We start from the raw sequence: 53,412 nt of genomic DNA, 5'->3' as shown, positions 1-53,412 counted from the left end.
TGACTTCGGAGAGAACCAAGACCCCGGCGGACAACAAATCCAACGCCCTTGACAATACCGCGATCAGAGAACCGCTTTCGGCGTTCAATAAAACTACCAAGGTATGTTCGCTTGTGTTGGCGGTAAAACACACTTTACGTACGTGGGCCTGTCTCCAACCATGGCTCGAAAGGGTATATCTTAAAACCGCCATCCCGCATCCGTTAAGGCTGAAATCACCTCTTCTGATAAATCTGGACTGGAATAAAACACAGCTAGTACAAGATCTGGCCTGAACTCTGGCCAGGACTGTTTAAGTTGTTTTAGTGTTGCCTTTGCTTCTTCGAATTCACCCAAACTCTGATGGGCAGCCGCCAAATAAACCAAAGAGAGCGCGCTGACCGGGTCCCCATTGTCACTCGCAAATTTCAAAGACGCGATTGCTTCCCTAAACTCACCGATGTGAAAACTGGCAACCGCGTGAATGTTCCTGTGGGCAAACCGATGACTTCCTATCTCTCTGGGGTGGCTTGGGTCGCTGACGTCATACGCTTCTTCAAAGCGACCCATAACCAGTAGTATCACGCCGCGAAAGTCCAGAACGTTTCCGTCATTGGGTCGAAGCGACTGGGCGAGTGCTGAATACTCCAATGCTCTGTCATAGTCGCGAGAAACGTAAGATACCCATGCCATTGCCGATTGGCTCCAGCCGTTTGAGGGCGCAATGTCCACAGCTTTCTGTGCCATTTGTCCTGAATTCAGTATCAGCGCGTCACGCTCTTCCTCGCTTCGCGTTAGTAGAGCCTGGGTTCCCAGACTATGGGCCAATCCGGCATATCCACAGTAAAAATCGGGAGCCTCATTTATTGCCATTCTAAATATGTCGCTGGCCAGGATCTGGTTATCGATAGTTGCGATTGGAAAGAGCAGGCCCCGAGCTTGATCGCAGTAGTTTGACGCCTGTACTGCAGCGGGTGATTTAGCGGATAGAGCCTGTCGCTCAAGTGAGCGCGCGGATGTCTTTGGGTTTAGATCAACAATCTGTTCCATGCGCCCGCCCAAGATGTAAGCAAGAGCAATGATACCTATGGTGACAGCAGGGATGCCAATCAGCCAGGGTAATCCTGACCCGAATGGCGTGTGATCGACATTGCTCTGAATTGTACCAGAGCGGTCCTCGAACCAAGGCGCGTAGCCGCCGCTATCAATGTGAATGCGCAGATCGTCTCCAGCACCTGCCGTTTCATAGTACTGCTGAAGTTTCCGCCGTAACCGCCCCGCATCCACACGAACAACGTTGATGTGGCCGTCATCACTGGCAAAACTCTTGAAGTAAACATCCTGAGCGATTGTTTTGCCAAGAATAGCCTCGGATCTACCCGCAATGGCCTCTTCGACAACGTAGCTCAGAAAATTCCGAAGGCGTTCCGCCTTGCCAAATATGTCACTCGCCAATACCTGGTCCAGCGCGTACTTCACACGGGTCGCGTGACGTTCCGGATCAATGGTCAATTCTCTGTCGGGCATCTGAAACTTCAAGTTTCTCTGTATTTTCAGCTCCATACTGTCAAATGAATATTTGAATGTCACCCTAATTTCACGGTGTAACCCTTCCGCGTTGCGCGATGTGCCCTCAGCCTGGTGCCTAGAGATGGACTAGGCGCCAGGGCAATGACGGACATCAACTTACTAGAGCTCGCTTTTCCGGACCAAATCAGCCGCATCCGCGTCATGCGAAAGAACCATCGTGGATTCGAGGCACTTTGCGATGACTTCGAGTTGCTCTCAACCGAGTTGGAGAGGGTCCGGAAGGTCAATGAGCAGACGTCACCATGTCTGATCGATCCTGTCACCGAAAGCCTAGACGGGCTGGCCGAGGAAATCGCCGAGCATCTCTCTCGATTCACCAATTCAGAGATTGTCCCGAAAGCCATTTCAGAAGTGGTTCCCATATTCACCCAGGCTCGAACAAAGGACTGAAAATATGCTGCAAGACAGACAGAGGAAGTCAATTAAGTCACTCAGCGCACTCGCCGTCGCAGCGACATTGTTCGCCACAAATGCGTTCGGTCAGGCTCCTCCGGTACAGGAGCCCTCATCCCAAGAAGATATTGAGGCCGCACTGACTGGCGGCGTCCCAATGGGACGTTGGAAAGAGGGTCTGACCTTTGAGGGCATCTCTCCTCAACCGTGGTTGAAAAGTGCGGCGAACTGGTTCCCACGCACAGAAGATGTACAGCCCAACGAGATGAGAATTATCTTCATGGGATCTGCCCCGTTCATTCGCCCTGGGCAAATGAACACAGCAATTCTTGTTGAGCTGGGTAACGGTAAGATTTTCATGTTTGACATTGGTGAAGGCTCACCAGCGAACATCATTGCCAGTGGATATGCACTGAATGAAATTACCGATGTTTTCATCACGCACCTGCACGTGGACCACTTTGGTGGGCTGCCGTACCTGTGGATGTTCGGAACCTGGGCAGGTGGATGGCACGAGCAGTTGACGGTCCACGGCCCATCCGGCCGCACCAAGGAGTACGGCACCGCAACGATGGTAGAAGGCATGAAAATGATGACCGGCTGGCACCGGGATGCGTTCAGCGTCTTTCCCGTTGGCAAAGGTTGGGACATCGAAGTCAACGAATTTGATTTCCGTGACAATGGTGGCGTGATCTATGATGAAGACGGGGTCAAAGTCACACACTGGCAAAGAAGCCATGCCAAGGACGGTGCGTCCGGATACCGGATGGATTGGAATGGCATGTGCTTCATCTGGACGGGTGACGGTCGACCCAACATGATCGATGTTCCTTTTGCCAAAGGCTGTGATGTCTTCGTCACGGAACAGCAGCAGGAAATCATCGAAATCTCATCCGGAGTTCAAGGCGTGCCGCCATTCCTCGGGCGGTATACCGTCGATACCCATCACACGCCCAGCTATGCGGCCGGCTACATTGCCAACCTGGTGCAACCCAGGCTTTTGATGAACACTCACATGAGCTATGACCCCTATCAGATCGAGGAAACCGTAGCGGAAATCCGAGAGCATTGGAAAGGCCCCTATCACTTTGGAGCGCCTGACGGGATCGTTGTGAACGTCACCAAAGATCAGATATGGGTTCGCGAAGGCATATTGCCCGAGTTTCCAAACTCACGTGCGCCGCAGTTTGACTTTAGCAATGGTCAATTGATCGTGCCGAAGCCACCCCATCGGCGCGAAGACATTCAAGAACCCTACGTGCGCGATATGGAGATCGATCCTAAGCTGTACTATCCCGAGGGATATCATCCTGAGCTGCTGACAGAGTGGCCAGTTGATGACGACCTTGTTGTTCCTCTGGAAGCGCTTCCCGAAAATCTGAAAGAGAGTATGGGCGCGGCGTGGCGCCATCGTGAAGCCAACCGCAAAGTGTTGGAAGAGCAAGGTGACAACTAAGTCATCATGACAAACAGGGCGATCACTCGTAAGTTTGGGTGGTCGTTCGAATTTTCCGGAAACATCACGAAGGAATGAAGTCTTGTTAATCGTACTCGGCCTCTACTTTGGAATAGTCTGGCTGGTCTTTTCCAAGTTTCACCTTCTCCCCTGGAATGGATTCTGGAAAACTCTGGTTTACGGTGTAGCCGCTGTTATCGCTCTGGTGGTCATCGGTGCGCTGAACCACTCAACTCCGACTGGCCCGGTATCCATTCAGGGTGTTTCAACGAATATTGCTCCGAACGTGGCGGGCACGGTTACAGAAGTCGTTGTGGAGCCAAACCAGGAAGTCGCAAAGGGCGAGACCCTATTCCGGATAGATAATGAGGTTTTCAAAGCCGAGGTTTCCCGGCTCGAAGCTGTCCTGGAAACTGCAAAGTCATCTGCCGACCAACTGGTATCAGATTTATCAGCTGCCGAGGCCGAGATTGAATCCTTGACTGCTCAGCTGACTTTCGGAATTCAGCGTCGTGATGACATCATCCGTTTGGAAGAACGCGGGGCTTCAACCACGTTCCAACTGCAAGAGGCTGTCTCAACCATCGACCAGTTGACCGCGAATATCCGCGCAGCAGAAGCCCGGAAGACAAGCCTTGAACGGCGTATCGCCGCGAAGATCGACGGGCGTGACGCAGGTGTTGTGGAGGCCGAGCAGACACTTGCGCAAGCTCTTTGGGATTTAGAGCAAACAGTTGTAAAAGCGCCGGGAAACGGCGTTGTCACGGCTGTATCACTCCGACCAGGCAACCGCGCCACTCCGCTACAAGGGGCAATAACTTTTGTCAAACCTGGGGACTATGCAGTAATTGCAACTCTGCCCCAATCCAGTCGCGCTAATGTTTCGGTCGGTGATGAAATCCGGCTGGCATTTAGAACGGAACCCGGTGGAGAAATTACCGGCCGTATTTCCGATTTTCCGGTCGGAACTGTCGAAGGTACTGTTGATCTTAGATCAGGCCTTCCCTCATTGCGCGAACTAGCCGGGATATCCAGCTACATCGTATTGGTTGAACTACCTGCAGACGCAGACAATAATTACTTGCAATTTGGAACGTCAGGAACAGCTTTGGTCAAGACAGACAAAGCCGGAGCCATTGGTGTTTTGGCAGAGATCCTTTTCTGGATCACTAAAAAGCTCAATTATCTTTGAAAAACCAAGCCAAAGCATCTGTGTCATCAATGAAAACTGTTGAACTCAAATCCTTGGTGTTTCGGTGGCCCGGTCAACCTGACCCGGTTCTCTCAGTCGATAGCTTCGATCTTAAGGCCGGGGAAAGTGTGTTTATGAAAGGCCCCAGTGGCAGCGGAAAGACCACATTGCTTTCGGCAATTGCTGGCGTGATCGATGTACCGCAAAGCGCGGTTCGCGTTGCAGGCACGGATGTCGGGGCTTTGGCCGGAGGTGATCGTGACCGTTTTCGCGTGGATCATTTGGGGATTGTTTTCCAGGTCTTTAATCTCTTGCCTTGGCTCAGTGCGCTTGAAAACACGTTGCTGCCCTGCCGGTTTTCAGCGCAACGGCGCAATCGGTCGGGGCCAGACCCCAAAGCTACCGCAACACGGTTGCTAAGTGAGCTGGGTCTCGAGGATGCTGAGCTGATCAATCGACCTGCCAGCGCACTGAGTGTTGGGCAGCAACAACGCGTTGCGGCGGCGCGTGCTCTGATAGGGGCGCCTGAAGTGGTTTTGGCGGATGAACCCACCTCGGCTTTGGATGAGGAAGCGAAAGACACGTTTGTCCAGTTGTTGTTGAAGGAATGCAAAGCATCAGGGGCGAGTTTGTTATTTGTCAGCCATGATCGCAGCCTGGAAAAACACTTCGATCGGAGCGTTGACTTGCCGATGCTGAACGCGGGCAAAACGTGATGTTCAATCTTTGTTATAAAAGCCTTCTCAATCGCCGCTTCATCGCTGCGTTAACTGTTCTTAGCATTGCCTTGAGCGTGGCTTTGATTGTTGGGGTTGAACGACTGCGAACAGAGGCACGAGCGGGTTTTGCCAATTCTGCATCAGGGATCGACCTGATCATTGCGGCACGCGGAAACGATGTGCAGATCCTGATGGCAACGGTTTTTGGTGTCGGCACAACTGGCGTTGGTATCAGCTGGGACAGCTACGAGATGATCGAAGATCTGCCCCAGATAAGCTGGACAGTGCCAATCATGATGGGTGACAACCACCGAGGATATCCCGTGATCGGAACGTCCGAGCAATATTTTGACCACTTTCGTCATAGTGGCGGCCGGCAACTGATATTTGCTGAAGGTGTTCCGTTTAAATCTCCAGATGGCGCAGTGATTGGAGCAAAAGTTGCTCAGGCTTTCGGGTACACGTCAGGTACTGAAATCGTGAATGCCCATGGCTCAGGGGAAGTTGCCTTTGATGTGCACGACGAAGCGCCATTCACAGTGACCGGCGTGCTGGGGCATACCGGGACGGCCGTCGACAGAATGGTTTTTGTCTCACTCGAGGGTTTTGACGCCTTGCACGAAGAACCTGCAACAGAGGTTGCGGACCCATTCGTTTTGATCGAAGCACCAGAAGTCGCCGGAGAACACGAAGACCATGACCATGTGGAGTTAGACGAGCCTGACGAGCACGAAGAAGGGCATCAGGAACATGACGACCGTCATGCTCACGGAAGCGGCCATGAAGACGAGGGGCAAACTGTCACGACCTCTGACGGGCACGATCACGATAGCCATGATCATGAACCGGGGACCATCAACGCGATTTTTGCCGGGCTGAAGGAGAAAACGGCGGTGCTTTCAGTTCAACGGCAACTGGCAGACCATCGCGACGAGGCACTGACCGCTGTTCTTCCTAATGTTGCGCTGTTGCAGCTTTGGTCGATTACCAGTACGGTCGAGACTGCGCTGCGTCTGATGGCAGGCGCTGTGGCAGTGGCTGTAATGATCGGCATGGTGGTCATGTTGTCTGCTTCGCTCGACAACCGGCGGCGTGAATTTGCGATCCTTCGATCCGTGGGCGCAACACCAGTCGGCGTGTTTTCCCTGATCTTGCTTGAAGCCGTTTTACTGTTGTTGGCCGGCATCGTGCTTGGAGTAATCGCACTCAGCGCTCTCACGCTCGTGATAGATCCGATTCTTGCCGCAAATTTTGGGCTTCGCATCGGTGTTGGCCTGCCGAGTTTTCGCGAGGTTCTTCTCATAGCCCTCGTTTTCTGCTCTGGTCTTCTTGCCAGTATCATACCTGCGTTAAGGGTGTACTGTATGACGCTATCAGACGGACTGTCGGTGCGGCTTTAAATAAGAGGATCCGCTGAAATGAAGACCATTGCGCATTTTCTGAATATCTTATTCGCCCTTGCGATTGCGGGGCCTCTTCTAGCAGCGGATCCACGCAACATAAGTTGGCAGGATCTCCTTCCTGAAGAGCGGCCCTACCACGATCCTTTTACCACCCTAGAATATTCTCAGGTCAATGCGTTGGCCATGCTTTATCGGATTGAGGTTCTGCATGCGGACACTGCGGATGACGAGAAGCGCGCCGAAGCGTTTCAGATACGCGAAGACCTCGTATCTCAAGGCCTTGACCCAGATTGGTTGTTTGAACAACGCGAAATTGTGATGAACCAACGGTTGATTGCCGCGCGCGAACCGAACCTTGACCTTTTGGGAGAGAACGTGCGCCTTCCCGGCTATCTCCTTCCCCTGGATATTGTCGACCAGAAGGCGGTCGAATTCCTTCTGGTTCCGACAGTTGGAGCCTGCATTCACACACCACCACCTCCAGCCAATCAGATGGTTTATGTGCGATACGAACAAGGCTTCGAAATCGATGAGTTATATAAGCCAGTCTGGATAAGCGGAGAAATGCGGGCACTCCGTCGATCCCAATCGCTCAACTATGTAGATGGCCAAGCCAATATCGAAACTTCATATGCGATGGATGCGCTGGCAGTAGAAATCTATGACTGATCAGCCAGACTAGGGGCCCGTTCTTCGGCTTCGCCGGAATACATATTTGCCCCCTTGTAGCAGAATCGTTGGTTCGTGCAGATATGACGCTGCAAATCTCATCTGAAGCTCCTTAATGATCAAAACGGCGACTTTTTGACATGATCGGCCAATTTGTGATCACACCATTCTGCGCGTACGGGTTTCACAAGCACACCCGGCAACGCACGCTGGTTAATCAGCTTATCATAAGTAGCGAGAACTCCTTTTCATTGCTCTTGATCGATCATGTTGTCTTTTTGACTTATTGATCAGAGTTCTTAATTGACTCGCATACCGCGCTTGTAAGCCGCCATTCGTGCGTGTCGCAGCATCCGTTAGTTTGGGCTCAGCGCAGACATTCGCTGCAGTTAGCCCTAACGGCAGCTTCGCGCTTCATCGCAGACGTTCGAGGTCGAAGATTTGATATACAACCCCAGGTCGCTGGAAAGCGCCCTCGCGTGGTGTCAGAACCGCATGCGATCTTCCCTTCTTGGTCGTTCGGGTCGATAGTTGCCTTGGCGCCGGCCAGTGTAAGGATCTGTATCGAGATATGTCCCTTGGCTACGACGCATGTATTCGGCGAACTGGGTCAGCGCATCCACCTGATCATCTTTAAGTGCATCCGGAAACCCCAGCAGTTCCCTACGGAACTCATCAAACCAGGGCTTGTCCGTAGGGATGACTAACTTGCCAGATTTAATCCAGTCGGTCTGTGGGATGAAGCGGTCCAGTTTGCTCATGACCACGTTGACGGGCATGTAAACACCTGCTGCGGTGCGTTTCGATTCATCCAGAAGGTGGATGCCCATGGCCGAGGACTCGATTAGGACCCGATCCGCGCGCCACTGTTTGCGCAATCGAAGAACAGCGTTCCGCACCTCAGTATAATTCGTTCGAGCACGAAAGACGTCGAGCAAATACCATCTCTCTTCATACGCATGCCAACCAAACGTCAGCCCCACCGTAAAGTCAGAACGCGGACCTTCCTTCGCCGCCGTATCCCAACTCTGAACGCGTCGTACAAACACGCTTTCATCCGGCAAGGTATCCACCAGATGCAAGTCGGACATTGAGAGAAATTCGTTTTCACCGTCTGTGGGGTTCTGTTGATACTGTGCTTGGAAGGCAAAATTGCCTATGTCGGCCTTGATCCGATCAAGAACCTCCTACGGTTCCCGCTCTGGGTTCAACAAGTCTCCTGGCCGACGCTTCAACACGCGATTGTTATAGAGCGAGATCTCTTCCGGGATCTCCGCGATCGACGGCAAACACAGATCGTCAAACGTGTCCTTTTCCAAAAGGTAGGCGGAGAAGTCATCCGGGTGCAATCGCTGCTGGATCGAGACAATACGGTCCGTGCGCTTGTCGTTCAGCCGTGAGAATAGGGTCTGGTCGAAGAAGTCACGCAACTCCTGCCGGTACGTATCGTGGCGCATTTCGGAGGGTTTACCCAGATCATCGATGATAATGAGGTTTGCACCGAAGCCAGTTATGCCGCCGCCAAGAGAGACCGATTTGCGCCCGCCTCCTTTAGTGGTTTTCATATGTTCGAACCGGTTGTGTTTGGGATCGACCTTCATCTTTGGAAAGCGGCGCTGATAAAACGGGCTGGTCACCAGCCGTCGAAACTGTTCGGCATGTTCGCGCGCCAGATCTTTGCCGTAACTGACAACAACCACTTTCTTTGTCGGATCGCGTCCAAGCTCAAAGGCTGGCAACAAAACAGATCCACAGATCGATTTCAGATGGCGAGGGGCTATCGAGATCATCAACCGTTGGCACTCACTGGAGGCCACACGCTGAAGGGCGTAACACATAGCCTCCAGGTAAGGCGCCCGGGCAAGCTTTTCGCCCGGACACAAGATACCAAAACTACCCGCAAGGAACGCGTAGAGGTTTTCGCGCATCGCAGCCTCTGCCAACCTTTTGCGATCATCAGAATTCAGGGCATTCATCGTCGATGCCTCCCTGGATGCTGGCAAAAAGCTGATCCGGATCGCTTCCAAACATATCCGCCAGCACTTCCAGGGCGGCCAGGTCTGAACCGGGGTCGGCCGCTGATGCACCTTCGCCACCCGCCAACTCTGCGGCGCGCGCCTCCTGAACCGCGGGCAACAGCTTCAGAACCCGGTCAATTGAACGCATCTCGCCTTTAACCGCCCCATTCACCAGCTGGCGCAGGATTGCCTCCAGCATCGTGACCTCGCGGCGTGATCCATTCTCGGTGATTGAGATTTTCCGAAAGAAGACCTCCTCAAGCATCGACCCGACATTTTTCGACGCTTTCGGCCGCCCTTTCGGATTGCCGGATTGGCCTTTCTTGAACTGGTTTGCTTTGGGCGGTTTGCCGTAGCCGACCTCATACTCTTTCGTATCGTCAGACATGACCCACCTCCTGTTCTGAAGTGGTGTCGTTGGCGGCAGAACGCGCATCGAACGTCTCGCCTGGCACCGCGTGCACGGCGCTCTCACCGGTCATCTTCTGCCAACGGCAGATAGCGACATCGACGTAAACAGAGTCGAGCTCAATGAGCCGCGCCCGGCGTCCGGTTTCTCAGCTGCCAGCAAGGTCGCGCCAGAACCGCCAAAAGTATCCAGCACAACTTCGCCGCGATGGCTCACATCCATGATGGCATCTGCCTCCAGTGCAGTTGGCTTTACTGTGGGATGATCCGCGAGATCATCCTCGCGCCCTGCCCCAAAGCTGTTCACACCGGCGTAATCCCAGACGTTGGTCCGGTTACGCCCGTGTTTTCCCAGCTCCACATTGTTGATATGCGCCGCACCTGGTTTCTTGAAGATGCAAACCAGCTCGTGCTTGGAGCGATAAAGGCTGCCCATGCCTCCGTTCGTCTTATTCCAGACGCAAAGATTGATGAGATCGAAACCGCCTGCCTTGCCCGTTGCAATCAGTTCTTCAATGTGACGCCAATCCATAAAGATCATCGCAATGCCCCCGTCTCGCAGACGGCCAAACAACTGGGTGATCATGCCTGAAAGAAAGCCGCGGAACTCGCTATCCGACATTTCTCTCGACGCCATGGCAAACTCGCGGTGATCGCCACCGGTGCCACAGCGGACATGCCCATTGACCGGTACGTTGTAAGGCGGATCAGTGAAGATCATCTGTGGTGTCTCGCCATCCAGCAAGGTGTCGTAGCTCTGGGCTTGCAAGGCATCCCCGCAGAAGATGCGGTGATCTCCGAGAAGCCAGAGGTCGCCCGGCTGCGTGATGACAGGTGCCGCAGCGTCCGGGTTGTCTACAGTTTCAGCTTCGGTCTCCGCAGCCTCGCTCGCAGCGTCGATGATGAAGTCGATCTCCGGCGTTTCGAACCCGGTGATATCCAGATCAAAATCGAGCTCGCCATCAAGGCTGAGATCCATCAGCTTGGCAAACTCGATCTGCAGCGCCGCCTCGTTCCAGTCCGACAATTCCGCCAGCTTGTTATCCGCAATGCGCAGAGCACGCACTTCTGCGTCTGACAAGTGATCCGCGACAACAGTCGGCACGGACGTCAACCCCAGGGCCTTGGCGGCCTCATAGCGGCCATGCCCCGCGATGATTGTGCCCGAACCATCCAACAAGATCGGTGTGACAAAGCCAAACTGGGCCACCGACGCTTTCAGCTTGTCGATATTCTTGGCCGCGTGCACGCGGTTGTTGTTGGCGTAGGGCTTGATCTGGCTGATCTGAGATTGGATGACTTTGTCCGCCATCCAGATCGGCGAGTTGGACGCCTGAACGTCACTTTGTGTTTTCTTGGCAGGCATAACCGCCTCCTTTCGTTTGACGCTCTTTAGCGTCGACAAGAAGGGATCGTGTTGGGAATTTGGAGAGAGCACGAGTAGCAACTCTCCGGACCAATCGATCCGGTTCGTTGCCCCTTCGAATGCTCTCTGCGGAAACCTGTGTTTCCAATGAGTGCTGCCTGCGGGAGCAGTTTCCCGCCCTGATAGTCCGGGCGATTGAGCCAAATGTAGGTGTCATCAATACGAGACGCAACCCCGAAACCAAAAGTAACCAAATCGTAACCAATTAAGATTGTTGACGAATAATCGGGGGTACAGCAGCAGCGCCCTGCAAAACACACCCCTTCTGAGGCTGCTCAAGAAAGGGCTGGACTGTTGCTATAAACCACGCATCACTGGTTCTACGCCCGAGCCATTCGGGCGCTCCTCGGTACCGGGGTTCGGCATCTCGCTGACCCAAGATCAGAGGAGACAATACATGTCCAAATCCAAACAAACCAAAATTGACAAGGTACAAGCCTTGTTGCGCCGCCCGAGTAGCGCCAGCCTTGAGGCGTTCTGCAAAACAACAGGGTGGCAATCTCATTCGGTCCGAGCGGCTCTAAGCAGTCTGCGGAAGAAAGGCGTCACAATTGAACGGCGGACATCCGACAAACCACATGGGCCTTCCACATATCACCTGACGGTGGGAACAGGAGAAGAGTCATGACCACGACTAGCGATGTCGCCGATCTCGCCGCCATGGGTCGATCGGATCTGGTCACGATTTGGCAACAACTGTTTGATCAACCCACCCCGGCCATGCTCAGCCAACCCTTCCTGCGCCGTTTTATCGCCTTTGAGATGCAGTTCCGCCGTCATGGCGGGCTACCCCGGCAGGTCAAAGCCACGCTGGACAAGGGCGCTGAGAAGAAGCCCCGGCCTGCCTGTCCTACCCTAAAACCCGGTGGGCGCTTGCTGCGCGAGTGGAATGGCGTGACCCATATGGTCGATGTGACAGGGAACGGCTTCACTTGGAACGGTCGGTCCTATCGCTCGCTCTCCGCCATCGCCCGAGAGATTACCGGCGCGCATTGGTCAGGGCCGCGTTTCTTTAGGCTCAGCAGCAAGGGGGCCAAATGAGCCCGCGCCGCAAAATCCGATGCGCCATATACACGCGCAAGTCCTCAGAAGATGGTCTGGATCAGGACTTTAATTCCCTGGACGCGCAATATGAGGCCTGCGCAGCCTATATCGCCAGCCAGCGACATGAAGGCTGGACCTTATTGCCAGTCCGCTACGATGACGGTGGCCTGTCGGGCGGCACCCTAGAGCGCCCTGCCCTTCAGCGTCTTCTTGAAGAGATCGATGCCGGGCGTATCGACATGGTTGTGGTTTACACGATCGACCGGCTGACCCGATCGCTCGCCGATTTCTCCAAGCTGGTCGAACGGTTGGAGAAGGCGAACTGTTCTTTTGTCTCGGTTACACAGGCCTTCAACACCTCATCGTCCATGGGCCGGCTGACCCTCAATGTGTTGTTGTCCTTTGCCCAGTTCGAACGGGAAGTCACTGCGGAACGTATTCGTGACAAGATTGCCGCCTCCAAGAAAAAAGGGCTCTGGATGGGTGGTAACCTGCCCCTTGGTTATGACCGCCACCCCGATCCGAAGGCAAGAACGCTGGTGGTAGATGAAGAGGAGGCCAGAACGGTCCGGCTTCTCTTTGGTCTTTATGAGGAACTGGGTTGTCTGCGCAAAGTAGAAGAACGGGCAACAGCAGAAGGCCTCCGGTCAAAACGGGTCATTCGGACAGATGGCAGTGTGAAGGGGGATTTTCCGTTGTCACGCGGCCAGATTTATTACCTGCTGCGCAACCCGGTTTATCTCGGAAAAGTCCGCCACAAGGATAAGATCTGGAACGGACAACACCCGGCGATCATCGACCAGGGCGTTTGGGACCAGGTGCAGGAGAAAATGCGGCAGGCCTCCAATCGTTCCCGAGCACGCGACGGCTCCCATGCGTGTCAACACTCCACTGACCCCGGGGCCTGGCTCACCGGTCTGCTGCAGGACGAAACTGGTGATCGGTTGACGCCAACCCACACCACGCGCACAGGCCGACGGTTGCGCTACTACATCTCCAATCGACTGATCTCGGGCGGCAAGGATACCTCCGGCTGGCGACTGCCCGGCCCGGCGCTGGAGCACGCAGTCATTGATGTCATCGTTAGACATCTGCAAGACGCCGCCGCCGCGCATCAGGTACTGGCGCAGCCGGAGGCCGGGTCAGCGGAGGCGGTACAGACTTCAGTTGCGGATTTAGTAACCCGGCTTCAACGCCAAGCCGGTCAGGTCGGCGCTGCTCTTCTGGCCAAAGGCAAAATTGCACCAGGTCAGATCGACCTCGAATTGAACCCCAAAACTCTGGCAAGTGCAGTTGGCATTGCTGCGGACCATCTGCACCCGGATCTCACCCACGTCACCGCATCTTTCGGTCTGCGCCGCCGCGGCGTCGAGGCCAAGGTCATCGCCGGAGATATGGCACCCCAACCTGATGCCCACCTCCGGTCCATGCTGGTCCGCGCCCATGGCTGGGCGCGCGATCTAAAAGCCGGAGTTCAACTGATGGAGATCGCACGCCGCGAAAGCGTCCCCGGCGCCTTTATCCGTACCCGCGCTCAGCTCGCCTTTCTCTCACCGAAGATTCAGGCCGCGATTCTCGACGGCACCCAGCCGCCCGAACTCACACTCAAGCGTCTGGTCAGCAAGACCCACCCACTTGATTGGACCGAACAGGAGCGACAGCTCGGTTTCTGACACCTCCAGATCCGGCGTCCCTGATACAAGGTTCGCCCTCCCTGATCCGTCAGCACAATTCTCTGTTCCCACGAGAAAATTCCCTGTTCCACCTTTTAGGGAATTTGCAACATAAACCTCTGAAAAACATGCAGTTCCGATATGAGAAATGACGGAACTCAGACCTGTTCAACGAATATTCCGTGTAAATCGCCGCTTATCAGGGAAATCCCGCCCAAAGCGACCCCGCCGAAATGCGCCACTGAGACTGCCGCCGGAAGTGCGCTCTGAGTGTACGGTCTGCTCTGCCTCTGATTGAAAGCGCATGCTCCAACTCGCGGGAATTGCGGCACAATTCCGGGTCAGAAAACACAACTAAACTGAGACGGGTATGAGTGGCGGGGAGACAGGGATTCGAACCCTGGGAACGCTCTCACGTTCAACGGTTTTCAAGACCGCCGCATTCGACCACTCTGCCACCTCCCCGCGTGGGGCCGGGTCTAAGGCCATAGCGAACCGGTGGCAAGACCAAATAGGGAATTCTTGCCGAAGCGCCTGCTGCGGTCTTTCCATGACACTTTGGCCGCGTTATGATCCGCAGGAAAGACCGAAGCAGGCTGGCAATACAGAACCAGCAATCGGCAGCGGGTCTCGGGAAACGAGGCCCAATCAGGCAAGGGATGACAAGATGAAGCGAGCGACAGAGACACGCGCACATCCGCGAGCGTTAGCGGCTTTGGCCGTTATGTCCGTGGTTTTGGCTGGTTGCGATGAGGTGCTTTCCCCCGACAATGTCTCAGCAGATAGCCAAAGTTCTGATACCCAAGCAGACGGCCGGACCGACCTTTTCCCCATTCCTGACGGTAGCCCGAAAGATGATGTCGAAGCCCCTGAGGTGTTTCAGCTGTCTGAGCCAGGCTTATGGGACGGCCGCCCGTCATTGGGGGGCATTTGGGTTGCCCACCCGGATGTGACACAGCCCGAACGTGTGCGCGTCAAAAATCCCAAGAACAACAAAACGGTCACTGCCGCGCTGTTCCGCCGCGAGCGAAACCTGCCGGGACCCGAACTGCAGCTTTCCTCTGCTGCGGCCGAAAAGCTGGGTATTCTGGCTGGTGCACCTACAAATGTTGATGTCGTCGCCCTGCGTCGCAAGGCGCCCGAACCGAAGCCTGAGCCGGTCGAAGAAAAGCCCGCAGCCGAAGAGACCCCTGTCGAAGAAACCCAAACCGCAGCAGCGGATGAGTCCAAGACCGTCATCGCCGAAAATGAGGCCGCGGAAGCTGAACAGCCAGCCAAGCTCAAGTGGTGGCAACGCAAAAAACCTGCTGCAGCGGCCGGTGCCGCGACTGCGGCTGTTGTAGCCACAGATGCCGAGACCGACACGGCAACCGACACAGCGGCGGAAACAGCCACCGAGGCGGTCGAATCCGCTACAGAGACTGAAAAACCGGCCAAGCCCAAATGGTGGCAGCGCAAAAAACCTGCCGCGGCGGCCGGTACCGCGACTGCAGCGGCCGTGGCCGCTGATGCCGCAACCGATACGGCGACCGACACAGCGACTGAGGTGGTCGAAACGACGGCAGAAGCAGCATCGGCTTCACTGGTGGACCCTGAGGTTACCCCCCCGACTGAACAACCAGCCAAACGTAAATGGTGGCAAAAGAAGAAGCCCGATGAAATCACCGAAACGCCGCTGGACCCGATCGCGGGCGCGGCTGCGGCGATTGACGCAGCCGAACCCACACCGGTCAACACCCCCTCTGCCACAACCGCCGACGCATCGGTAGCCTCCGCGGCCACGGTGTCGTCTTTGTCAAAGCCGTTTGTTCAGGTCGGCACTTTCGGGGTTGAAACCAACGCCAAAAGCGCTGCCAACAAGATCCGCCGCAACGGAATGCCTGCCGAAGTGCGAGAACTGACCTCGGACGGCAAAACGGTCTGGAGGGTCCTGGTCGGCCCAGCAACGTCGCGTTCGGAACGCAATGCCATGCAACGCGATGTCAAAGACTTGGGCTTTAACGACGCGTTCACCGTCAAAAACTGAAACAAAGGAGGCCCCCATGCTGTCCTCACTGCGATCATCTGTTTTGACCCTCGGGCTGGCGCTGATTGCCCTGCCCGCACACGCTTTCGACACAACCGCCCGCGCGGCCTATGTGATCGATCAGACGACCGGAACGGTTCTGCTGTCAAAAGAAGCCGACCAGCCCCTGCCGCCTGCGTCGATGTCCAAACTGATGACGCTCTACGTCGCGTTTGAGGCGCTGCGCGATGGCCGCCTGACCCTGGGTGAAACTTTGCCCGTGTCGGAGCACGCCATGAGCTATGGTGGCTCGACCATGTTCCTGAACACGCAGGATCGTGTCAGCGTCGAGGATCTGCTGCGTGGCATCATCGTATTGTCTGGTAACGACGCATGCGTGGTGATTGCCGAGGCGCTAAGCCCTGATGGGACCGAGGCCGGGTTTGCCCGCTACATGACACAGCGCGCCAAGCAGATGGGCATGGACAACTCGAACTTCGCCAACTCGAACGGATGGCCGGCGGCAGGCCACATGATGTCGGTCCATGACCTTGCCGTATTGGCCAACCGGCTGATCAGCGACTTCCCCGAATACTACCCTCTGTTCGCTGAAGAAGAGTTTGAATTTGATGGCCGTGCGCCGTCGAACAAACGCAACCGCAACCCTCTGCTGAAACTGGGGATCGGGGCCGACGGCCTGAAAACCGGACACACGCAAGAGGCAGGCTATGGCCTTGTCGGTTCGGCCAAGCAGGGCGACCGTCGTGTGGTCTTTGTTCTGACTGGTCTCGACAGCACCGCCCGCCGCGCAGAGGAGGCTGAGGCCGTGGTTAACTGGTCGTTTCGCAATTTTGTCGAGAGGACCATTGCCGACGCCGAAACGCCAATAGCCGAAGCCCAGATTTGGATGGGCGCCGAAAAAACTGTTGGGCTGGTGCCCGAAGGGGATCTGACCCTGTTGTTCCCTGTTCTCAATGACAAGAATGTTGAGGCCGAAGTCGTCTATGAAGGTCCGATCAACGCGCCTGTGGAAGAAGGGCAAAAACTGGCTGAGCTGGTGATCACACCAGAAGGCTTGCCGGAAATCCGCCGCCCACTGTTCGCGGCCAAAGACGTGCCTGTTGGCGGGTTTGTCGTGCGCATAAAAACCGTAGGCGGTATTGTTCTGGAAGACGTGATCGGCAATCCGCTGGAGGCAATGTGACGAAGGTTGGGTTGTTTCTGACCTTCGAAGGCATTGACGGGTCTGGGAAATCATCACAAGCGCGCATGCTTGCAGATCATTTGCGCGGCCTCGGTCACGATGTGGTTCTGACCCGCGAACCCGGAGGGTCCGCAGGCGCTGAAGAAATCCGAAGCCTCGTTCTGGAAGGCGACCCGGATCGCTGGTCAGCGGAAACGGAAATTTTGCTGTTCACTGCTGCGCGCCGTGATCATCTGGAACGCACGATCAGGCCCGCGCTGGCCGAAGGCAAAGTTGTGATCTGTGACCGTTTCGCTGACAGTACCCGCATGTATCAGGGCCTGTCGCGCGGCGATCTACGCGGTTTGGTCGATCAGCTGCACGACCTGATGATCGGACGCGAACCCGATCTAACCGTCTTGATCGACATGGACCCCGAAACCGGCCTGTCCCGCGCAAAGGGGCGTCAGGGAACAGAAGAACGGTTCGAAGATTTTGGTCTGGATCTGCAGCAGCAGATGCGTGCGGGGTTTCTGGCCCTCGCGGATGAATTTTCCGACCGTTTCCGCGTGGTTGATGGCAACCGGGACATGGACAGGGTTGCACAGGATGTGACAGATATCGTTCTGCAAGCTTTGCGATAGACGATAGATGAGCGACGACACCCCAACCCCGGATCAGGCACCTGGTGCCCCACACCCGCGCGAGACACTGCGCCTGTTTGGTCAGGACGCGGCGGAACAGGCTTTTCTGAGCGCCTACACCTCGGAACGTCTGCACCACGGCTGGTTGATTACCGGTCCACGTGGCGTTGGCAAGGCGACGCTGGCCTGGCGGATCGCACGGTTTCTACTGGCAACGCCTCCGACCGAGGAGGATGGGCTGTTTGGCGCACCGCCACCGCCCGATAGCCTTGAGATCGATCCGGAACACCCCGTCGCGCACCGTATTCAGGCTGGGGCCGAGCCCGGCTTGGCGGCAATTACCCGATCTCTGAATGATCAGGGGCGGTTGCGTAGTGAGATTGTGGTTGATGATATCCGCAAGCTTGGCAAGTTTTTCGGCCTTTCCTCGACTGACGGTGGACGCCGCGTTGTGATCGTGGATGCCGCAGATGAGATGAATGTCAGCGCCGCCAACGCGCTGTTGAAAATGCTCGAGGAGCCCCCGGCCCGCACCACCCTGCTGCTGATCTCGCACCAGCCGTCGCGTCTGTTGCCGACAATCCGGTCGCGGTGCCGGACACTGCGCCTGTCTCCGCTGGGATCTGAGAATATGGAAGCCGCGCTGATGCAGACCGGCACAGAAATGCCGGGACAAGCGGATCATTTGGCTGCACTGGCTGCCGGGTCCGTGGGTGATGCGGTGCGCCTGATAAACCTGGGCGGGCTTGAGATTTACGCCGAGCTGATCGCCATTCTGGGCACCCTGCCCCGAATGGACCGTCAGCGCGCGCTTGCCTTGGCCGAGGCTGCTGCCCAACGTGGCGCGGCCGAGCGGTTTGAACTGTTACTGACGTTGATCGACGTCGCCCTGTCCCGGCTTGCGCTGACCGGTGCAACCGGCGCGGCCCCGATGCCCGAGGCCGCTCCGAACGAGGCAGAAACCCTTGCCCGCCTGTCTGCCTCACCGCAGCAGGCCCGCAAATGGGCAGAGGTCGCTGCAGTGATCACCGCACGTGCGCGTCATGGGCAGGCGGTGAACCTTGACCCTGCCGCTCTGGTCCTAGATACGGTGTTCAAGATACAGGAAACCGCCGGTCAGAGCAGATGAGCAATACGCCCGAAATCACCGACAGCCATTGCCATCTGGACTTCCCCGATTTCGAAGGTCAGCTGGATCAGATCGTGGCCAATGCTGCCGAGGCTGGCGTGACCCGCATGGTAACAATTTGCACCCGCTTGCGGAACGAACCAACCGTCCGCGCCATCGCCGAAACCCACGCGCCGGTCTTCTACGCGGCTGGAACGCACCCGATGAGTGCCGCTGATGAGCCGATGGCATCGGTCGATGAACTCGTCGCCTTGTCCCGGCACCCCAAATTTGTAGGTATCGGCGAAACCGGGCTGGATTATCACTATACCGCCGACAGCGCAGCGGTGCAGAAGCAATCCTTGCGGGTGCATATTGAGGCTGCCCAACGCACTGGCCTGCCTTTGATCATTCACGCCCGTGCCGCCGATGACGACATGGCCCGCATTCTGGCCCAGGAACACCGCAACGCGCCCTATTCCTGCGTGATGCACTGCTTTTCATCTTCTGCCGAACTGGCCAAAGCCGCCCTTGAACTGGGGTTCTACTTGTCGATGTCCGGCATCGCGGCCTTTCCCAAAAGCCAAGAGCTTCGCGATATCTTTGCCAGCGCCCCGGTCGACCGCATCCTTGTTGAAACCGACGCGCCATACCTGGCCCCCCCCCCGTATCGCGGCAAACGGAACGAGCCCGCCTATACCGCCCACACTGCGCGCAAAGGGGCCGAGGTGTTTGGGATGGACTACGCCGATTTTGCTGCCCATACGCAGGCAAATTTTGACCGGTTGTTCACCAAAGCAGCGACCTACAAGGCGGCTGCATGACCGAATTGCGATGCACCATCCTTGGCTGCGGATCATCCGGCGGCGTCCCCCGGCTGGGCGGGCATTGGGGCGATTGCGACCCCAAGAACCCCAAAAACATCCGTCGCCGCTGTTCAATGCTGGTGGAACGGGACGGCCCGGACGGTACAACCTCGGTGCTGATCGACACCTCCCCCGACATGCGCAGCCAATTGCTCGACAGCGGGACCGGGCGGCTGGATGGAGTGATCTACACCCATTCGCACGCGGATCATGTTCACGGCATCGATGACCTGCGTATGATCGTGTTCAACATGCGCGAGCGAGTGCCCGTGTGGGCAGATGGCGACACGCAGAACGCCTTGCTGGGACGGTTCGGTTACGCCTTTGTCCAGCCCGAAGGCTCGCCCTATCCGCCAATCCTTGACCTGAAGTCCATCGACGGCCCGTTCGAGGTAGACGGCCCCGGCGGCCCGATTCCGTTCCATCCATTCAAGGTCAACCACGGCTCGATCGACTCGCTTGGTTTCCGGATGGGTAACTTGGCGTACCTGCCGGATGTGGCGGAAATCTACGAAGAGGCCTGGCCGATGATGGAAGGGTTGGATTGCCTGGTCATCGACGCGCTGCGTCGGAAACCTCACCCGACCCATGCGCATTTGGAAAGGACGCTGGGCTGGATCGAACAACTGAACCCCAAGCACGCGGTCCTGACCAACATGCATATCGATCTGGACTATGCCACGGTTGACGCGGAAACCGCCGACAACATCACCCCTGCCTATGACGGAATGGTGATCCATCAGGCGCTCTAAGACCCCACGCAACCGACCTGAGACGCAGCAATTCTGCGTCGGCCCAGCCTGCAAAGCGGTGCTATGCTTCAAAGTCTGATCGACGTCATTCTACCGGTTTTCCTTGTGATCGGAGCAGGTTATGCCTCGACCCGGTTGGGGTATTTCAAGGAAATTCACATCGATGGATTGATGAAGTTCACCCAGGGCTTTGCAATCCCATGCCTGCTGTTCCTTGCAATCTCGCATCTGGATCTGAGTGCCAGTTTTGATCCTCGGCTTCTGGTCAGCTTCTACTCAGCAGCTGGATTATGCTTCACGGCCGGTCTGTTCGGTGCACGGTTTATCTTTGGCCGGGATTGGGAAGATTGCGTCGCCATAGGGTTTTGCTGTCTGTTCTCAAACTCTGTCCTATTGGGACTGCCGATTACCGAACGCGCCTATGGCCCCGAAAACCTGACCGGCAACTATGCGATCATCGCCTTCCATTCGCCCTTTTGCTACGGCGTTGGCATCACGGTGATGGAGGTTATTCGAAATCGCGGCCAGGGCGGTCCCCGCATGGTCAAATCCATCTTGTCGGCCATGTTCCGCAATGCACTAATCCTTGGCATCGCGCTGGGTTTTGCAGTGAACCTGACTGGTATTGGCATACCTGCGGTCGTGGACGAAGCCCTGGGCCTTGTGACCCGCGCCGCCCTGCCCGGGGCGCTGTTCGCGCTTGGCGGAGTGCTGGTGAAATACAAGCCCGAAGGCGACCTGCGCGCCATCGCCTTTGTTTGCGCGATATCACTGATGCTGCATCCCAGTCTTGTCTGGTTATTCGGCTCAACAGTTGGTCTGCCGCAGGACCTGTTCCGCTCGGGCGTGCTGACAGCAGCGATGGCGCCCGGTTTCAATGCTTACATCTTTGCCAATATGTACGGACGCGCAAAACGGGTCGCGGCCTCGTCCGTTCTGGTCGGAACCGGCGTCTCGATCCTGACAGTCTGGCTTTGGCTGACATTATTAGGATAGCGTGACGTCCCATGGATTGACTTTGCACCAGCCGGACACACCTAACTGAAAAGCCACAGGATACTCCTAAATGCCGCACGCCCTGATCGTCGCCCACGGCCAACCCTCGGACCCGGCCCCTGCTGAAGCGGCGCTAGCTTCCTATGCGGCAGAGGTCGATGCGTATTGCGATGGCGTCAGCGTTCAATCAGCTACACTTGCTGCGCCTGGAATGCTGGAGGCTCGTTTGGATGAACTGCCCGACGACACTGTCATCTATCCCCTTTTCATGGCCAAGGGGTGGTTCGTGACACGTGCGCTGCCCAAGCGTCTGGGTGATAGAAATATCCGAATTCTGGACCCGCTGGGCGTTGACTCTAAACTCCCCGCTTTGGCTGCGGGCGCGTTGCAGGATACGCTGTTGAGCAAGGGGTGGGACGCGGACAAAACCGATCTGGTTCTGGCTGCACACGGATCGGGTCGCAGCCGCAACCCATCAGCTGTCGCCATTGAATTTTCTAAGGAATTGGCCGGGTGCGTGACCTTCCAATCCATCCGCGTCGGGTTTGTGGAAGAGGCCCCGTCCATTGCTGAAGCCGCGACCGGGGCTGGCGATCAATCTCTGTGCCTGCCCTTCTTTGCTTGCACGGGCGGGCATGTTTTGGAGGACGTGCCACAGGAGCTAGAGCGAGCGCGGTTCAATGGGCACGTGATGCCGGTTGTCGGAGAGCTTCCCCCAATCAAACGCCATATTGCGAGAACTCTGACGCGTGCTTTTACGCAGGATTAGCCTAAATAACTGACCGCGTGGGATCAGATGTTATTGCGAACTGGCCGATTTCAACCCATAGGCCGCAAGCTCCGAGAACAGACAATGCCGCGACCGTCCCTGCCGCTTTGCCTCGTACAGCGCCTGATCGGCTGCATTCAGCAGCTCTGCCGCTTCCGGATTGCCGAACTGCGTGGACAAGGCCGTTCCGATGCTTGCCGAAATCCTACACGGGGCACCCTGAAACATCATGGGTTGGCATAGCCGACTGATCAGGCGTCCTGCTATGTCAGAGAGGACATTTTCGTCGACCAGACCTTTAAAAATTATTACAAACTCATCACCACCGACCCGAGCGACCGTGTCCTCATTTCGGGTCTCTTCCTCCATTATGCACGCAGCCTGTTGCAACACAAAGTCCCCCGCCGCATGGCCAAGGCGGTCGTTGACACTTTTGAAGAAGTCCAAGTCCAAATGCATAAGCGCAAAGGCGCAATTGCCCGAGATCAGGTGGCCAAGGACCACGTCCATCGCGCGGCGGTTTTTCAACCCGGTCAACATGTCTGTCACCGCCTGCTCTTCAGCGGCCAACATGGCCCCCTGCAGCCGCAGGTTCAGTGAGCGCGACGCCTCCATCGCGGCTGTTTTCGCCTCAACCAGATACAGCAGTTCAATCGACAGATCCGTGCCAGAGAAATCCGCGCTGGTCAGAGCATAGTCACGAACAGCGTCCAGGATAGAAATCCCGAAGGACAGGTTGATGATTGCCCCGCTCTCCTTTGGCAAAGGAGCGACCAGCCCCGTCAGCGCGGTCCGGGGTTCGTCGTGAAACTTCAGATGCACCTTGCCACCGGGCAGAGACAGCAGCGCGGAAATCGTTGTCACTGCTCGTGGTCTTACCAGTTCAAAAACGTCCAGAAAACCGCGACCCCGCATCGGATGGTCCGGGCGAAGCTTTTGCAGCGTTGGTCCCGCGTTTACGATCCTGCCTTTGTTGTCCACCATCACGAACATGGGGCACAACGTGTCCAAAAGAGCCGAGAGTTCAGAGGCTTGCATCATGACTTGCGCGCCCCAAGATCGAAATGACGCCCTTCGGCAAAGGCACTTTCCACGAGGACGATTGTGATGACTTCAGCCTCGCCCTGCGCCCCTTCATGCGACAGCATGGCCAATGCACCATAGTCATCCGCTATGGCCCGCAATACGCCCACCATCACGCTGGAATAGCCCGGCAGGCCAGAATAGCAGTGCAGACGATACTCTGCTGGTGACACCTCTTGCAGCTCCAGCATCGGCAGGCGCAGATCCGAAACCGCTAGTCGGGCACGGTCTGACAGGTCATCCAGTGAGTGCAAAAACTCGACATATGTCACACCGCCGAATCGAAGCAGTCGGCGCAAACCTTCCATATTCGGGTGCGACACCAAATAGGTTCCAAGATCTTCCAGTATCTCGGCCCGTGGGCGATTCAAGTCAGCACTTAGCGCGTCCAAAACCTGCGCGGTCATGGCGTCGTCATAAAGCAGCATTGCCTCAAACTCGGAAAAACCCAGGCCCGCGGCCTCGGTCACCCGCTGCCAGCAGGGTTGTCCATAGGTCGCGCAAACAAATGACTGTATTGCCCGATTGATCAGACCATGCATGAGATGCCCCAAATTGGTTACACCCCAATCTGCTCAGATAATCCTTAACAAATACCCAAAAAACACGATGCGTGGATGACTATCCGACAGAGTCTCAATCTGGAAGTTATTGTTGTTACATTAGAAATCCGTCGGCGCGCCACCCTCGTCCTTTCGGCGGGCAACAAAATCCTCCAGCTCTTCACGAATCCCGTCATCTATCGGCGGGGGCTCAAAGCTGGTTACGATTTCCTTGAACATGTGGTGGGCGCGCTCGGCCGTCCAGATACCACCTGCAACGTCCCAGCCTTCGTAATTTTTCCAATCGCTTAGGAACGGCTGATAGAACGCGGTCGTGTAGCGGTCCTGGGTGTGCTGAATACCAAAGAAATGGCCATCGTTCCCAACGGCCTTGATTGCATCCAGCGCGATTTCGTCCGGGCCTGTCGCTGTGATCTCGGGCTGCATGTATCGCTGGATTTGCTGCAGAATTTCGCAATCCATGATGAATTTTTCGGGGCTAGCAATCAGCCCGCCCTCAAGCCACCCGGCCGCGTGATACACCATGTTACTACCCGACTGCACCGCAGCCCAAAGCGAGTTCGATGTCTCCCACACCGATTGCCCATCCGGCACGTTTGCCGCACACACACCTGACGACCGCATGGGCAAGCCATAGTAGCGCGCCATTTGGCCGGTCATCTGGGTTGAGCGCATATATTCGGGCGTTCCAAACGCAGGTGCGCCAGATTTCATGTCAACGTTGGACGTGAACGTCCCGATAACACAGGGAATTCCGGGCCGGACATATTGGAACAGCGCAATTGCGCACAATGCCTCGGCCAGGGATTGCGCAACCGCGCCCGCCATCGTGACTGGCGCCATCGCACCAGCAAGTGTGAACGGCGTTACGACAATCGCCTGCCCGCGCCGCGCAAGACGCAGGCAGCCGTCAATCATCGGGTGGTCGTGTTTCAACGGTGAGGTCGAGTTGATGTTGGTATACATCCGCGGGGTCGCTTCGAACTCTTCATGGCTGTGACCCCCAGCGATCCGCACCATTTCCATCACGTCCTCGACCCGTTCTTTGCCCAGCGAATAGGCATGCATTGCCTTGTCGGTCAGCGTCAGCTTGTCATAGAGAACGTCCAGATGCCGAACGCTGGCGTGGATATCGACCGGCTCGACCGGGTAGCCCCCGGCAAAGTGGATACAGTTGAAATACTGTGTCAGCTTCAGCAGATTCCGGCACATCTCACGGTTACCGGCCACCTTGGTCCCGATCTCAAGATCCCAGTAGTTCGGCGGAGAGGAGACGTTCCCGAAAAGCAGGGTTTTGCCACCAACCTCAATCGTCTTGTCAGGATTCCGCGGAGTGATCGTGAACTTTGATGGCGCTTTGGCCACCATTTCCATCACAAAGTCACGACCCATACGAACGTTGTCGCCATTGATCGTACAGCCCGCCTCTTTCAGGATACCAAGCGCTTCTTCGTTGTAGAACTCGATCCCGATCTCTTCGAGGATGCGCATGGCCCCCTCGTGGATCGCTTCGATGCCAGCTTGATCCAACGGTTCGGTGGGTTTGTCGATGTTGATCGGCGGATTCCACGGCATTTGGTCGATCACCGCGCTGCCCCTGCGTGCCGCCGCACCTGCCCGTCCCCCTCCGCGCCGTTTGCGAGTCTCTGTGTCAGCCATTGGAACCCTCCGGAACTTGCTTTCATCAAGCAAGCCCAGAAGTCGGCCCAGTGGCCGCTCTATCTGCGACAAGGTTTGTCGGTTTTATTACTTGGGCAGTCGAATTCAGCCGAAGCTGGATCAGTTTTCAGCCAACCAGGCGGGAATGTGACCGATATCCGGCAGCACGACATCCGCCATCGGCGCAAGTGCCTCGGCCGGGGCCAGCCCGGTTAGTACCCCAATTGTGGTCATTCCCGCTGCACGCCCGGCCTGCAGATCATGCAGGCTGTCCCCCACCATCGCCACGCGTGACGGGTCGACACCAACATGGGTCGCAAAGGCAATCAATTGCCCGGGTCCGGGTTTGAACCCATGGCCGCTGTCGTAGCCAGCAACAAAATCGAAGTGGTCGCGAATCCCGACTGAGGCGAGATGTTGCAGCGCAGGCATCTCTCCGTCGTTCGTGGCTACACCCAGTTTTAGACCCGCCTGCCGCAAAGCATCGAGGAAGGGAACCAGAGGAACAGCCGGCGCCTGTGTCGCCGTCGCCGATTCCGTGTTCAGAATGTCGATCAGCTCATCGCTGGGCATATCCGGGAAATAGGGTGCAAGAGCTTCGGCGATCTCTTCGACGGTCCCCGCAATCACGATGCTGTCGTCAGCATATTCTTCCGAAACCGGATCAAATCCGATGGCCTGGCCCAGTTCAGCAGCCCGCTTTTGGTCGCCGTCTGACAGCTTTTCCAACACGCTGCGCCCGAAACCACCCCATGTGTTCGCAAAGTCAAACAGTGTTCCGTCCTTGTCGAACAAGATCGCATCGATGGGCATTACATGCTCCTGTCAGTGATTTGAATCAGGTCCAGTGAACGTCGCCACCGGACAAAACAGCTCGCGCCTGACCCGGCAGGTCATAGGGCACGGAATTGGCGTCACAAAAGGCGATCACCCACGAATCGTCAAGCATCAAGAATTCCAGAACCGAATTCAGGAACTCCGGCTCTGATGCGCGAACCCGCAGGTCCTCGGTGGATGCGCCCGTCGAGCCCAAAAAGATCGGTAGCAATTCGTCATTCCCGACCAGCCAGCCAAGGACGTTCAGGGCAAGCGTTTCGGCGGATTGGACGGTGATCGGCATAAAGAGGCCTCGGGTATGCACTTGGAAAGGGTTTGTTAACCAGACTCATAAACACTTTGGCAACGCATGCAATCAACGGTGATAGATATGTCCGTGCAGGGAACCATTCTTGTCCTCGACGGGACTTCGACCAATCGCATTATGCTAAAAGTTCAGCTGACGGCGGCGTGGTATCACGTGGTTCAGGCTGAAAAGCTGTTTGGGCTGGCCGGGTTGCTAAGTCGTACGCGCCCCGATCTGGTGCTGGTGGCACAAACGCTGCCCGATGGCTCGGCTGCGGACGTCAAAAGACTGGTGATGGCCCATCCGGAACTGGCCGATGTACCGGTCGTTGCAATCGCACCGCAGAACGACAAGGCGGCAAGGTTGCAGGCATTGGCGGATGGGTTGGACGACGTGTTGGCGGCCCCGTTCAAGGACACCCTGCTTCTGGCGCGAATTCGCAGCCTGCTGCGCGCGCGCGCTGACACGCAAGAGCTTCAGCTGGGCGACGGATCACATCCAGTCGGATTTGCAGAACCCGCGACCGTGCTGATTACGCCGTCGAAATCGGCCCATGTGGCCATACTGACTCAGAACAGCCGGATCGGGACATTGTGGAAAACCGCATTGTCCGAGAGATCACATCACAGCCTAAGCACACATGCAGCTTCGAACATGCGCGCCTTGTTGTCGGGTCCGGTACCGGATGCGATTCTGGTCGAAATAGGAACGACCGCCACGGGGCTGAATGCGTTGGCGGATCTGAAGTCACGGGGGGCAACTCGGCATACCGTATTGATCGCCGTCTTGGCCGATGAAAACGCGACAATGGCGAGCGAGGCGCTGGATCGTGGCGCTGACGCCGTTTGCATGGGGGGGTTCTACGTCGAAGAGGTTCAACTGCATCTGGACAACCAGATCGCGCGAAAGGCCCGAATGGACCAAATACGCGCCTCATTAAGGCGTGGGCTGGCCGAGTCGTGGGTCGATCCGCTGACCGGGTTGCACAACCGTCGCTATGCAATGAAAGCCATGGATCAGATGGCGCGACAGCCATCGCGATCTGGTCACGGTTTTGTTGTCATGCTGGCAGACCTGGATCATTTCAAAACCATCAACGACCGTTTTGGGCATGTCAGTGGCGACCAGGTTTTGACCGAGGCCGCAAAACGCATGAAGTGCACGGTTGGCGCGGCCGGTTTTGTCGCGCGCATCGGAGGGGAGGAGTTTATTATCGGCCTGCCCGACAGCTCTCAGGCGGGGGCGATGGATCTAGCAAAGACACTGCGTGACTGTATCAGCAAGGCACCGTTTTCGCTTCCCGATACCTCGGCCGCCGTGCCTGTCACCATCAGCATCGGCCTGACTGCACCGAACCCGCCCCTGCCCCTTGGTGACCCGGTGGAGCGGTTGCTGAAATCCGCCGATACTGCACTTTATGCAGCCAAGAAGGCAGGTCGCAATCAAGTAAGGATCAGGCAGAGCGCTGCCTGAGACCCTCAGTCCTTTTTCTTGTGGCCACGCGGGCCTCGTTTAACGACCTCTTCCAGCCGGTCGGCATAGACCAGACGCTCTTCATCACTCATGGCTTCAACCCGGGCCAACCACTCTTGCTGCAGCGCGTTCTGCAGGTCCGCCATGGACTGCGCTTGTTGGTCCAGCAGGACTTGAACCGCCGCAGCGTCAAAGGGGTTTGCCCGCAAAGCAGTGCTGAGTTGGGCAAAATCCTGGGATCGGTTGTGTGCACCCTTTTTGTGACGGTCGAAAAGCTCACCGCGCATCGCTTTGCGTTCTTCTTTTGGCAGCGCACGATACAGCGCCGAACCAAAACCTGGCGGAGATTTTGCATGATCCCCACCTTTGACCCGCAGTGCGGTTCCCAGGGCAACGCCGACGATCAGCAGGTTCAAGGCCAGCGAGATGACCAGTAGAACCGACATCCAGCGGTTTTTGGGTTTGGGGCTATCGCTCATTCGGCGTCCTCCAGAAAACTCGTATCCAGACTTAGGTCAGCGACCACGAAACTAACATCCTGCGCGTAGATGTAATTGGCGGGATCAGGCAGAAACGCCGGTGCTGAAAAGCCGATCCAAACGCCCGCCATACTGGCTGCAACCAAACCGCCCATTCCCTGCCAGCCGCCAAACCCGGCCAGCAGACGCGCCCACAGAGAGTTTGTCTTTGGCTCATCTGGCTTCAGGCGACCCAGCCGAACAGATTCCGCGTCGGTGAGAATGCGCACGGCCAGATCATCCGGCAACTCTTGCCGATCCTGCCGGGCTTGGGCGAACAACAGATCCAGATTGTCTTTGTCGTCAGTCATCGTCGTACCCCAATTCATCACGTCGCCCGGCCAGAATCGCCGCTAACGACCGTTTTCCTCGTGCCGTAAGGCTTTCCACCGCTTCCACCGAAATGCCCATGATCCCAGCGATTTCGGGGTTGGGCAATTCTTCAATATGCCGCAAAACAACAGCTTGTCGCTGACGTTCGGGCAGTTGTGACAGTGCAATTTGCAGCGCGTCGTTTCGGGCTGCGTCCTGTAGACGGTCGGCTGCACTGGCCATTTCATCTGCTGGCTCTGGCACATCCGCCAGCCGGTCCGGCGTTTTTTTACGGCGCAGATCAACACACAGATTTAGCGTCACGCGATAAAGCCATGTCGATACTTTGGCCTGACCGGGTACCCAATCGGGTGCCATCTGCCACAGGCGCATCATCGCATCTTGTGTCACATCTTCAGCCTCGGCGCGGTTGCCCAGAAACCGAAGGGCCACTGATAGGCTGCGCGGCGCAAGCCGATCGGTGAGAACGCGCGCCGCCGCGGCATCGCCATCGGCAAACTGCCTGAGCAACACATCGTCGCCCAATTCGTCCGCGGCGTAATCCACGCCGCGAACGTATTGCGGAGCAGAGGTCAGGTCCTCCATCCTGCATCAGCTGTCGTCAGAGTCCGCTTTCCCATGTTTCTTGTGGCGCTTTCCCATTCTGTCTTTTGCATCGGCAAATTCCTCTTCCGAGATAGCGCCGTCCTCGTTCGCGTCGATCCGATCAAACATCTTGTCAGCACGGCGCGGCTTGGGCAACTCGTCCTCGCTCAGAAAACCGTCCTTGTTGGCATCGTTGCGTTCAAACATCTTCGTAACACGGTCGTTGGCCTTCTTTTGACCTGCTGCCTGCATCTCTTCGACGCTCAGTTGGCCGTCGCCATCGGTGTCGGCAATGGTGAAACGCTGATTCCGATGAGCCTGCATTTCTTCCTTGGTCACTTGCCCGTCACCGTTCGCATCGAGCTGTTGAAAGGTCACAGGTTCGCGATCTTTACCGCCTGCGGCGAAAACAGATGTGCCGGTGATTGCCACTGCGGACACAATGATTGCCGGAATGAATTTGGCGCTTTTCATAACGTTTTTCCCTTGTTTTCGCGGCGCCATTGCCGCTGCTTACATAGGTTCAAACGGGACAGGCATCCCATTCCGTCGCAGGAAGTGAAACTTTTTTGGAAACGACTTGGCGATGCAAAGCGACGCACCCCCTTTCCCGAAGCCACAAACAAGCGTTATATCCTCATCATTGGAACGCGCGAGTATCAACATGACAGATCAGACGATCGAAACCCACGATGTAGAAGACCGCCCGACAAAGCCGGCACTGGTCAAAGGGTTCCGTTGCCGTTGCCCAAATTGCGGCGAAGGCAAACTGCTGCACAGCTACCTCAAGGTTAACAACGAATGTTCGAATTGCGGACAAGAGCTGTTTCACCATCGCGCCGATGACGGGCCGGCCTATCTGACCATTCTTCTGGTAGGTCACCTGCTGGCACCGGCGCTTCACTTGTCTTATGTCCACTGGCGCCCTGAGCCCCTGACGATGTTCCTGGTTTTGGCAATTGGCTGTACTGCCCTGTCACTATTCCTGCTGCCACGATTGAAAGGGGCCGTTGTCGCCTATCAATGGGCTCGTCGCATGCACGGCTTTGGCCAGTCCGCGTGATCTTGGACCACAAGTTGAGCAACGGATGACGGTGGACAAAACAGCCATACGCGACGCGGCGACAGTCATTGTCCTACGGGATCGTCTGACCAATCCATCCATCCTGATGGGGCAACGCGGCGCAAAAGCCGCGTTCATGCCCAACAAGTTTGTCTTCCCAGGCGGCGCTGTCGATACATCTGATGCGGATGTTTCACTGTCAACTGATCTGCCTGCCGTGTGCTGTGATCGCCTTGCGGAACGGTCACAAGCCGGGCTGCAGAATGCCTTGGCGGCGGCTGCGATCCGAGAGCTTTGGGAAGAAACCGGACTGATTTTGGGCCAACCGGGCGATTGGACCGGTCCGCTGACCGAAGATTGGGCGACATTTGCGCAGATGGGATACCGCCCATCGGCACAAGCACTTCAGTTCGTCTTTCGTGCCGTCACCCCCCCTGGGCGACCCCGCCGGTTCGATGCACGCTTTTTCCTGGTAGACGCCACTGCAATCCAGGGCGATCTGGATGATTTCAGCCACGCCTCGGACGAGCTGTCACATCTGCAATGGGTGCCGCTGGACCGGGCGCGCGAATTCGACCTGCCGTTCATTACAGAAGTCGTGCTGGCCGAAATCGCTGCTCGGGTGACAGACCCAACGCCCCCTGAAACTGTTCCGTTCTTTCTGAACAGTCAGGAGGAAAGCCTTTTCCTCAAGCTTCGCGGTTATCCCATGCCAGAAGCAGACTGAGGGCCGGTGGCCCTCAGACACGTTATTTCATGCGGCTGATTACCGTGGTGACTTCGGGCTTTTTACCAATCTCGGTCTTTGCTGTTTGGCGAACGATCCGGCGTATTGCCTCTTCCAGTTTGTCATCGTCGCGCAGGGTTTTGGCATCGGCCCGCATCAGAAACTGATTCAGGTCTTCTTCCAGAACTTCAACCAATGCAGCCCGGGACGATCCAATCTCGGACAGACCCATCGTATCGCACCACGGCTCGCCCAGTGGTTCGTCCTCTTCGTCCAGAATGACCGTGACAGTGACGTGCCCGTTCAGCGCCATGCGAATCCGGTCACGCACCACCCCATCCAGGGCGCCAACTTTGACCGTGCCGTCCAGATAGGTCCGTCCGGTTTCGACATAGTCGACAACCCGCGGCGCATTCCCTGTCAGATCCAGCATGGTGCCGTTTACGGCCAGAATACCGGTACGCCCACCAGCTTCGGCCAGTTTGGCATGCTCGCGCAGGTGGCGATGTTCACCGTGCATCGGAATGATCATCTGCGGATCGATCAGCCCATGTACTTTCTCAAGATCCGGACGGTTGGCGTGGCCGGACACGTGATACAGGCCCGCACTGTCATCGACCACATCTACGCCCTTTTCACTGAGCTGGTTCATGATGAAAATCACGCCGCGCTCGTTGCCGGGGATGGTTTTGGAGGAGAAGAGAAACAGGTCGCCCTCTTTCAGTTCCAAACCGCGGTATTTGCCCCGCGCAAGTTGCGCGCTGGCCGCGCGGCGTTCACCCTGGCTGCCGGTGACGATCAGCATCAGGTTCTGGCGTGGCATGTCCACAGCCTCTTCGGCGCTGACGACGCGTGGAAAGCTGGTCAGAATGCCCGTTTCGGTCGCGGCTTCAATCATCCGGCGCATCGCGCGACCCAGCAGAACGACCGAGCGCCCCGCCCGTTCACCCGCCTCGGCCAGTGTTTTCACACGTGCGACATTCGACGCAAATGTGGTGGCAACAACCATGCCGCTGGCTTCCTCAACCAGCCTGGTGATCTCGGGGCCGACCTCGGATTCCGAACGACCCGCATGGGGGGAAAACACGTTCGTACTGTCACACACCAGCGCTTTAACGCCAGACTTGGCAACCTCAGCCCAGAGATTAGGGTCAAAAGGTTCACCCACGATCGGATTTTCATCCAGCTTGAAGTCGCCGGTATGTACGATCCGCCCCTCTGGCGTGTCGATCACCAGGGCAGCGCTTTCGGGGATCGAATGCGAGACCGGCAGGAAACCCACCTTGAACGGACCAACGGAAATCTGTTCGGGCCAGGCCGATGCAGTATGCACGGCATCCTCGGGGTGTCCGTGCTCTTCCATCTTGCGGCGCGCGATGTTGGCAGTGAAGGCGCGTGCGTAGACAGGCGCACCCAGCGCCTCATAGCAATGCGCTACAGCGCCCACGTGGTCCTCGTGTGCGTGGGTGACGAACACGGCTTCTAGCCGGTCGGCACGTTCGCGCAGCCAAGAAATGTCGGCATGGATCAGGTCAACGCCCGGGGTGGTGTCCATGTCCGGAAATGTCACGCCCAGATCCACAAGGATCAGCCGTTCCTGACCGGGTTTGCCATAGCCGTAGACATAGGCGTTCATGCCAATTTCGCCGGCACCGCCCAGCGGCAGGTAGATCAATCTTTCGCTGCTCATGTCGAGCCATTGTCCTTGTTATAGCGATGTATCACGGTAAGTCCGTGCATCGTCAGATCATCTTCGATTGCGTCAAACCCCACGTCCGCCTGATCGAACAGCGGCGCGAGCCCACCGGTTCCAACGACTTTCATCGGCATTCCATATTCCGCCTTGATCCGGGAAATCAGCCCCTCGATCAATCCGGAATAGCCCCAATACACGCCGGATTGGATACAGCCAACCGTATTCGTGCCAATCACATTTTCAGGGCGGGTGATATCGATATGCGGCAGGGCAGCCGCGCCCTGGTGCAACGCCTCGAGGCTGAGGTTTACGCCCGGCGCAATGATCCCGCCGACATAGGCCCCATCCGCCGCAACCACATCAAAGTTCGTCGCCGTGCCAAAATCTACAACAACCACGTTGCCGCCATGCCGGTCAAACGCAGCCACCGCGTTGGCCAGACGATCCGGGCCGGGCACTGTCCCCTCGTCAACACGCGGATTCATCGGCAACAGGCAATCGGGTTTGCCCACGACAAGCGGCCGACACCCAAAGAACCGATCAGCAAAGACCCGCAGGTTGAACACAACGCGCGGCACGGTCGAGGCGATGATCACATCAGTGATTTCAGCCTCGATCCCATAATGTTTCACCAGCGTCGAATACCACGTGAAGTAAGCATCGGCCGTGCGCGCGTGGTGGGTCGATGTGCGCAGGGTGCACAGAAACCTTTCACCGTCCCAGATTGAGAACACAGTGTTCGTGTTGCCGCAATCAATTGCCAGAAGCATCTGAGCCTCCTTCAGAAAAACACATCCGCCGCCGGAATACTGACGCGGCCTTTGGCGGTGTTTAGGACAAGGTTGCCCCCTGCGTCCACCGTTTCAAAGGTTCCAACCGTTTCCGACGCTGCGGTACGGGCGGTGATGACCTCACCCAACTTGGCAGCCCGGGCCAACCACGCGGTCCGGATCGGTTCAAACCCGTAAGTCACGAATTGACTCTCGTATCCGGCATAGGCGACAGCAAGTTCTGTCAGGAAATCCTCGGGCGTTACGTTGCCTCCAGCTTCGGACAATAGGGAAACCGGTCGGACGGCGCCGGGTTCTACTTGATCTGCTCCGGGTGCCTCTGACAGGTTCACGCCGATGCCTATGGACAAGTGCGAGACGCCGCGCCCCTGCCCTGTACTTTCCAACAGGATACCCGCCAGTTTGCCGCCGTTCAGCAATACATCGTTGGGCCATTTGAGCGACAAGCCCGTCGCCCGTCCGGTCACTGCAACGCAGGCGTCAAACAGCGCCAGCGCAGCCACAAAGCTGCGCAATGCGGCCTGTTCCGGATTTCCCTGTGGCCGCATCAAAAGGGTCGCGGCCAGATTCCCCTTGGGATTGGCCCACGCCCGACCCCGCCGCCCACGCGCCGCCGTCTGGTGATGCGCCATGATCCAAACCGGACCGGTCGTGGTCGGGGCCATGCGGGTGGCCTCGTTCAATGTGCTGTCGACCTCTTGCAGCACGTGCAGGCCGTATCCCTGTGGCCAGTCTGTCATGTCAAAAAGGCCCGATCCGCTGACCGAGCCCCCAAGTTTGATTTGTTACGATGATCAATTGACAAGAGTGGCCGCCGCAGCTGCCGCCGCGCCTTCAATACCGAACTGATAGAACACACCCACCAGCATCAAAGCGGCAGAGCCCATTAGAGCAACCCACAGAACCGGCGCAGAATGCGTTTCGATCGGGTCGTCGTTTTCAGCTCCGAAATACATGTAGAACACGATCCGCAGATAATAAAACGCGCCGATGACCGAGGCGATGGCTGAGGCGATCACCAGCCCGGTCAGGCCCGCGCTTACGCCAGCCTGCCAGACACCGAATTTGGCGAAAAAGCCCAGCATTGGTGGGACGCCCGCCAGGCTGAACATCAGGATCAGCACCGCCAGCGCCTTGCCCGGTTCGCGTTTGGAATATTGGCGCAGGGCGTCGATGTCCGTGACCGGTTTGCCGTCCCGCTCCATCATCAGAATGAAAGCGAATGTGCCGATATTCATCGTCACATAGATGGCCAGATACATCAGCATAGCCTTGATGCCCAACTCGGTCCCCGCAGCCAGTCCGATCAGCGCATAGCCCATATGGGCAATCGACGAGAACGCCATCAGCCGCTTGATGTCACGCTGGCCAATCGCTGCAACCGCACCCAGCAGCATCGACAGAACAGAAAGCAAGACAATCACCTGTTGCCAGTCCTTGATCACGCCTCCAAAAGCGTCGTGCATCACGCGTGCGAACAGAGCCATGGCAGCCACTTTCGGCGCTGTGGCAAAGAATGCGGTGATTGGCGTGGGCGAGCCTTCGTACACATCCGGCGTCCACATGTGGAATGGCACGGCGGACACTTTGAACGCCAGTCCTGAGATCAGGAACACCAGACCAAACAGCAGGCCAACCGAAATCTCACCATCCTGAACCGTTTGGATGATACCCGAGAACAGCGTGGTGCCTGTAAACCCATAAACCAGCGAGGCACCGTACAGCAGCAAACCCGAACTCAGCGCACCAAGCACGAAGTACTTCAAACCGGCCTCGGTCGATTTGGCACTGTCCCGGCGCAGCGCGGCCACGACGTACAGCGACAGTGACTGCAGCTCCAGCCCCATGTACAGCGACATCAGATCGCCAGCACTGACCATCATCATCATGCCGACAGCGGCCAGCGCAACCAACAGAGGGAATTCGAACCGCAGCAGATCCCGACGCGCCATATATTCCTGACTCATCACCAGAATGGCAGCTGCTGATAGCAGGATCGCCACTTTTGAGAACCTTGCGAACCCGTCATCGACAAACATGCCATTGAACGCGACATTGGTACCATCGCCGTTGGTCGCGATCCAAATCGCCAGCAACGCCATCAACCCAGCGGTTGTCCAGACCAGCAAAGGTGCCAGCCCGTCTTTCGTCGTGTAGACAGCCGCCAACAGCGCCGCCATCGCATATACGGCCAGAACAATCTCTGGCAGGATTATCGTCAGATCAGCCTGGATCATGTCTCCAAAGCCCCCTTAATGCGATGCGGCTGACTGGGTCGCGGCCTCAGCCGCGGCCAGAGCCATGTCATAGTTCGAAATCAGCGCGGCGGTCGAGTTGCCGATTACATCGGTCACAAGCGACGGGTAGACGCCCAGCAAGATGGTCATCACGATCAGCGGCGCAAAGATCAGCCGCTCGCGCGAGCTCATATCCGTCATCGCCTTGAGGCTTTCCTTGATTAGATCACCAAACACGACGCGACGGTACAGCCACAGCGCATAAGCTGCCGAGAAGATCACACCAGAAGCCGCAACAGCTGTCACCCATGTGTTGACCTGGAAGGTTCCCATCAGTGTCAGGAATTCTCCGATGAATCCACTGGTGCCCGGCAGACCTACATTGGCCATGGTGAACAACATGAAGACCAATGCATAGGCTGGCATGCGAATGACCAACCCACCGTAAGCCTCGATGTCGCGAGTATGCATCCGGTCATAGATCACGCCAACACACAGGAAGAGCGCAGCCGAGATGAACCCGTGGCTAAGCATCTGGAAGATCGCGCCGTCAATGCCCTGCTGGTTCGCAGCAAAGATGCCCATGGTCACAAAGCCCATATGCGCGACCGAAGAATACGCGATCAGCTTTTTCATATCTTCTTGCACCAGCGCCACCAGCGAGGTGTAGACGACAGCAATCGCCGACATCCACAACACCAGATCAGTCATCACTGCCGAGCCCACCGGGAACATCGGCAAGCTGAACCGCAAGAAGCCGTAGCCGCCCATCTTCAACAGGATCGCCGCCAGAACGACCGATCCAGCGGTCGGTGCCTGAACGTGGGCGTCCGGCAGCCAGGTGTGTACCGGCCACATCGGCATCTTCACTGCAAACGATGCAAAGAACGCCAGGAACATCAGCGTCTGCATGCCGCCGACAACATAGATGCCAAGCACGCTGAACCCTTCGGACGAGAAATGATGGCTCATCAACGCTTCGATATCGGTAGTGCCCGCGTCCGCATACATCGCGACCATCGCCACCAGCATCAGCACTGATCCAAGGAAGGTATAGAGGAAGAACTTGAAGCTGGCGTAGATGCGTTCTTTGCCGCCCCAGATGCCGATGATCAGGAACATCGGGATCAGACCTGCCTCGAAGAACAGGTAGAAAAGCACCAGATCCAGCGCCATGAACACGCCCAGCATCAGCGTTTCCAGCAGCAGGAAGGCGATCATGTATTCTTTGACGCGGTCCGTGACGTGCCAGCTGGCCAGAATGGTCAGGGGCATGATGAAGGTGGTCAACAAGACAAACAGAACGCTGATACCGTCCACACCCATCTTGTATTTCAGACCCAGCAGCCATTCGCCTTCTTCCACCATCTGGAAGCCGGTGTTGGACGGATCAAAACCCGTATAGATGCCGATCGAGACCAGGAACGTCACCGTGGTAGCCACAAGTGCAACCCATTTGGCATTTCGCTGTGCCGCCACGTCCTCGCCATGAAGGAACAGGGCCAGAATGCCTGCTGCCACGGCGGGGATGAAGGTGACGATGGAGAGGATATTATCCATTAGTGTGCGCCTCCGCCGATCGAAATCCAGGTGACAAGGGCAGCGATACCCAGAACCATCCAGAAGGCGTAAGTAAAGATGTAGCCCGTCTGCGCCTTGCCAGCGAGGCGGGTAAAGAAGGGTACAACACCCATGGCCACCCCGTTGAGGAAACCGTCAATGGTGTTGCCGTCACCCCGTTTCCACAGGAATCGGCCAAGGGCGATGGTGGGCTTGACGAAGACCGCGTCATAGATCTCGTCAAAGTACCACTTGTTCAGCAGGAACAGGTAAAGAGGACGCTGGTTCTGCGCCAAACGCGCCGGCAGCGACGTGTTCACGATGTAGAACCAGTAGGCCACGATAAAGCCCAAAGCCATGGCGACAAAGGGCGAAACCTTGACCCACTTGGGGGCAGCATGCGCATCGTCCAGAACATGATTGTCCGGCGCGATGTAAATCGCGCCCTCGCCCGGTTCACCCGCGAAGACGTAATGGTGGTCGTCGCCGTGAGTCGCTTTTTCTTCGTGTCCGGCGTCATCACCATGGCTTTCATCCGCGTGCGCCTCATCCGCATGCGTATCGTCTCCATGGGTCGTATCGGCTGTACCGTGATCACTGGCCTCTGCATGCTCGGACGCCTCAGCCACCGGTATTCCGTAGAACTTGCCGACCTTGTCTGTGTGACCAAAGAAGTTGCCATACCAGATCATCCCGGCAAACACCGCGCCCAAGGACAGAACACCCAGCGGCACCAGCATGGTCATCGGACTTTCATGCGCGTGCTCATGCGTATGCTTGTCGCCACGTTCTTCGCCGTAAAAGGTCAGGAAAATCAGACGCCAGCTGTAGAATGACGTGAACGCCGCCGCGATCACCAGCATCCAGAAGGCATATCCGGTGCCGCCGGCAAAAGCGCTTTCGATGATGGCATCCTTGGACAGGAACCCGGCGAACCCAATTTGGGTCAGTGGGATGCCGACGCCTGTAATCGCAAGGGTGCCGATCATCATCGCCCAGAATGTATAGGGGATCTTCTTCCGCAGGCCGCCATATTCGGTCATCTCCTGCTCATGATGCATCGCGTGGATCACCGAACCTGCGCCAAGGAACAACAGCGCCTTGAAGAAGGCGTGGGTCAGCAAGTGGAACATCGCCGCCGAATACATACCAACACCCGCGGCCACGAACATGTAGCCCAATTGAGAGCAAGTCGAATAGGCAATGACGCGCTTGATGTCGGTCTGAACCAGGCCAACGGTTGCGGCAAAAAACGCGGTCGAGGCCCCAAGGAAAGTAATGAACCCGGTAGCACCCGGCGCAAATTCCATCAATGGCGACATCCGGCAGATCAGGAAGACACCCGCAGTCACCATGGTCGCGGCGTGGATCAGGGCTGATACAGGCGTCGGACCTTCCATCGCATCCGGCAACCAGGTGTGCAGGAACAACTGTGCCGATTTGCCCATCGCACCGATGAACAGCAGAACGCAGATCACCTCGATTGCGGTCCACTCACCCCACAGGAAGTGCAGCTTCTCTTCGGCCAGCGCAGGGGCCGAGGCGAAAATATCCGAGAAATTGATGCTGTCCGTCAGGAAGAACAACGCGAAGATGCCCAGAGCAAAGCCAAAGTCGCCAACCCGGTTTACGATGAACGCTTTCATCGCTGCCGCATTGGCCGTGGGCTTGCGATAATAGAACCCGATCAGCAGGTACGAGGCTACACCCACACCTTCCCAGCCAAAGAACATCTGAACCAGATTGTCCGCTGTCACCAGCATCAGCATGGCAAAGGTGAAGAACGACAGATAGGCAAAGAAGCGCGGCTTATAGCTTTCGCCCTCGCGCCATTGCGGGTCGTGATCCATGTAGCCGAAGGAATAGAGGTGCACGAGCGCTGAAACAGTCGTCACCACGATCAGCATGATCGCGGTCAGACGATCCAGTCGGACGGCCCAGCTTGTTGACAGCGATCCGCTTTCGATCCAACGCATGATCTCGATCTGCTGGGTCACACCGTCGAACGAGAAGAACACGATCCAGGACAGCAGACAGGCCAGAAACAGCAGGCCCGTCGCCGTCCACATGGCGGCTTTCTCGCCAATGAACTTCCAGCCGAACCCGCAGATCAGCGCGCCCACCAGCGGGGCAAAGAGGATGGTGGTTTCCATAATCTCTTACCCCTTCATCATATTGACGTCTTCAACCGCGATGGTGCCACGGTTGCGGAAGAAGCAGACCAGAATGGCCAGCCCGATCGCCGCCTCGGCCGCCGCCACGGTCAGCACGAACAGCGTAAACACTTGCCCGACCAGATCGCCGAGGAAGCTGGAAAACGCCACAAGGTTGATATTCACCGCCAGCAGCATCAGTTCGATGCTCATCAACAGGATGATGACGTTCTTGCGGTTCAGGAAGAGACCGAAGATGCCGATGACGAACAGCGTCGCCGCGACCGTGAGATAGTGTTCAAGTCCGATCATCGTCTTAAAGCCCCTGCCCCGGTTTCACGTCCTTCAACTCCATCGCCTTGGCCGGGTCGCGCATCATCTGGCCGACGATGTCCTGACGCTTGATGTCCTGACGGTGGCGCAGAGTCAGAACGATGGCGCCGATCATGGCCACCAGCAGGATCAGGCCCGCCAGTTGGAACAGAAGGAAGTATTGATCATAAAGGATAACACCTAAGGCCTCGGTGTTGTGCCGGTCCACCGGGATCGGCTGTGCCAGATTGGCCGCTGCACCCTGCGCGCTGTCCCATGCCCCAAAGGCCATGACGAACTGCATCAGGATGACCAGACCGATCAGCAGGGCCAGCGGCATGTAACGCGCCATCTCAGCCTTGAGCTCGGCAAAGTCCACGTCCAGCATCATCACCACGAACAGGAACAGCACCGCGACCGCGCCGACATAGACGATGATCAGCAGCATCGCTACGAACTCGGCACCCAGCAACACAAACAGCCCCGCCGAAGACAGGAAGGACAGGATCAGCCACAGCACCGAATGCACCGGCTGACGGCTGATCACCGTAAACAGCCCGCCGGTGATGGCGCTGATGGCAAACAGGTAGAAGGCAAAGACGGTCATTGATCCTCATCCTCGTTGTCGCCCAGGACCTCTTGCGCCAATTCCAGCGCGCGGGTCATGGCCGGGATGCCGGCAAAGACCGACATCTGACCGATCGTTTCCACGATCTCTTGTTTCTTGGCACCGGCCTCCAGCGCATGGCGCACGGTCTGACGCACCGCCGCATCCGCCTGCGCGCCCTGACAAGTCAGTCCGGCCAGCGTCAGCAGCAGGCGGGTCTTGGCATCCAGTCCGTCCTTGTTGACGGTGTTGCCGAACATCATTTCCATGACCTCTTTGGGCATGGTCGGCCACAGCGCCTCGAACCCCTTGGGCGAGAAATTCTCCATCGCCGGGTTCATCGCCTTGGCCATGTCCTGCGCCTGCTTCATCATCAGGTCGAACGGATTTTGGGGCGTGTCACTCATCTGTACGGCGCGTCCATTTCCAGATTGCGGGCAATCTCGGCTTCCCAGCGTTCGCCGTTATCGAGCAGTTTTTCCTTGTCGTAGAACAGCTCTTCGCGGGTTTCTGTCGCGAATTCAAAGTTCGGACCTTCGACAATGGCATCGACCGGACAGGCCTCTTGGCAGAAACCGCAATAGATGCACTTGGTCATGTCGATGTCATAGCGCGTGGTGCGGCGGCTGCCGTCTTCGCGCGGTTCGGCGTCGATGGTGATGGCTTGTGCCGGGCAAATCGCTTCACACAGCTTGCAGGCGATGCAGCGTTCCTCGCCGTTCGGGTAACGTCTCAGGGCATGCTCACCACGAAAGCGTGGGGAGAGAGGGCCTTTTTCGTGCGGGTAATTGATGGTGGCCTTTGGGGCGAAGAAGTACTTCAACCCCAGTTTCATGCCGACCCAGAAGTCTTGCAGAAGGAAGTATTTGGCGGCACGAGTGTAATCGATTTGGGTCATGGCTTAGGAATCCTTCTCGCAGCGTCCAATTGTGTCTTCTGCAATCGCCGACATCTGATCCACGATATCTGGCGTATCAGGATCGAGCGCTAATGTGCGACGGTCAAACTCTCTCATACGCGCGCATTCCGACATATTTGTCGCGCTCAACAACTGATCCACCTTCATATCGCTCGGAAAATCACCGTTTTCGATTCCCCAATTGACGAACTCTTCCAAGTGAGCACGGTCTTCCTGTGTGATCCAAAGGCAATCAACCAGATCCAACAAAGCGATAGATTTGTTGCGCATCCCCTCTGAAATCGGATCACCATTGGCTAGGTGGCTCCGATAAACCGCCATGTCGCCAACCTGGATCGCGTTAACAAGGGCACCTATGGCAAACTTATCGAAGGCAGAATGCTGGTCCACATCAACCCTCGGGTCCAACCCACCTGTGTTATTTGCGAGAATGCCTAGAACCTTATCGTCGATAGCAGATACAGCGTCAATTTCGGATCCGCAGAACCCGCGTGCCAAATCAAGCATGTTCCGCTGCTCCAATGGCTCCGCTTTATCAGCCGAGACAGGACTGCTTCCAGCAGCCACCGTGCAAGCCACCAACAGATTTAGAAGACTTATCCTCATCCCCCTACGCTCCAACGGGCAAACGCGCCCCAGAACCAGTCGAACCTCGCCGCGAAGGCCACAAAGACCACCCAGGCCAGCGAGAAGGGCAGGAAGACTTTCCAGCCCAACCGCATCAGCTGGTCATAGCGGTAGCGGGGCGTGATAGCCTTGACCATCGCGAAGAGGAAGAAGAAGAACGCCATCTTGGCGACCATCCACAGCACTCCGTCGGGCAGGCCCGGGATCGGTGACAGCCAGCCGCCGAAGAACAGTAGCGTGGTCAGGGCGCACATCAGGAAGATTGCAATATACTCACCGGCCATGAACAGCAGGAAGGGCGTGGCCGAGTATTCGACCTGATAACCGGCGACCAATTCCGATTCCGCCTCGGGCAGGTCGAACGGAGGCCGGTTGGTTTCCGCTAGCGCCGAGATGAAGAACAGGAAGACCATCGGGAAATGCGGTAACCAGTACCAGCTGAAGAAACCGAACCGGCCGTCCTGCGCTTCGACAATGTGGCCGAAGTTCATGGAACCGGTTGAGATGATAACACCGATGATAATCAGGCCAATGGAAACTTCATAGGAAATCATCTGAGCCGCAGAGCGCAATGATCCAAGGAACGGGTACTTTGAGTTCGACGCCCAACCGCCCATAATCACGCCATAAACTTCCAGTGAGGACACGGCAAAGACATACAGGATTGCGACATTGATATCCGACAGCACCCAGCCATCATTGAACGGGATCACGGCCCAGGCGATCATCGCCAATACGAATGAGGTCAGCGGTGCGAGGATGAACACAGTGCGGTCGGCCCCGGCGGGTATGACCACCTCTTTTACCACGTACTTCAGGGCGTCAGCCACCGATTGCAGCAGTCCATAGACGCCAACCACGTTGGGGCCGCGGCGCATTTGGACGGCGGCCCAGATCTTGCGGTCGCCGTAAACAAGGAACAACAGCGAAATCATCACGAAGGCAACAACTGCAAGCACTTGCGCCAGAATGATGATGGCTATTCCGCCTGGGGTGTTAAAGAAATCAGCCATTGGTCCTCACACCGTGGGTATTCAATTTTTCGCGGGTGATGATCAGGCCAAGTGCCTGCGCATCTTGCGGTTGGGTCGGCGCATAGGTGTAAACAGCATCCGCAGCCATCGCGCTACCTTTTTCATTGCGTTTCATGCGCAGTTCCCTGGTGCCCGCACCGCAAGCGATGTTGGCTTCTGAAAGCGATATGAAACGGGTCTGGTTCATTCTGCCGCAATCTTCCCGGTATTCCGAGACTGCGCCTGAGCAGAAAGCTCGGCCATCAACTGCGACGCCCGTGCAATCGGGTTGGTCAGATAAAAATCCCTGATCACATTGCGGAACGTTGCCTGACCCAGAGGGCCAGCATCCAACGGCTGGACCTCATTCTCGATCACGTGGTCGATTTGGGCCAGATGCGGCACGGCTTCGATCAACGCTGTGCGCAGTTGCGCCAGCGAGTCGAAAGGCAACGTAGCGCCCAGTTCTGCCGACAAAGCCCGCAAAATGGCCCAATTCTCTTTCGCCTCACCCGGGGCGAACCCGGCACGCATCGCCAGCTGCGGGCGGCCTTCAGTGTTCACGAACAGGCCGTTTTCCTCGGTATACGCGGCACCAGGAAGGATCACATCGGCACGGTGCGCGCCACGATCACCATGGCTGCCCTGATAGATCACAAAGGCACCTTCGCCGATTTCAACTTCATCCGCGCCGAGGTTGTAGATCACGTCAGCCGCACTAACCGCATCCATGCCGCCTTCGTTGGTGGCATCCACATCCATCGCCCCCACGCGAGACGCAGCGCTGTGCAGGATCAGCAATCCACTTTCGGTATTGGCTGCAATCGTTTGCGCGGCGGCCAGCACAGCTGCGCCGTCAGCCTCAAGCAGCGCACCCTGCCCGACGATGACCAGCGAGGCTTTGTCCTTGATCTCATCATCGCCGCCCATCTCGACGACCTTTTGCAACGCCGCGCGGTCGTCGCCTATATGGTGGTACGCGTAGGTCAGATCGACCGCAGGCCCAACCAAGGCCACCTCGGTCCCATGTACCCAAGCCTTGCGGATACGCGCGTTCAGAACCGGAGCTTCGTCACGCGGGTTCGTTCCGATCAGCAGAATTCGCTCGGCTGTGTCAATATCCTCGATCGCGGCCGTCCCGGCATAGGCACCGCGATTTCCCGCAGGCAGCTTGGCCCCATCGGTTCGGCATTCAACAACACCGCCCTGCCCTTCGATCAATTGCTTCAGCGCGAACGCGGCCTCGACCGGAGCGAGATCACCAACGATACCTGCAGGTTTTTCCGCCCCTTTCAGCGCTTCGGCAGCTTTGGTCAGCGCCTCGGGCCACGAGGCCGGGCGTAGCTTGCCGTTTTCGCGCACGTAGGGTTTGTCCAGACGCTGACGACGCAGGCCATCCCAGACGAATCGAGTCTTGTCGCTGATCCATTCTTCGTTCACGCCGTCATGGTTGCGCGGCAGAAAGCGCATGACTTCGCGCCCTTTGGTATCGACACGAACGTTCGAGCCCAGGGCATCCATGACGTCGATGCTCTCGGTCTTGGTCAGTTCCCACGGGCGTGCTGTGAAGGCATACGGCTTCGAGGTCAGAGCTCCAACTGGGCACAGGTCGATGATATTGCCCTGCAAGTTCGAATTCAGCGTCTCGTTCAGATAGGACGTGATCTCGGCATCTTCGCCACGCCCGGTCTGACCCATCTGTGTGATCCCGGCGACCTCGGACGTAAAGCGCACGCAACGGGTGCAGCTGATGCAGCGGGTCATCGCGGTTCCGACCAGCGGCCCCAGATCCAGATCGTCCACGGCGCGCTTGGCTTCCTTGAAGCGTGAGCCCGAAACACCATACGCCATCGCCTGATCCTGCAGGTCACACTCCCCACCCTGATCACAGATCGGGCAGTCCAGCGGGTGGTTGATAAGCAGGAACTCCATCACCCCTTCGCGCGCTTTCTTGACCATGGGCGAGTTCGTCTTGACCTCTGGCGGCTGACCTTCTGGTCCCGGGCGCAGATCGCGCACCTGCATTGCACACGACGCCGCAGGTTTGGGCGGGCCGCCGACAACTTCGACCAGACACATCCGGCAATTCCCGGCGATCGACAGACGCTCGTGATAGCAAAAGCGCGGCACCTCGACCCCGGCCTGCTCACAGGCCTGGATCAGCGTCATCGCACCATCGACTTCGATTTCCTGCCCGTCGATATTCACTTTGCGGAGGTCAGACATGGTCTAGTTCGCCCTCAAATACACGCCAATGGCGCTGTTTCTTTCAATCTCTGACTGCCCCAGCGTGCAGAAAGACTTGGGATTGTCATAAGACACACCGTTCGCGGCCAGATACGTCTCGCCTTTGGCACGCATCCGGTCCTTTTCGGCATCCGATTCCACGTAGGCGCGAATTTCGCCGTCCGAATACCCCAGACTGTTCGCTTTGGACTTGAGCCCCCACATGACGCCAATCGCCTTCAGCCTGCGCCCGCTGATCGACGGGCAGTAATCCGAAATCTCGTTTGCGATAGCGATGTAATAGAGTTCGTCGTCAATCTCTTTGACTTCGCGCAAGGGCGGCTTTGCCGCGACCGCAGCCGGAATAGCCAGAACAGACAACACAATAAGCAGTTTCACACCAGACATGACAAATCCTTTCGTCTTGGACAGGCCAAAACGATCCAGGACTGGCGCGCTATTCAATAACACGCCCTGCGTCACGCTCTGATATGCGAAAAACCGGTTCATGGTCGCTGGCAGGTTCCTGCAAAGGTCAATTTATTGTCGGTGATGCGCAAATTCTGCGGTTCGGTGTCGGGTCCGACTTTCCAGTTAATTTTAGAAGTCCCAAAGGCGTCGATACAGAATTTGGTTCCTTCGTGCCGTCCCGCTTCGCGCGCGCCATCCAAAGACGCGGACACGCCGTTCACCACAACCGTAAAATCCGTCGGAGCGTTCTTTTTGTCGACGGCTTTCGCTTTGGCCCGGAAGGCCTTGCCATCAAAGAGGATTCGGTCACTGGACGACGTGCCGCAGGCCGAGACAAAAACTGCAGCACCCAAGGCGGCGGTCAGTACCACACGTCCCATCCTGAAGCCTGTTCCAGTCAACGAATAAGTACCTTTCTTTTCCATTAGAACGCCGCCACCAATGCCATGAAGCCCATCACAACCATGCAGGCCCATCCGACAACGTAGGATACTGACCGAACGCCGCTGTGCGGTTGTCCAATGCCACGCATGTGAATAACCAACATGACGATGCGCGCAATCAGAGCAACCGATGCCAATAGGTTCACCCAGAACGGGCTAACCCCAAGCAACATGGCCGCGACCGTGACAGCGACATAGGCCGGCAGCGTCTCAGTCCCGTTCAGATAAGCCCGGTTCAGGCGATACGCCTTGTCGGAATAGTCCTGTTCAGGCGTCGCCCCGGGGGCCAAGCCCTTGCCCTGTTTGGCCAGCGCTGAAAAAGGCGCAAGCGCCAGAATTATCAACGTAAAGACCACGAGGGATGCGATTGCATGTGAATACTCAGCAAAAGTTTCCATTAGTTCAACTCCCTGATCTCAACGTGGTTTGGGTTTGATCCAAAATCCCGCAACCTAATCACTCCGCCGCCATCGCGCCCATACGGCCCGATTTCTGGGCCTTGATGCGATCCTCGATTTCCTCACGGAAGTTGCGGATCAGGCCCTGGATCGGCCAGGCCGCCGCATCGCCCAAAGCACAGATCGTGTGGCCCTCGACCTGCTTAGTCACGTCAAACAACATGTCGATCTCTTCCAGTTCGGCCTCACCCCGCACCAGACGGTCCATCACACGCATCATCCAGCCGGTGCCTTCGCGGCAAGGGGTACACTGACCACAGCTTTCATGTTTGTAGAACTTCGACAAACGCCAGATCGCTTTGATGATGTCCGTGGATTTGTCCATCACGATCACAGCCGCCGTCCCAAGACCGGACCCCAGATCATTGCGCAGGTGGTCGAAATCCATGATGGCGTCGCGCATGTCTTCACCGCGCACACAAGGCACCGATGAACCACCGGGGATCACCGCCAGCAGGTTGTCCCAACCGCCACGAATGCCGCCGCAATGGGTTTCGATCAGTTGCTCAAACGGGATCGACATCGCCTCTTCTACTACGCAGGGATTGTTTACGTGGCCCGATATTGCAAACAGTTTGGTGCCCGCGTTGTTTTGGCGGCCAAAACCGGCAAACCAATCCGCACCACGGCGCAGAATGGTCGGCACAACGGCGATGGATTCCACGTTGTTCACCGTGGTCGGGCAGCCATAAAGCCCCGCCCCCGCCGGGAACGGAGGTTTCATACGCGGCATGCCCTTCTTGCCCTCAAGGCTTTCGATCAGGGCTGTTTCCTCACCGCAGATATAGGCGCCGGCCCCGTGATGCAGGAACAGGTCGAAATCCCAACCCGACCCGGCAGCGTTCTTGCCCAGCAATCCGGCATCATATGCCTCATCAATTGCAGCCTGCAGCGCCTCCCGCTCGCGGATGTATTCACCGCGAAGATAGATGTAGCAGGTATGCGCATTCATCGCGAAAGACGCGATCAAACAACCTTCGATCAATGTATGCGGATCGTGGCGCATGATCTCACGGTCCTTGCAGGTACCGGGCTCGGATTCGTCCGCGTTCACAACCAGATAGGCCGGACGTCCGTCGCTTTCCTTCGGCATGAACGACCATTTCAGACCAGTCGGGAATCCGGCGCCGCCGCGACCGCGAAGTCCTGAGTCCTTCATCGTCTGGATGATCCAGTCACGCCCGTTTCCGATCAGGCCAGCTGTGCCGTCCCAATGCCCGCGGGTCTGCGCGCCTTTCAAAGTGCGCTCATGCATCCCGTAGATGTTGGTAAAGATCCTGTCCTGATCCTTCAGCATCGTGTCTTACCTTCAGCTGTCCTGACGCATGCGCCAGAGTTGAAAAATGTTCACGCCCGCATAGATAAATCCCGCCAGAGCAGCGAAATCAAACAGCAGCGCATAGCGCCCCGGTAATCCCAGCGCCGGGCCGATGAACAACGTTATGGCAAGCCACAACAGCATGGTCACCGCGATGACCACCCCGATATGTCGGCCCTTGCGGGCCATGGCCTTTTCTTTTTCTTTGTCCATCTCACCTTGATGCCCCAAATGGGCACCGTCCTATTCAGTCTTCGTAGGTGCCGTCTTCTTTGGCACGTTTTGCAAACTCGGTTTCTTCGCCTGTCGCCAGTTGCGACGCTTGTTCGATCCAACCGTCCCGCTCGATCCGGCCCTTGAATTTCAGCCGTGCGTCTACCCAGGCCACCTGTTCCGGCGTCCATGCAGCGATCTGGTCAAAGTGGAAAAAACCAAGTTCGTTCAGCGTCTGTTCAAGCTTGGGGCCCACACCCTTCAGCATCTTGAGGTCATCCGCTTTATCACCCCGCGCAACGGTCAGAGTTTCGGGCTGATCCTCTCTGATCTGGTTCTTCTTTGCCTCTTCCGCCTGCTTCGCGGCGGGTTTGGCCGCTGCCGGGGCCTTTGGAGGCTTTGGCGCGGCCTTGGACGCCGCAGCCTTGCCGTCTTTGCCCAGCCATGGCGTCAGGATCGGAACCTCGGTCCCGTCGATGCGTTTGACCGTATCACCAAGATCTTCGGCCAGTTCAACACTGGCATTGTACTGCGGTTTCCCGGCATCGTAGTCTGTGAGGCTGGTCAGACCGCTCAGCGGTTCTGCCGCGTATCTGCCATTCTGCGGGCCCGGCGTCGGTACTTTACCGGCGGCCAGATCGTCGATGATCTTGCCAAAGCTCTCGGCGGTCAGATCTTCGTAATAGTCCTTACCGATCTGCGCCATCGGCGCATTGGTGCAGGAACCAAGGCATTCAACCTCTTCCCAACTCAGCTTACCATCGGCGGACAACTCATGCGATTTGGCGGCGATCTTTTCCTTGCAGACCGCGATCAGGTCTTCGGACCCGCAGATCATGCAGGAGGTCGTTCCGCAGACCTGAATATGCGCGACAGATCCAACCGGTTGCAACTGGAACATGAAGTAGAACGACGCAACCTCGAGCACCCGGATGTAGGCCATGCCCAGCATGTCGGCAACGGATTCAATCGCCGGACGGCTCAGCCAGCCCTCTTGTTCCTGCGCGCGCCACAAAAGCGGAATGACCGCGCTGGCCTGACGGCCATCGGGGTATTTAGTGATCTGTGCTGTGGCCCACTGCTGGTTGGGTGCGGTGAAGGCAAAGCTTTCAGGTTGTTCGGGGTGCAGACGGCGCAGCATTAGCAGGCATCTCCGATCACGATAATATAGGGGTCTTCCTGATGCGCGCGACCTTGATCGACAAGGCGGGCAATCAGGTCAGACGTTTCGGCCTGTGTGAAACCAGCGGGGCGCAATTTGATCTGGGCCTCTTCTTCTACCATGCGGCACCCGTTCAGACGTACAAAATCATAAAGCGCATCGGCACGGCCCGCCGCATCCTCGGGAGCCAGCCCGTGCGCACCGCAAATCGCAGGCGCGACCTCGAATACAGAACCATCCAGCCCGGCCAACCCCTGTTCAGCCCAGGAGTTTATCACAGCGCTGACATCTTCTGGTCGCAAGTCATGGGTAGAAAAGGCTTCCTCGGCGCGCGATACATCCAACCGACAGCCGTTTTCGCGCATCACCTCAAGCACTTTTGCCGTCGGATGGGTCGAGGCGGCCTGCAACGGTGTGGCGGCTGCTAGCGCCAGGATCAAAACAAGGCGTCTCACCGGTCAATCTCTCCGAACACAACATCCATCGTCCCGATGATCGCGGCCACGTCAGCCAGTTGGTGGCCCCCGGCGATATGGTCCATGGCTTGTAGGTGCAGGAAACCCGGCGCGCGTAGCTTGGCGCGGTAAGGTTTGTTGGTGCCATCAGCGACGAGGTAGACGCCGAACTCACCCTTGGGGGCCTCGACGGCGGCATAGACCTCGCCTGCGGGCACATGGAAGCCTTCGGTGTACAGCTTGAAGTGATGGATCAGGCTTTCCATCGAGGTTTTCATGTCCGAACGTTTCGGCGGAGTGATCTTGCCGCGTGCCAGGACGTCACCGGGGCAGTCACGGATTTTGACAATGGCCTGCTGGATGATCGACAGCGATTGACGCATCTCTTCCATTCGGACCAGGTAACGGTCATAGCAGTCACCGTTTTTGCCGACGGGGATCTGAAACTCGAACTCGTCATAGCATTCATAGGGCTGCGCGCGTCGCAGGTCCCATGCCAGACCCGATCCACGCACCATCACGCCCGAGAAGCCGTATTTCTGGATATCTTCCTCGGTCACGACACCGATATCGGCATTGCGCTGCTTGAAGATGCGGTTTTCGGTCAATAGGCCATCTATGTCGTCCAAAACGGCGGGAAATTCGTGGCTCCACGCCTCGATATCGTCCAGCAGTTCGGGCGGCAGGTCCTGATGCACACCACCGGGTCGGAAATAAGCCGCGTGCAGGCGGGCACCGCAGGCACGCTCATAGAACACCATCAGCTTTTCGCGTTCTTCAAAGCCCCACAGAGGCGGGGTCAACGCGCCCACATCCATCGCTTGCGTGGTCACGTTCAGAAGGTGGTTCAGAATACGCCCGATCTCGGAATACAAAACCCGGATCAGTGAGCCACGGCGCGGAACCTCGACGCCGGTCAGCTTTTCGATGGCCAGACACCAGGCGTGCTCCTGGTTCATTGGCGCCACATAATCCAGACGGTCGAAATACGGCAGGTTCTGCAGATACGTTCGGCTTTCCATCAGCTTTTCGGTGCCACGGTGCAGCAGGCCGATATGCGGGTCACAGCGTTCAACGATCTCGCCGTCCAGCTCAAGCACAAGACGCAAAACCCCGTGCGCCGCTGGGTGTTGCGGGCCGAAGTTGATGTTGAAATTGCGGATCTTCTGTTCTCCGCTCAGCGCGTCAGTGCTGCCGTCATCGTATCTTGAGCCGTCCATCAACGCCCCCGTTTCTTTTTCGCATCAGCCCGAACCCGGACCTTTTCCGCCTCGACAGCCTTGGCCGCAGCCCCTGCCAGCAGGACCCCCAGCGCACCCAAAGCGATCAGTTCCCCCAGCAGCATCAGCATCTTATCGGCGCTCCAACTCTTGTAGTTTCAGCCCGACCCACCACAGCAACGCGATCGTGCCGAATGGAACCAGACAAAGAAGGCACCAGAATTTATTGATCCCGAAAAACGGCAATATCTTCACCATCGGGATGATGGTCAGCGCAGACAGGATCAGCCACCAAATGCCACCCATTATTCGGCCTCCTGCTTTTCATCACCCGGCAGTATGTAATTCGCGCCTTCCCACGGGGACATGAAATCGAACTGACGGTATTCCTGGACTAGCGACACAGGCTCATACACAACGCGCTTTTGGGCCTCGTCATATCGAACTTCGGTGTATCCTGTGGTTGGGAAATCCTTGCGCAGCGGATAGCCACGGAATCCATAGTCGGTCAGGATGCGCCGCAGATCCGGGTGGCCTGAGAACAAGATGCCGAACATGTCGAACACTTCGCGCTCAAACCAATTGGCCGAGGGATGCACATCCACGATCGAAGGCACCATGTCCTCTTCGCGGATCGAGACCCGCAGGCGGATACGCTGGTTCTGATACATCGACAGGAAGTGATAAACCACGTCAAAACGCTTGGCCCGTTCCGGGTAGTCGACGCCGGTGATATCGACGAGCGTGGAAAACTGGCAGCCGCGGTCGGACTTCAGGAATTCAATGAATTCCACAACGTTCGACAGCGCCACATCTACGTTCAACTCACCATGGGTTACGTCCCAGGACAGAACACAATCAGTTCGCTTCAACTCCAGCTGGGTGCCGAGTTCTTTGAGTGCTTCGCTCATCAACTCTCTCCTCAGCGCACGATGGTGCCGGTACGGCGGATTTTGCGTTGCAACTGCATCAGACCGTACAACAGCGCCTCAGCGGTCGGGGGGCAGCCGGGGACGTAGATGTCCACTGGAACAATACGGTCGCAGCCACGCACAACGGAATATGAGTAGTGGTAGTAGCCGCCGCCATTGGCGCAAGAGCCCATTGAGATCACATAGCGCGGCTCGGGCATCTGGTCATAAACCTTGCGCAGAGCGGGGGCCATCTTGTTGGTCAGGGTGCCAGCCACGATCATCACGTCCGACTGTCGGGGGGAAGCACGGGGTGCGATGCCAAACCGTTCCGCATCGTAACGCGGCATCGAGGTGTGCATCATCTCAACCGCGCAGCAGGCCAGACCAAAAGTCATCCAGTGCAGCGAGCCGGTGCGAGCCCAGTTGATGATGTCCTCGGTCGAGGTCAGCAGAAACCCTTTGTCCTGCAGCTCGGCATTCAGGGCCTGGGTGGCGACTTCTTTGTCGACGCCGGCGGAGTTTGCACCCGTCATCACTCCCATTCCAGGGCCCCCTTCTTCCATTCATAGGCAAAGCCGATGGTCAGAACGCCCAGGAACACGATCATGGACCAGAAGCCAACATCGCTGATGTCCTTGAAGCCGACAGCCCAAGGGAACAGAAACGCGATTTCCAGGTCGAATATGATGAAGAGAATCGCGACCAGATAGAACCGGACGTCAAACTTCATCCGCGCATCATCGAACGCGTTGAAACCACATTCATATGCGCTGACTTTCTCGGGGTCGGGATTGCGGACCGCCAGAATGACTGCCGCCAGAATCAAAACGATTCCAAGGCCCACAGCTACGGCCAGAAACACCAGAATCGGGAGATACTCCCGCAATAGGTCTTCCACGTACAGCTCCTTTCCTGCGCATACCCTGAAAGGGAGCGCCGTCAATTGGCGTGTTGACTGGACATTCTCTATCCCTGCGGGGTCAGAGGGTCAACCGAACACAAACGCACAGGGGGTTAATATTCGACTTATCGAAGCTCTGTCACAGAAGGTCACCCACACAATCGTGGCCACATCACAAGTGGCGCCTAAACCTTACTAATCCATGCAGGTTTTCTTTTTTCAAAGAATGCGCCGATTCCCTCCTTGGCCTCTTCGGTTTCCCACCTATCGACCAGTTCGCGGATCGTGTGGTCGAT

General features: G+C 57.1%; 62 protein-coding genes and 1 tRNA gene (1 of these 63 only partly in view). 20 read left to right on the top strand and 43 right to left on the bottom strand.

Annotation, left to right across the window (positions count from 1 at the left end):
• Positions 1 to 180: 180 nt before the first annotated feature.
• Positions 181 to 1,542 (bottom strand): tetratricopeptide repeat protein, encoded by a 1,362-nt coding sequence (locus AC2FJF_RS08400; RefSeq protein ID WP_496724570.1) that lies wholly within the window; start codon positions 1,540 to 1,542, stop codon positions 181 to 183.
• Between the two features lie 108 nt (positions 1,543 to 1,650).
• On the opposite strand from AC2FJF_RS08400, the gene AC2FJF_RS08395 reads away from it, so the two are divergent.
• The 6 genes from AC2FJF_RS08395 to AC2FJF_RS08370 all read left to right on the top strand — a co-directional run bounded on the left by AC2FJF_RS08395 (position 1,651) and on the right by AC2FJF_RS08370 (position 7,401).
• Complete coding sequence (locus AC2FJF_RS08395) at positions 1,651 to 1,959, top strand: hypothetical protein (protein ID WP_496724568.1); 309 nt, start codon at positions 1,651 to 1,653, stop codon at positions 1,957 to 1,959.
• Between the two features lie 4 nt (positions 1,960 to 1,963).
• Entirely contained in the window at positions 1,964 to 3,418 is a 1,455-nt protein-coding gene (gntH, locus tag AC2FJF_RS08390; RefSeq protein ID WP_496724566.1) for a guanitoxin biosynthesis MBL fold metallo-hydrolase GntH, read from the top strand.
• Between the two features lie 82 nt (positions 3,419 to 3,500).
• Positions 3,501 to 4,610, top strand: a complete 1,110-nt coding sequence (locus AC2FJF_RS08385; protein ID WP_496724564.1) for an HlyD family secretion protein — start codon at positions 3,501 to 3,503, stop codon at positions 4,608 to 4,610.
• 29 nt (positions 4,611 to 4,639) lie between these two features.
• Positions 4,640 to 5,326, top strand: a complete 687-nt coding sequence (locus tag AC2FJF_RS08380; RefSeq protein ID WP_496724562.1) for an ABC transporter ATP-binding protein — start codon at positions 4,640 to 4,642, stop codon at positions 5,324 to 5,326.
• Positions 5,326 to 6,729, top strand: a complete 1,404-nt coding sequence (locus AC2FJF_RS08375) for an ABC transporter permease (RefSeq protein ID WP_496724560.1) — start codon at positions 5,326 to 5,328, stop codon at positions 6,727 to 6,729. The genes AC2FJF_RS08380 and AC2FJF_RS08375 overlap by 1 nt, the downstream gene beginning before the upstream one ends.
• An 18-nt stretch (positions 6,730 to 6,747) precedes the next feature.
• A complete protein-coding gene (locus tag AC2FJF_RS08370; protein WP_496724558.1) occupies positions 6,748 to 7,401 on the top strand; it encodes a DUF3299 domain-containing protein in 654 nt (217 codons plus the stop codon).
• Positions 7,402 to 7,886: 485 nt separating this feature from the next.
• On the opposite strand, the gene terL is transcribed toward AC2FJF_RS08370, so the two are convergent.
• The 4 genes from terL to AC2FJF_RS08350 form a co-directional block, all read right to left on the bottom strand.
• On the bottom strand, positions 7,887 to 8,492 hold the full coding sequence (gene terL / locus AC2FJF_RS08365; protein ID WP_496724556.1) for a phage terminase large subunit: 606 nt from the start codon (positions 8,490 to 8,492) through the stop codon (positions 7,887 to 7,889).
• A gap of 96 nt (positions 8,493 to 8,588) precedes the next feature.
• Entirely contained in the window at positions 8,589 to 9,377 is a 789-nt protein-coding gene (locus AC2FJF_RS08360; protein WP_496724554.1) for a hypothetical protein, read from the bottom strand.
• A complete protein-coding gene (locus AC2FJF_RS08355; RefSeq protein WP_496724552.1) occupies positions 9,358 to 9,807 on the bottom strand; it encodes a DUF5681 domain-containing protein in 450 nt (149 codons plus the stop codon). Before AC2FJF_RS08355 ends, AC2FJF_RS08360 begins: the two co-directional genes overlap by 20 nt.
• Before the next feature lie 90 nt (positions 9,808 to 9,897).
• Positions 9,898 to 11,193 (bottom strand): site-specific DNA-methyltransferase, encoded by a 1,296-nt coding sequence (locus AC2FJF_RS08350; protein ID WP_496724550.1) that lies wholly within the window; start codon positions 11,191 to 11,193, stop codon positions 9,898 to 9,900.
• Between the two features lie 457 nt (positions 11,194 to 11,650).
• On the opposite strand from AC2FJF_RS08350, the gene AC2FJF_RS08345 reads away from it, so the two are divergent.
• From AC2FJF_RS08345 to AC2FJF_RS08335, 3 genes are read left to right on the top strand one after another with little or no spacing between them, the layout of a single operon-like run.
• Complete coding sequence (locus tag AC2FJF_RS08345; RefSeq protein ID WP_496724548.1) at positions 11,651 to 11,881, top strand: DUF3489 domain-containing protein; 231 nt, start codon at positions 11,651 to 11,653, stop codon at positions 11,879 to 11,881.
• On the top strand, positions 11,878 to 12,294 hold the full coding sequence (locus tag AC2FJF_RS08340; RefSeq protein ID WP_496724546.1) for a DUF2924 domain-containing protein: 417 nt from the start codon (positions 11,878 to 11,880) through the stop codon (positions 12,292 to 12,294). Before AC2FJF_RS08345 ends, AC2FJF_RS08340 begins: the two co-directional genes overlap by 4 nt.
• Positions 12,291 to 13,970, top strand: a complete 1,680-nt coding sequence (locus tag AC2FJF_RS08335; protein WP_496724544.1) for a recombinase family protein — start codon at positions 12,291 to 12,293, stop codon at positions 13,968 to 13,970. The genes AC2FJF_RS08340 and AC2FJF_RS08335 overlap by 4 nt, the downstream gene beginning before the upstream one ends.
• Positions 13,971 to 14,345: 375 nt before the next feature.
• Here AC2FJF_RS08335 and AC2FJF_RS08330 read toward each other — a convergent pair.
• Positions 14,346 to 14,435: transfer RNA gene (locus tag AC2FJF_RS08330), tRNA-Ser, on the bottom strand.
• A 202-nt stretch (positions 14,436 to 14,637) separates the two neighbouring features.
• Here AC2FJF_RS08330 and AC2FJF_RS08325 point away from each other — a divergent pair.
• The 8 genes from AC2FJF_RS08325 (at position 14,638) to AC2FJF_RS08290 (ending at position 22,293) form a co-directional block, all read left to right on the top strand.
• Positions 14,638 to 15,996, top strand: coding sequence for an SPOR domain-containing protein (locus tag AC2FJF_RS08325; protein WP_496724542.1), 1,359 nt, complete (start codon positions 14,638 to 14,640; stop codon positions 15,994 to 15,996).
• A gap of 16 nt (positions 15,997 to 16,012) precedes the next feature.
• Positions 16,013 to 17,179, top strand: a complete 1,167-nt coding sequence (locus AC2FJF_RS08320; protein ID WP_496724540.1) for a D-alanyl-D-alanine carboxypeptidase family protein — start codon at positions 16,013 to 16,015, stop codon at positions 17,177 to 17,179.
• Positions 17,176 to 17,802, top strand: a complete 627-nt coding sequence (gene tmk, locus AC2FJF_RS08315) for a dTMP kinase (protein ID WP_496724538.1) — start codon at positions 17,176 to 17,178, stop codon at positions 17,800 to 17,802. Before AC2FJF_RS08320 ends, tmk begins: the two co-directional genes overlap by 4 nt.
• Before the next feature lie 7 nt (positions 17,803 to 17,809).
• Positions 17,810 to 18,931: a DNA polymerase III subunit delta' gene (locus tag AC2FJF_RS08310; RefSeq protein WP_496724536.1), complete on the top strand. Its 1,122-nt coding sequence runs from the start codon at positions 17,810 to 17,812 to the stop codon at positions 18,929 to 18,931.
• Positions 18,928 to 19,734, top strand: a complete 807-nt coding sequence (locus AC2FJF_RS08305) for a TatD family hydrolase (protein WP_472723325.1) — start codon at positions 18,928 to 18,930, stop codon at positions 19,732 to 19,734. Before AC2FJF_RS08310 ends, AC2FJF_RS08305 begins: the two co-directional genes overlap by 4 nt.
• Positions 19,731 to 20,528 (top strand): MBL fold metallo-hydrolase, encoded by a 798-nt coding sequence (locus tag AC2FJF_RS08300; protein WP_496724534.1) that lies wholly within the window; start codon positions 19,731 to 19,733, stop codon positions 20,526 to 20,528. The genes AC2FJF_RS08305 and AC2FJF_RS08300 overlap by 4 nt, the downstream gene beginning before the upstream one ends.
• A gap of 63 nt (positions 20,529 to 20,591) precedes the next feature.
• The gene (locus tag AC2FJF_RS08295; RefSeq protein WP_496724532.1) at positions 20,592 to 21,524 is read left to right on the top strand and encodes an AEC family transporter; all 933 of its coding nucleotides are present in this window, start codon (positions 20,592 to 20,594) and stop codon (positions 21,522 to 21,524) included.
• Between the two features lie 70 nt (positions 21,525 to 21,594).
• Complete coding sequence (locus AC2FJF_RS08290) at positions 21,595 to 22,293, top strand: CbiX/SirB N-terminal domain-containing protein (protein WP_496724530.1); 699 nt, start codon at positions 21,595 to 21,597, stop codon at positions 22,291 to 22,293.
• A 30-nt stretch (positions 22,294 to 22,323) separates the two neighbouring features.
• On the opposite strand, the gene AC2FJF_RS08285 is transcribed toward AC2FJF_RS08290, so the two are convergent.
• The 5 genes from AC2FJF_RS08285 to AC2FJF_RS08265 all read right to left on the bottom strand — a co-directional run bounded on the left by AC2FJF_RS08285 (position 22,324) and on the right by AC2FJF_RS08265 (position 26,718).
• The gene (locus AC2FJF_RS08285) at positions 22,324 to 23,334 is read right to left on the bottom strand and encodes a diguanylate cyclase domain-containing protein (protein WP_496724528.1); all 1,011 of its coding nucleotides are present in this window, start codon (positions 23,332 to 23,334) and stop codon (positions 22,324 to 22,326) included.
• A complete protein-coding gene (locus tag AC2FJF_RS08280; RefSeq protein WP_496724526.1) occupies positions 23,331 to 23,918 on the bottom strand; it encodes a heme NO-binding domain-containing protein in 588 nt (195 codons plus the stop codon). Before AC2FJF_RS08280 ends, AC2FJF_RS08285 begins: the two co-directional genes overlap by 4 nt.
• Positions 23,919 to 24,038: 120 nt before the next feature.
• Positions 24,039 to 25,598, bottom strand: a complete 1,560-nt coding sequence (locus tag AC2FJF_RS08275) for a trimethylamine methyltransferase family protein (RefSeq protein WP_496724524.1) — start codon at positions 25,596 to 25,598, stop codon at positions 24,039 to 24,041.
• Between the two features lie 120 nt (positions 25,599 to 25,718).
• The gene (locus AC2FJF_RS08270; protein ID WP_496724522.1) at positions 25,719 to 26,411 is read right to left on the bottom strand and encodes an HAD family hydrolase; all 693 of its coding nucleotides are present in this window, start codon (positions 26,409 to 26,411) and stop codon (positions 25,719 to 25,721) included.
• A gap of 25 nt (positions 26,412 to 26,436) precedes the next feature.
• A complete protein-coding gene (locus AC2FJF_RS08265) occupies positions 26,437 to 26,718 on the bottom strand; it encodes a DUF3572 domain-containing protein (RefSeq protein WP_496724520.1) in 282 nt (93 codons plus the stop codon).
• A gap of 87 nt (positions 26,719 to 26,805) precedes the next feature.
• On the opposite strand from AC2FJF_RS08265, the gene AC2FJF_RS08260 reads away from it, so the two are divergent.
• Complete coding sequence (locus AC2FJF_RS08260) at positions 26,806 to 28,194, top strand: diguanylate cyclase (RefSeq protein ID WP_496724518.1); 1,389 nt, start codon at positions 26,806 to 26,808, stop codon at positions 28,192 to 28,194.
• 5 nt (positions 28,195 to 28,199) lie between these two features.
• Here the strand turns inward: AC2FJF_RS08260 and AC2FJF_RS08255 are convergent, their stop codons facing one another.
• From AC2FJF_RS08255 to AC2FJF_RS08240, 4 genes are read right to left on the bottom strand one after another with little or no spacing between them, the layout of a single operon-like run.
• Complete coding sequence (locus AC2FJF_RS08255; protein WP_496724516.1) at positions 28,200 to 28,673, bottom strand: periplasmic heavy metal sensor; 474 nt, start codon at positions 28,671 to 28,673, stop codon at positions 28,200 to 28,202.
• The gene (locus AC2FJF_RS08250; protein ID WP_496724514.1) at positions 28,670 to 29,023 is read right to left on the bottom strand and encodes a hypothetical protein; all 354 of its coding nucleotides are present in this window, start codon (positions 29,021 to 29,023) and stop codon (positions 28,670 to 28,672) included. Before AC2FJF_RS08250 ends, AC2FJF_RS08255 begins: the two co-directional genes overlap by 4 nt.
• Positions 29,016 to 29,630, bottom strand: coding sequence for an RNA polymerase sigma factor (locus tag AC2FJF_RS08245; protein WP_496724513.1), 615 nt, complete (start codon positions 29,628 to 29,630; stop codon positions 29,016 to 29,018). The genes AC2FJF_RS08250 and AC2FJF_RS08245 overlap by 8 nt, the downstream gene beginning before the upstream one ends.
• Before the next feature lie 6 nt (positions 29,631 to 29,636).
• On the bottom strand, positions 29,637 to 30,104 hold the full coding sequence (locus tag AC2FJF_RS08240; RefSeq protein ID WP_496724511.1) for an EF-hand domain-containing protein: 468 nt from the start codon (positions 30,102 to 30,104) through the stop codon (positions 29,637 to 29,639).
• A 190-nt stretch (positions 30,105 to 30,294) separates the two neighbouring features.
• Between AC2FJF_RS08240 and AC2FJF_RS08235 the strand changes: the two genes are divergently transcribed.
• Together AC2FJF_RS08235 and AC2FJF_RS08230 are read left to right on the top strand one after the other, a co-directional pair.
• On the top strand, positions 30,295 to 30,693 hold the full coding sequence (locus AC2FJF_RS08235) for a DUF983 domain-containing protein (protein ID WP_058279642.1): 399 nt from the start codon (positions 30,295 to 30,297) through the stop codon (positions 30,691 to 30,693).
• Between the two features lie 25 nt (positions 30,694 to 30,718).
• Complete coding sequence (locus AC2FJF_RS08230) at positions 30,719 to 31,420, top strand: NUDIX hydrolase (protein ID WP_496724509.1); 702 nt, start codon at positions 30,719 to 30,721, stop codon at positions 31,418 to 31,420.
• Positions 31,421 to 31,442: 22 nt separating this feature from the next.
• Here AC2FJF_RS08230 and AC2FJF_RS08225 read toward each other — a convergent pair whose 3' ends face one another.
• The 28 genes from AC2FJF_RS08225 to AC2FJF_RS08090 all read right to left on the bottom strand — a co-directional run.
• Positions 31,443 to 33,110, bottom strand: a complete 1,668-nt coding sequence (locus AC2FJF_RS08225; protein WP_496724507.1) for a ribonuclease J — start codon at positions 33,108 to 33,110, stop codon at positions 31,443 to 31,445.
• Positions 33,107 to 33,886, bottom strand: coding sequence for a type III pantothenate kinase (locus AC2FJF_RS08220; RefSeq protein WP_058274409.1), 780 nt, complete (start codon positions 33,884 to 33,886; stop codon positions 33,107 to 33,109). Before AC2FJF_RS08220 ends, AC2FJF_RS08225 begins: the two co-directional genes overlap by 4 nt.
• Positions 33,887 to 33,897: 11 nt before the next feature.
• The gene (locus tag AC2FJF_RS08215) at positions 33,898 to 34,647 is read right to left on the bottom strand and encodes a biotin--[acetyl-CoA-carboxylase] ligase (RefSeq protein ID WP_496724505.1); all 750 of its coding nucleotides are present in this window, start codon (positions 34,645 to 34,647) and stop codon (positions 33,898 to 33,900) included.
• 54 nt (positions 34,648 to 34,701) lie between these two features.
• Positions 34,702 to 36,144: an NADH-quinone oxidoreductase subunit NuoN gene (gene nuoN / locus AC2FJF_RS08210; RefSeq protein ID WP_496724503.1), complete on the bottom strand. Its 1,443-nt coding sequence runs from the start codon at positions 36,142 to 36,144 to the stop codon at positions 34,702 to 34,704.
• Between the two features lie 15 nt (positions 36,145 to 36,159).
• Positions 36,160 to 37,704, bottom strand: a complete 1,545-nt coding sequence (locus tag AC2FJF_RS08205; RefSeq protein WP_109310429.1) for an NADH-quinone oxidoreductase subunit M — start codon at positions 37,702 to 37,704, stop codon at positions 36,160 to 36,162.
• On the bottom strand, positions 37,704 to 39,857 hold the full coding sequence (gene nuoL / locus AC2FJF_RS08200) for an NADH-quinone oxidoreductase subunit L (RefSeq protein WP_496724501.1): 2,154 nt from the start codon (positions 39,855 to 39,857) through the stop codon (positions 37,704 to 37,706). Before nuoL ends, AC2FJF_RS08205 begins: the two co-directional genes overlap by 1 nt.
• Positions 39,858 to 39,863: 6 nt before the next feature.
• On the bottom strand, positions 39,864 to 40,169 hold the full coding sequence (nuoK, locus tag AC2FJF_RS08195) for an NADH-quinone oxidoreductase subunit NuoK (RefSeq protein ID WP_005984024.1): 306 nt from the start codon (positions 40,167 to 40,169) through the stop codon (positions 39,864 to 39,866).
• Positions 40,170 to 40,173: 4 nt separating this feature from the next.
• Positions 40,174 to 40,776, bottom strand: a complete 603-nt coding sequence (locus tag AC2FJF_RS08190; protein WP_496724499.1) for an NADH-quinone oxidoreductase subunit J — start codon at positions 40,774 to 40,776, stop codon at positions 40,174 to 40,176.
• Entirely contained in the window at positions 40,773 to 41,183 is a 411-nt protein-coding gene (locus AC2FJF_RS08185; RefSeq protein ID WP_281994869.1) for a carboxymuconolactone decarboxylase family protein, read from the bottom strand. The genes AC2FJF_RS08190 and AC2FJF_RS08185 overlap by 4 nt, the downstream gene beginning before the upstream one ends.
• Entirely contained in the window at positions 41,180 to 41,674 is a 495-nt protein-coding gene (gene nuoI, locus AC2FJF_RS08180) for an NADH-quinone oxidoreductase subunit NuoI (protein ID WP_050602762.1), read from the bottom strand. Before nuoI ends, AC2FJF_RS08185 begins: the two co-directional genes overlap by 4 nt.
• A gap of 3 nt (positions 41,675 to 41,677) precedes the next feature.
• On the bottom strand, positions 41,678 to 42,202 hold the full coding sequence (locus AC2FJF_RS08175; protein ID WP_496724497.1) for a hypothetical protein: 525 nt from the start codon (positions 42,200 to 42,202) through the stop codon (positions 41,678 to 41,680).
• A gap of 95 nt (positions 42,203 to 42,297) precedes the next feature.
• Positions 42,298 to 43,335, bottom strand: coding sequence for an NADH-quinone oxidoreductase subunit NuoH (gene nuoH, locus AC2FJF_RS08170; protein ID WP_496724495.1), 1,038 nt, complete (start codon positions 43,333 to 43,335; stop codon positions 42,298 to 42,300).
• Complete coding sequence (locus AC2FJF_RS08165) at positions 43,328 to 43,543, bottom strand: hypothetical protein (protein ID WP_496724493.1); 216 nt, start codon at positions 43,541 to 43,543, stop codon at positions 43,328 to 43,330. Before AC2FJF_RS08165 ends, nuoH begins: the two co-directional genes overlap by 8 nt.
• Complete coding sequence (nuoG, locus tag AC2FJF_RS08160; RefSeq protein ID WP_496724491.1) at positions 43,540 to 45,561, bottom strand: NADH-quinone oxidoreductase subunit NuoG; 2,022 nt, start codon at positions 45,559 to 45,561, stop codon at positions 43,540 to 43,542. Before nuoG ends, AC2FJF_RS08165 begins: the two co-directional genes overlap by 4 nt.
• Positions 45,562 to 45,564: 3 nt before the next feature.
• Complete coding sequence (locus tag AC2FJF_RS08155) at positions 45,565 to 46,071, bottom strand: DUF5333 domain-containing protein (protein WP_496724489.1); 507 nt, start codon at positions 46,069 to 46,071, stop codon at positions 45,565 to 45,567.
• Entirely contained in the window at positions 46,068 to 46,412 is a 345-nt protein-coding gene (locus AC2FJF_RS08150) for a hypothetical protein (RefSeq protein WP_108861614.1), read from the bottom strand. Before AC2FJF_RS08150 ends, AC2FJF_RS08155 begins: the two co-directional genes overlap by 4 nt.
• A gap of 44 nt (positions 46,413 to 46,456) precedes the next feature.
• On the bottom strand, positions 46,457 to 46,873 hold the full coding sequence (locus AC2FJF_RS08145; RefSeq protein WP_496719580.1) for an MAPEG family protein: 417 nt from the start codon (positions 46,871 to 46,873) through the stop codon (positions 46,457 to 46,459).
• Between the two features lie 58 nt (positions 46,874 to 46,931).
• Positions 46,932 to 48,230: an NADH-quinone oxidoreductase subunit NuoF gene (nuoF, locus tag AC2FJF_RS08140; RefSeq protein WP_058274474.1), complete on the bottom strand. Its 1,299-nt coding sequence runs from the start codon at positions 48,228 to 48,230 to the stop codon at positions 46,932 to 46,934.
• 12 nt (positions 48,231 to 48,242) lie between these two features.
• Positions 48,243 to 48,464, bottom strand: coding sequence for a DUF5337 domain-containing protein (locus AC2FJF_RS08135; RefSeq protein ID WP_496724486.1), 222 nt, complete (start codon positions 48,462 to 48,464; stop codon positions 48,243 to 48,245).
• A gap of 34 nt (positions 48,465 to 48,498) precedes the next feature.
• A complete protein-coding gene (nuoE, locus tag AC2FJF_RS08130) occupies positions 48,499 to 49,605 on the bottom strand; it encodes an NADH-quinone oxidoreductase subunit NuoE (RefSeq protein WP_496724484.1) in 1,107 nt (368 codons plus the stop codon).
• The gene (locus tag AC2FJF_RS08125; RefSeq protein ID WP_496724482.1) at positions 49,605 to 50,081 is read right to left on the bottom strand and encodes a hypothetical protein; all 477 of its coding nucleotides are present in this window, start codon (positions 50,079 to 50,081) and stop codon (positions 49,605 to 49,607) included. The genes nuoE and AC2FJF_RS08125 overlap by 1 nt, the downstream gene beginning before the upstream one ends.
• Positions 50,078 to 51,301, bottom strand: a complete 1,224-nt coding sequence (locus AC2FJF_RS08120) for an NADH-quinone oxidoreductase subunit D (protein WP_472723305.1) — start codon at positions 51,299 to 51,301, stop codon at positions 50,078 to 50,080. The genes AC2FJF_RS08125 and AC2FJF_RS08120 overlap by 4 nt, the downstream gene beginning before the upstream one ends.
• Complete coding sequence (locus AC2FJF_RS08115; protein WP_255415356.1) at positions 51,301 to 51,432, bottom strand: hypothetical protein; 132 nt, start codon at positions 51,430 to 51,432, stop codon at positions 51,301 to 51,303. Before AC2FJF_RS08115 ends, AC2FJF_RS08120 begins: the two co-directional genes overlap by 1 nt.
• A gap of 1 nt (position 51,433) precedes the next feature.
• On the bottom strand, positions 51,434 to 51,607 hold the full coding sequence (locus tag AC2FJF_RS08110) for a hypothetical protein (RefSeq protein WP_058274391.1): 174 nt from the start codon (positions 51,605 to 51,607) through the stop codon (positions 51,434 to 51,436).
• Positions 51,607 to 52,212 (bottom strand): NADH-quinone oxidoreductase subunit C, encoded by a 606-nt coding sequence (locus AC2FJF_RS08105; protein ID WP_058274390.1) that lies wholly within the window; start codon positions 52,210 to 52,212, stop codon positions 51,607 to 51,609. The genes AC2FJF_RS08110 and AC2FJF_RS08105 overlap by 1 nt, the downstream gene beginning before the upstream one ends.
• Before the next feature lie 11 nt (positions 52,213 to 52,223).
• Positions 52,224 to 52,757, bottom strand: coding sequence for a NuoB/complex I 20 kDa subunit family protein (locus AC2FJF_RS08100; protein WP_496724480.1), 534 nt, complete (start codon positions 52,755 to 52,757; stop codon positions 52,224 to 52,226).
• Positions 52,748 to 53,113, bottom strand: coding sequence for an NADH-quinone oxidoreductase subunit A (locus AC2FJF_RS08095; protein ID WP_037307878.1), 366 nt, complete (start codon positions 53,111 to 53,113; stop codon positions 52,748 to 52,750). Before AC2FJF_RS08095 ends, AC2FJF_RS08100 begins: the two co-directional genes overlap by 10 nt.
• A 188-nt stretch (positions 53,114 to 53,301) precedes the next feature.
• On the bottom strand, positions 53,302 to 53,412 hold the final stretch of the coding sequence (locus AC2FJF_RS08090; protein ID WP_496724479.1) for a crotonase/enoyl-CoA hydratase family protein. It continues 678 nt past the right edge of the window; only the last 111 of its 789 coding nucleotides appear in the window; the start codon falls outside the window, past its right edge; its stop codon occupies positions 53,302 to 53,304.

The sequence above is a fragment of the Ruegeria sp. CDSB013 genome (genome assembly GCF_059611165.1).
This window is presented reverse-complemented; position numbering and strand designations above follow the sequence as displayed.

Excerpts from the sequence above, each read along its gene's own strand:
- AC2FJF_RS08400 (WP_496724570.1), bottom strand. The coding sequence starts at position 1,542 with ATGGAGCTGAAAATACAGAGAAACTTGAAGTTTCAGATGCCCGACAGA.
- AC2FJF_RS08395 (WP_496724568.1), top strand. The coding sequence starts at position 1,651 with ATGACGGACATCAACTTACTAGAGCTCGCTTTTCCGGACCAAATCAGC.
- gntH (WP_496724566.1), top strand. The coding sequence starts at position 1,964 with ATGCTGCAAGACAGACAGAGGAAGTCAATTAAGTCACTCAGCGCACTC.
- AC2FJF_RS08380 (WP_496724562.1), top strand. The coding sequence starts at position 4,640 with ATGAAAACTGTTGAACTCAAATCCTTGGTGTTTCGGTGGCCCGGTCAA.
- AC2FJF_RS08375 (WP_496724560.1), top strand. The coding sequence starts at position 5,326 with ATGTTCAATCTTTGTTATAAAAGCCTTCTCAATCGCCGCTTCATCGCT.
- AC2FJF_RS08370 (WP_496724558.1), top strand. The coding sequence starts at position 6,748 with ATGAAGACCATTGCGCATTTTCTGAATATCTTATTCGCCCTTGCGATT.
- terL (WP_496724556.1), bottom strand. The coding sequence starts at position 8,492 with ATGTCCGACTTGCATCTGGTGGATACCTTGCCGGATGAAAGCGTGTTT.
- AC2FJF_RS08360 (WP_496724554.1), bottom strand. The coding sequence starts at position 9,377 with ATGAATGCCCTGAATTCTGATGATCGCAAAAGGTTGGCAGAGGCTGCG.
- AC2FJF_RS08355 (WP_496724552.1), bottom strand. The coding sequence starts at position 9,807 with ATGTCTGACGATACGAAAGAGTATGAGGTCGGCTACGGCAAACCGCCC.
- AC2FJF_RS08350 (WP_496724550.1), bottom strand. The coding sequence starts at position 11,193 with ATGCCTGCCAAGAAAACACAAAGTGACGTTCAGGCGTCCAACTCGCCG.
- AC2FJF_RS08345 (WP_496724548.1), top strand. The coding sequence starts at position 11,651 with ATGTCCAAATCCAAACAAACCAAAATTGACAAGGTACAAGCCTTGTTG.
- AC2FJF_RS08340 (WP_496724546.1), top strand. The coding sequence starts at position 11,878 with ATGACCACGACTAGCGATGTCGCCGATCTCGCCGCCATGGGTCGATCG.
- AC2FJF_RS08335 (WP_496724544.1), top strand. The coding sequence starts at position 12,291 with ATGAGCCCGCGCCGCAAAATCCGATGCGCCATATACACGCGCAAGTCC.
- AC2FJF_RS08325 (WP_496724542.1), top strand. The coding sequence starts at position 14,638 with ATGAAGCGAGCGACAGAGACACGCGCACATCCGCGAGCGTTAGCGGCT.
- AC2FJF_RS08320 (WP_496724540.1), top strand. The coding sequence starts at position 16,013 with ATGCTGTCCTCACTGCGATCATCTGTTTTGACCCTCGGGCTGGCGCTG.
- AC2FJF_RS08310 (WP_496724536.1), top strand. The coding sequence starts at position 17,810 with ATGAGCGACGACACCCCAACCCCGGATCAGGCACCTGGTGCCCCACAC.
- AC2FJF_RS08305 (WP_472723325.1), top strand. The coding sequence starts at position 18,928 with ATGAGCAATACGCCCGAAATCACCGACAGCCATTGCCATCTGGACTTC.
- AC2FJF_RS08300 (WP_496724534.1), top strand. The coding sequence starts at position 19,731 with ATGACCGAATTGCGATGCACCATCCTTGGCTGCGGATCATCCGGCGGC.
- AC2FJF_RS08295 (WP_496724532.1), top strand. The coding sequence starts at position 20,592 with ATGCTTCAAAGTCTGATCGACGTCATTCTACCGGTTTTCCTTGTGATC.
- AC2FJF_RS08290 (WP_496724530.1), top strand. The coding sequence starts at position 21,595 with ATGCCGCACGCCCTGATCGTCGCCCACGGCCAACCCTCGGACCCGGCC.
- AC2FJF_RS08285 (WP_496724528.1), bottom strand. The coding sequence starts at position 23,334 with ATGATGCAAGCCTCTGAACTCTCGGCTCTTTTGGACACGTTGTGCCCC.
- AC2FJF_RS08280 (WP_496724526.1), bottom strand. The coding sequence starts at position 23,918 with ATGCATGGTCTGATCAATCGGGCAATACAGTCATTTGTTTGCGCGACC.
- AC2FJF_RS08275 (WP_496724524.1), bottom strand. The coding sequence starts at position 25,598 with ATGGCTGACACAGAGACTCGCAAACGGCGCGGAGGGGGACGGGCAGGT.
- AC2FJF_RS08270 (WP_496724522.1), bottom strand. The coding sequence starts at position 26,411 with ATGCCCATCGATGCGATCTTGTTCGACAAGGACGGAACACTGTTTGAC.
- AC2FJF_RS08265 (WP_496724520.1), bottom strand. The coding sequence starts at position 26,718 with ATGCCGATCACCGTCCAATCCGCCGAAACGCTTGCCCTGAACGTCCTT.
- AC2FJF_RS08260 (WP_496724518.1), top strand. The coding sequence starts at position 26,806 with ATGTCCGTGCAGGGAACCATTCTTGTCCTCGACGGGACTTCGACCAAT.
- AC2FJF_RS08255 (WP_496724516.1), bottom strand. The coding sequence starts at position 28,673 with ATGAGCGATAGCCCCAAACCCAAAAACCGCTGGATGTCGGTTCTACTG.
- AC2FJF_RS08250 (WP_496724514.1), bottom strand. The coding sequence starts at position 29,023 with ATGACTGACGACAAAGACAATCTGGATCTGTTGTTCGCCCAAGCCCGG.
- AC2FJF_RS08245 (WP_496724513.1), bottom strand. The coding sequence starts at position 29,630 with ATGGAGGACCTGACCTCTGCTCCGCAATACGTTCGCGGCGTGGATTAC.
- AC2FJF_RS08240 (WP_496724511.1), bottom strand. The coding sequence starts at position 30,104 with ATGAAAAGCGCCAAATTCATTCCGGCAATCATTGTGTCCGCAGTGGCA.
- AC2FJF_RS08235 (WP_058279642.1), top strand. The coding sequence starts at position 30,295 with ATGACAGATCAGACGATCGAAACCCACGATGTAGAAGACCGCCCGACA.
- AC2FJF_RS08230 (WP_496724509.1), top strand. The coding sequence starts at position 30,719 with ATGACGGTGGACAAAACAGCCATACGCGACGCGGCGACAGTCATTGTC.
- AC2FJF_RS08225 (WP_496724507.1), bottom strand. The coding sequence starts at position 33,110 with ATGAGCAGCGAAAGATTGATCTACCTGCCGCTGGGCGGTGCCGGCGAA.
- AC2FJF_RS08220 (WP_058274409.1), bottom strand. The coding sequence starts at position 33,886 with ATGCTTCTGGCAATTGATTGCGGCAACACGAACACTGTGTTCTCAATC.
- AC2FJF_RS08215 (WP_496724505.1), bottom strand. The coding sequence starts at position 34,647 with ATGACAGACTGGCCACAGGGATACGGCCTGCACGTGCTGCAAGAGGTC.
- nuoN (WP_496724503.1), bottom strand. The coding sequence starts at position 36,144 with ATGATCCAGGCTGATCTGACGATAATCCTGCCAGAGATTGTTCTGGCC.
- AC2FJF_RS08205 (WP_109310429.1), bottom strand. The coding sequence starts at position 37,704 with ATGGATAATATCCTCTCCATCGTCACCTTCATCCCCGCCGTGGCAGCA.
- nuoL (WP_496724501.1), bottom strand. The coding sequence starts at position 39,857 with ATGGAAACCACCATCCTCTTTGCCCCGCTGGTGGGCGCGCTGATCTGC.
- nuoK (WP_005984024.1), bottom strand. The coding sequence starts at position 40,169 with ATGATCGGACTTGAACACTATCTCACGGTCGCGGCGACGCTGTTCGTC.
- AC2FJF_RS08190 (WP_496724499.1), bottom strand. The coding sequence starts at position 40,776 with ATGACCGTCTTTGCCTTCTACCTGTTTGCCATCAGCGCCATCACCGGC.
- AC2FJF_RS08185 (WP_281994869.1), bottom strand. The coding sequence starts at position 41,183 with ATGAGTGACACGCCCCAAAATCCGTTCGACCTGATGATGAAGCAGGCG.
- nuoI (WP_050602762.1), bottom strand. The coding sequence starts at position 41,674 with ATGACCCAAATCGATTACACTCGTGCCGCCAAATACTTCCTTCTGCAA.
- AC2FJF_RS08175 (WP_496724497.1), bottom strand. The coding sequence starts at position 42,202 with ATGCTTGATTTGGCACGCGGGTTCTGCGGATCCGAAATTGACGCTGTA.
- nuoH (WP_496724495.1), bottom strand. The coding sequence starts at position 43,335 with ATGGCTGATTTCTTTAACACCCCAGGCGGAATAGCCATCATCATTCTG.
- AC2FJF_RS08165 (WP_496724493.1), bottom strand. The coding sequence starts at position 43,543 with ATGAACCAGACCCGTTTCATATCGCTTTCAGAAGCCAACATCGCTTGC.
- nuoG (WP_496724491.1), bottom strand. The coding sequence starts at position 45,561 with ATGTCTGACCTCCGCAAAGTGAATATCGACGGGCAGGAAATCGAAGTC.
- AC2FJF_RS08155 (WP_496724489.1), bottom strand. The coding sequence starts at position 46,071 with ATGAACCGGTTTTTCGCATATCAGAGCGTGACGCAGGGCGTGTTATTG.
- AC2FJF_RS08150 (WP_108861614.1), bottom strand. The coding sequence starts at position 46,412 with ATGGGACGTGTGGTACTGACCGCCGCCTTGGGTGCTGCAGTTTTTGTC.
- AC2FJF_RS08145 (WP_496719580.1), bottom strand. The coding sequence starts at position 46,873 with ATGGAAACTTTTGCTGAGTATTCACATGCAATCGCATCCCTCGTGGTC.
- nuoF (WP_058274474.1), bottom strand. The coding sequence starts at position 48,230 with ATGCTGAAGGATCAGGACAGGATCTTTACCAACATCTACGGGATGCAT.
- AC2FJF_RS08135 (WP_496724486.1), bottom strand. The coding sequence starts at position 48,464 with ATGGACAAAGAAAAAGAAAAGGCCATGGCCCGCAAGGGCCGACATATC.
- nuoE (WP_496724484.1), bottom strand. The coding sequence starts at position 49,605 with ATGCTGCGCCGTCTGCACCCCGAACAACCTGAAAGCTTTGCCTTCACC.
- AC2FJF_RS08120 (WP_472723305.1), bottom strand. The coding sequence starts at position 51,301 with ATGGACGGCTCAAGATACGATGACGGCAGCACTGACGCGCTGAGCGGA.
- AC2FJF_RS08115 (WP_255415356.1), bottom strand. The coding sequence starts at position 51,432 with ATGCTGATGCTGCTGGGGGAACTGATCGCTTTGGGTGCGCTGGGGGTC.
- AC2FJF_RS08110 (WP_058274391.1), bottom strand. The coding sequence starts at position 51,607 with ATGGGTGGCATTTGGTGGCTGATCCTGTCTGCGCTGACCATCATCCCG.
- AC2FJF_RS08105 (WP_058274390.1), bottom strand. The coding sequence starts at position 52,212 with ATGAGCGAAGCACTCAAAGAACTCGGCACCCAGCTGGAGTTGAAGCGA.
- AC2FJF_RS08100 (WP_496724480.1), bottom strand. The coding sequence starts at position 52,757 with ATGGGAGTGATGACGGGTGCAAACTCCGCCGGCGTCGACAAAGAAGTC.